The organism is Bizionia gelidisalsuginis, from assembly GCF_008086185.1.
GTDB lineage: Bacteria > Bacteroidota > Bacteroidia > Flavobacteriales > Flavobacteriaceae > Bizionia > Bizionia saleffrena.
Window position 1 is genome coordinate 1 of sequence record NZ_VSKN01000014.1, and the last position, 57,671, is coordinate 57,671.

At 34.2% G+C, this 57,671-nt stretch carries 58 protein-coding genes and 1 tRNA gene; 39 read left to right on the forward strand and 20 right to left on the reverse strand.

The window, feature by feature from the left end:
* Nucleotides 1-365: 365 nt before the first annotated feature.
* Nucleotides 366-1,100, forward strand: coding sequence for a lysozyme inhibitor LprI family protein (locus ES677_RS10525; RefSeq protein ID WP_148370477.1), 735 nt, complete (start codon nucleotides 366-368; stop codon nucleotides 1,098-1,100).
* A gap of 461 nt (nucleotides 1,101-1,561) precedes the next feature.
* On the opposite strand, the gene ES677_RS10530 is transcribed toward ES677_RS10525, so the two are convergent.
* Nucleotides 1,562-2,002 (reverse strand): DsrE family protein, encoded by a 441-nt coding sequence (locus ES677_RS10530; protein ID WP_148370711.1) that lies wholly within the window; start codon nucleotides 2,000-2,002, stop codon nucleotides 1,562-1,564.
* A 603-nt stretch (nucleotides 2,003-2,605) separates the two neighbouring features.
* Between ES677_RS10530 and ES677_RS10535 the strand changes: the two genes are divergently transcribed.
* From ES677_RS10535 to ES677_RS10575, 10 genes are all read left to right on the forward strand, one after another.
* Entirely contained in the window at nucleotides 2,606-3,058 is a 453-nt protein-coding gene (locus ES677_RS10535) for a ferritin-like domain-containing protein (RefSeq protein WP_148370710.1), read from the forward strand.
* A gap of 687 nt (nucleotides 3,059-3,745) precedes the next feature.
* On the forward strand, nucleotides 3,746-5,548 hold the full coding sequence (locus tag ES677_RS10540) for an FAD/NAD(P)-binding protein (RefSeq protein ID WP_246124496.1): 1,803 nt from the start codon (nucleotides 3,746-3,748) through the stop codon (nucleotides 5,546-5,548).
* 171 nt (nucleotides 5,549-5,719) lie between these two features.
* Nucleotides 5,720-7,852, forward strand: coding sequence for a catalase (locus tag ES677_RS10545; RefSeq protein WP_148381220.1), 2,133 nt, complete (start codon nucleotides 5,720-5,722; stop codon nucleotides 7,850-7,852).
* Between the two features lie 436 nt (nucleotides 7,853-8,288).
* The gene (locus ES677_RS15850) at nucleotides 8,289-8,600 is read left to right on the forward strand and encodes a DUF421 domain-containing protein (protein ID WP_394349295.1); all 312 of its coding nucleotides are present in this window, start codon (nucleotides 8,289-8,291) and stop codon (nucleotides 8,598-8,600) included.
* Nucleotides 8,601-9,480: 880 nt separating this feature from the next.
* A complete protein-coding gene (locus ES677_RS10555) occupies nucleotides 9,481-10,041 on the forward strand; it encodes a helix-turn-helix domain-containing protein (protein WP_148370708.1) in 561 nt (186 codons plus the stop codon).
* A gap of 97 nt (nucleotides 10,042-10,138) precedes the next feature.
* Nucleotides 10,139-10,264, forward strand: a complete 126-nt coding sequence (locus ES677_RS15805; protein ID WP_262712723.1) for a hypothetical protein — start codon at nucleotides 10,139-10,141, stop codon at nucleotides 10,262-10,264.
* A 322-nt stretch (nucleotides 10,265-10,586) separates the two neighbouring features.
* On the forward strand, nucleotides 10,587-11,816 hold the full coding sequence (locus ES677_RS10560) for a hypothetical protein (RefSeq protein WP_148381221.1): 1,230 nt from the start codon (nucleotides 10,587-10,589) through the stop codon (nucleotides 11,814-11,816).
* Nucleotides 11,813-12,058: a hypothetical protein gene (locus tag ES677_RS10565; protein WP_148381222.1), complete on the forward strand. Its 246-nt coding sequence runs from the start codon at nucleotides 11,813-11,815 to the stop codon at nucleotides 12,056-12,058. Before ES677_RS10560 ends, ES677_RS10565 begins: the two co-directional genes overlap by 4 nt.
* A 39-nt stretch (nucleotides 12,059-12,097) precedes the next feature.
* A complete protein-coding gene (locus tag ES677_RS10570; RefSeq protein ID WP_148381223.1) occupies nucleotides 12,098-12,283 on the forward strand; it encodes a hypothetical protein in 186 nt (61 codons plus the stop codon).
* A gap of 111 nt (nucleotides 12,284-12,394) precedes the next feature.
* Nucleotides 12,395-13,405 carry an AraC family transcriptional regulator gene (locus tag ES677_RS10575; RefSeq protein ID WP_148370705.1) on the forward strand — a complete coding sequence of 337 codons (1,011 nt, stop codon included), beginning with the start codon at nucleotides 12,395-12,397 and terminating at the stop codon, nucleotides 13,403-13,405.
* Between the two features lie 400 nt (nucleotides 13,406-13,805).
* On the opposite strand, the gene ES677_RS10585 is transcribed toward ES677_RS10575, so the two are convergent.
* From ES677_RS10585 to ES677_RS10595, 3 genes are all read right to left on the reverse strand, one after another.
* A complete protein-coding gene (locus tag ES677_RS10585; RefSeq protein ID WP_148381224.1) occupies nucleotides 13,806-15,215 on the reverse strand; it encodes a DASH family cryptochrome in 1,410 nt (469 codons plus the stop codon).
* A gap of 165 nt (nucleotides 15,216-15,380) precedes the next feature.
* Nucleotides 15,381-15,929, reverse strand: a complete 549-nt coding sequence (locus ES677_RS10590) for a hypothetical protein (protein ID WP_148381225.1) — start codon at nucleotides 15,927-15,929, stop codon at nucleotides 15,381-15,383.
* Nucleotides 15,913-16,440, reverse strand: coding sequence for a DUF421 domain-containing protein (locus ES677_RS10595; protein WP_148370702.1), 528 nt, complete (start codon nucleotides 16,438-16,440; stop codon nucleotides 15,913-15,915). The genes ES677_RS10590 and ES677_RS10595 overlap by 17 nt, the downstream gene beginning before the upstream one ends.
* 260 nt (nucleotides 16,441-16,700) lie before the next feature.
* On the opposite strand from ES677_RS10595, the gene gntA reads away from it, so the two are divergent.
* Nucleotides 16,701-17,378: a guanitoxin biosynthesis heme-dependent pre-guanitoxin N-hydroxylase GntA gene (gene gntA / locus ES677_RS10600; RefSeq protein ID WP_148370701.1), complete on the forward strand. Its 678-nt coding sequence runs from the start codon at nucleotides 16,701-16,703 to the stop codon at nucleotides 17,376-17,378.
* 15 nt (nucleotides 17,379-17,393) lie between these two features.
* Nucleotides 17,394-17,987 (forward strand): DUF1989 domain-containing protein, encoded by a 594-nt coding sequence (locus tag ES677_RS10605; protein ID WP_148381226.1) that lies wholly within the window; start codon nucleotides 17,394-17,396, stop codon nucleotides 17,985-17,987.
* Between the two features lie 46 nt (nucleotides 17,988-18,033).
* On the opposite strand, the gene ES677_RS15315 is transcribed toward ES677_RS10605, so the two are convergent.
* Nucleotides 18,034-18,189, reverse strand: a complete 156-nt coding sequence (locus ES677_RS15315; protein ID WP_170234461.1) for a hypothetical protein — start codon at nucleotides 18,187-18,189, stop codon at nucleotides 18,034-18,036.
* Nucleotides 18,190-18,482: 293 nt separating this feature from the next.
* Here ES677_RS15315 and ES677_RS10610 point away from each other — a divergent pair, with 293 nt between their 5' ends.
* Both ES677_RS10610 and ES677_RS10615 read left to right on the forward strand, forming a co-directional pair.
* On the forward strand, nucleotides 18,483-19,523 hold the full coding sequence (locus ES677_RS10610) for a sensor histidine kinase (protein WP_148370699.1): 1,041 nt from the start codon (nucleotides 18,483-18,485) through the stop codon (nucleotides 19,521-19,523).
* A gap of 509 nt (nucleotides 19,524-20,032) precedes the next feature.
* Nucleotides 20,033-20,422, forward strand: a complete 390-nt coding sequence (locus ES677_RS10615; protein ID WP_148370698.1) for a hypothetical protein — start codon at nucleotides 20,033-20,035, stop codon at nucleotides 20,420-20,422.
* Between the two features lie 23 nt (nucleotides 20,423-20,445).
* Here the strand turns inward: ES677_RS10615 and ES677_RS10620 are convergent, their stop codons facing one another.
* From ES677_RS10620 to ES677_RS10645, 6 genes are all read right to left on the reverse strand, one after another.
* Complete coding sequence (locus ES677_RS10620; RefSeq protein ID WP_148370697.1) at nucleotides 20,446-20,913, reverse strand: YqiA/YcfP family alpha/beta fold hydrolase; 468 nt, start codon at nucleotides 20,911-20,913, stop codon at nucleotides 20,446-20,448.
* 69 nt (nucleotides 20,914-20,982) lie between these two features.
* Entirely contained in the window at nucleotides 20,983-21,438 is a 456-nt protein-coding gene (locus ES677_RS10625) for a pyridoxamine 5'-phosphate oxidase family protein (RefSeq protein ID WP_148370696.1), read from the reverse strand.
* Nucleotides 21,439-21,582: 144 nt separating this feature from the next.
* The gene (locus ES677_RS10630) at nucleotides 21,583-21,873 is read right to left on the reverse strand and encodes a chaperone modulator CbpM (protein ID WP_148370695.1); all 291 of its coding nucleotides are present in this window, start codon (nucleotides 21,871-21,873) and stop codon (nucleotides 21,583-21,585) included.
* Nucleotide 21,874: 1 nt separating this feature from the next.
* Nucleotides 21,875-22,759, reverse strand: coding sequence for a DnaJ C-terminal domain-containing protein (locus tag ES677_RS10635; protein ID WP_148381227.1), 885 nt, complete (start codon nucleotides 22,757-22,759; stop codon nucleotides 21,875-21,877).
* Complete coding sequence (locus ES677_RS10640) at nucleotides 22,759-22,971, reverse strand: hypothetical protein (RefSeq protein ID WP_148370693.1); 213 nt, start codon at nucleotides 22,969-22,971, stop codon at nucleotides 22,759-22,761. Before ES677_RS10640 ends, ES677_RS10635 begins: the two co-directional genes overlap by 1 nt.
* A 486-nt stretch (nucleotides 22,972-23,457) precedes the next feature.
* Complete coding sequence (locus ES677_RS10645; protein WP_148381228.1) at nucleotides 23,458-24,456, reverse strand: metal-dependent hydrolase; 999 nt, start codon at nucleotides 24,454-24,456, stop codon at nucleotides 23,458-23,460.
* Nucleotides 24,457-24,710: 254 nt separating this feature from the next.
* Here ES677_RS10645 and ES677_RS10650 point away from each other — a divergent pair, with 254 nt between their 5' ends.
* The 3 genes from ES677_RS10650 to ES677_RS10660 all read left to right on the forward strand — a co-directional run bounded on the left by ES677_RS10650 (nucleotide 24,711) and on the right by ES677_RS10660 (nucleotide 27,788).
* Nucleotides 24,711-25,493 (forward strand): DUF3108 domain-containing protein, encoded by a 783-nt coding sequence (locus tag ES677_RS10650; RefSeq protein WP_148381229.1) that lies wholly within the window; start codon nucleotides 24,711-24,713, stop codon nucleotides 25,491-25,493.
* Nucleotides 25,494-25,500: 7 nt separating this feature from the next.
* Nucleotides 25,501-25,845: an FUSC family protein gene (locus ES677_RS10655; RefSeq protein ID WP_148381230.1), complete on the forward strand. Its 345-nt coding sequence runs from the start codon at nucleotides 25,501-25,503 to the stop codon at nucleotides 25,843-25,845.
* A gap of 389 nt (nucleotides 25,846-26,234) precedes the next feature.
* Nucleotides 26,235-27,788: a M28 family peptidase gene (locus ES677_RS10660; protein ID WP_148381231.1), complete on the forward strand. Its 1,554-nt coding sequence runs from the start codon at nucleotides 26,235-26,237 to the stop codon at nucleotides 27,786-27,788.
* 623 nt (nucleotides 27,789-28,411) lie between these two features.
* On the opposite strand, the gene ES677_RS10665 is transcribed toward ES677_RS10660, so the two are convergent.
* From ES677_RS10665 to ES677_RS10680, 4 genes are all read right to left on the reverse strand, one after another.
* Nucleotides 28,412-28,487 (reverse strand) — tRNA-His (locus ES677_RS10665).
* A gap of 86 nt (nucleotides 28,488-28,573) precedes the next feature.
* Nucleotides 28,574-29,290, reverse strand: coding sequence for a bacillithiol biosynthesis deacetylase BshB1 (bshB1, locus tag ES677_RS10670; protein WP_148370688.1), 717 nt, complete (start codon nucleotides 29,288-29,290; stop codon nucleotides 28,574-28,576).
* The gene (gene rlmF, locus ES677_RS10675) at nucleotides 29,287-30,189 is read right to left on the reverse strand and encodes a 23S rRNA (adenine(1618)-N(6))-methyltransferase RlmF (protein ID WP_211357874.1); all 903 of its coding nucleotides are present in this window, start codon (nucleotides 30,187-30,189) and stop codon (nucleotides 29,287-29,289) included. The genes bshB1 and rlmF overlap by 4 nt, the downstream gene beginning before the upstream one ends.
* Before the next feature lie 23 nt (nucleotides 30,190-30,212).
* Entirely contained in the window at nucleotides 30,213-31,364 is a 1,152-nt protein-coding gene (locus tag ES677_RS10680) for a trans-sulfuration enzyme family protein (RefSeq protein WP_148381233.1), read from the reverse strand.
* Between the two features lie 385 nt (nucleotides 31,365-31,749).
* Between ES677_RS10680 and ES677_RS10685 the strand changes: the two genes are divergently transcribed.
* From ES677_RS10685 to ES677_RS10695, 3 genes are all read left to right on the forward strand, one after another.
* The gene (locus ES677_RS10685) at nucleotides 31,750-32,370 is read left to right on the forward strand and encodes a transcriptional regulator (protein WP_246124498.1); all 621 of its coding nucleotides are present in this window, start codon (nucleotides 31,750-31,752) and stop codon (nucleotides 32,368-32,370) included.
* Nucleotides 32,371-32,376: 6 nt separating this feature from the next.
* Nucleotides 32,377-33,102 carry a DUF3307 domain-containing protein gene (locus tag ES677_RS10690; protein WP_148381234.1) on the forward strand — a complete coding sequence of 242 codons (726 nt, stop codon included), beginning with the start codon at nucleotides 32,377-32,379 and terminating at the stop codon, nucleotides 33,100-33,102.
* 83 nt (nucleotides 33,103-33,185) lie between these two features.
* On the forward strand, nucleotides 33,186-33,557 hold the full coding sequence (locus ES677_RS10695) for a hypothetical protein (RefSeq protein WP_148370684.1): 372 nt from the start codon (nucleotides 33,186-33,188) through the stop codon (nucleotides 33,555-33,557).
* Between the two features lie 171 nt (nucleotides 33,558-33,728).
* On the opposite strand, the gene mscL is transcribed toward ES677_RS10695, so the two are convergent.
* The 4 genes from mscL to ES677_RS10715 all read right to left on the reverse strand — a co-directional run bounded on the left by mscL (nucleotide 33,729) and on the right by ES677_RS10715 (nucleotide 38,268).
* Nucleotides 33,729-34,187 (reverse strand): large conductance mechanosensitive channel protein MscL, encoded by a 459-nt coding sequence (mscL, locus tag ES677_RS10700; protein WP_148370683.1) that lies wholly within the window; start codon nucleotides 34,185-34,187, stop codon nucleotides 33,729-33,731.
* A 6-nt stretch (nucleotides 34,188-34,193) separates the two neighbouring features.
* Nucleotides 34,194-37,475 (reverse strand): cytochrome c biogenesis protein CcsA, encoded by a 3,282-nt coding sequence (ccsA, locus tag ES677_RS10705; protein WP_148381235.1) that lies wholly within the window; start codon nucleotides 37,473-37,475, stop codon nucleotides 34,194-34,196.
* A 90-nt stretch (nucleotides 37,476-37,565) separates the two neighbouring features.
* On the reverse strand, nucleotides 37,566-37,976 hold the full coding sequence (locus ES677_RS10710; protein ID WP_148370681.1) for a group III truncated hemoglobin: 411 nt from the start codon (nucleotides 37,974-37,976) through the stop codon (nucleotides 37,566-37,568).
* Between the two features lie 10 nt (nucleotides 37,977-37,986).
* A complete protein-coding gene (locus ES677_RS10715; RefSeq protein ID WP_148370680.1) occupies nucleotides 37,987-38,268 on the reverse strand; it encodes a hypothetical protein in 282 nt (93 codons plus the stop codon).
* Nucleotides 38,269-38,344: 76 nt separating this feature from the next.
* On the opposite strand from ES677_RS10715, the gene ES677_RS10720 reads away from it, so the two are divergent.
* From ES677_RS10720 to ES677_RS10795, 16 genes are all read left to right on the forward strand, one after another.
* A complete protein-coding gene (locus tag ES677_RS10720) occupies nucleotides 38,345-38,935 on the forward strand; it encodes a Crp/Fnr family transcriptional regulator (protein ID WP_148381236.1) in 591 nt (196 codons plus the stop codon).
* A gap of 18 nt (nucleotides 38,936-38,953) precedes the next feature.
* Entirely contained in the window at nucleotides 38,954-39,712 is a 759-nt protein-coding gene (locus ES677_RS10725) for a Rossmann-like and DUF2520 domain-containing protein (protein WP_148370678.1), read from the forward strand.
* Nucleotides 39,702-40,235 (forward strand): KdsC family phosphatase, encoded by a 534-nt coding sequence (locus ES677_RS10730; RefSeq protein WP_148370677.1) that lies wholly within the window; start codon nucleotides 39,702-39,704, stop codon nucleotides 40,233-40,235. The genes ES677_RS10725 and ES677_RS10730 overlap by 11 nt, the downstream gene beginning before the upstream one ends.
* Before the next feature lie 27 nt (nucleotides 40,236-40,262).
* A complete protein-coding gene (locus tag ES677_RS10735; RefSeq protein WP_148381237.1) occupies nucleotides 40,263-41,171 on the forward strand; it encodes a geranylgeranylglycerol-phosphate geranylgeranyltransferase in 909 nt (302 codons plus the stop codon).
* Nucleotides 41,172-41,173: 2 nt separating this feature from the next.
* Nucleotides 41,174-41,770: a Maf-like protein gene (locus ES677_RS10740; protein WP_148370675.1), complete on the forward strand. Its 597-nt coding sequence runs from the start codon at nucleotides 41,174-41,176 to the stop codon at nucleotides 41,768-41,770.
* 64 nt (nucleotides 41,771-41,834) lie between these two features.
* Nucleotides 41,835-42,365, forward strand: a complete 531-nt coding sequence (locus ES677_RS10745; RefSeq protein WP_148381238.1) for a mechanosensitive ion channel domain-containing protein — start codon at nucleotides 41,835-41,837, stop codon at nucleotides 42,363-42,365.
* A gap of 10 nt (nucleotides 42,366-42,375) precedes the next feature.
* Nucleotides 42,376-43,452: a magnesium/cobalt transporter CorA gene (corA, locus tag ES677_RS10750; RefSeq protein WP_148370673.1), complete on the forward strand. Its 1,077-nt coding sequence runs from the start codon at nucleotides 42,376-42,378 to the stop codon at nucleotides 43,450-43,452.
* Between the two features lie 177 nt (nucleotides 43,453-43,629).
* A complete protein-coding gene (locus ES677_RS10755; RefSeq protein ID WP_148381239.1) occupies nucleotides 43,630-46,137 on the forward strand; it encodes a PIG-L family deacetylase in 2,508 nt (835 codons plus the stop codon).
* Between the two features lie 112 nt (nucleotides 46,138-46,249).
* Nucleotides 46,250-47,938, forward strand: coding sequence for a sodium:solute symporter (locus ES677_RS10760; RefSeq protein ID WP_148381240.1), 1,689 nt, complete (start codon nucleotides 46,250-46,252; stop codon nucleotides 47,936-47,938).
* A 29-nt stretch (nucleotides 47,939-47,967) separates the two neighbouring features.
* Nucleotides 47,968-48,474 carry a GNAT family N-acetyltransferase gene (locus ES677_RS10765; protein ID WP_148381241.1) on the forward strand — a complete coding sequence of 169 codons (507 nt, stop codon included), beginning with the start codon at nucleotides 47,968-47,970 and terminating at the stop codon, nucleotides 48,472-48,474.
* 167 nt (nucleotides 48,475-48,641) lie between these two features.
* Nucleotides 48,642-49,790 (forward strand): ergothioneine biosynthesis protein EgtB, encoded by a 1,149-nt coding sequence (gene egtB / locus ES677_RS10770; RefSeq protein ID WP_148370669.1) that lies wholly within the window; start codon nucleotides 48,642-48,644, stop codon nucleotides 49,788-49,790.
* 8 nt (nucleotides 49,791-49,798) lie between these two features.
* On the forward strand, nucleotides 49,799-50,746 hold the full coding sequence (locus ES677_RS10775) for an L-histidine N(alpha)-methyltransferase (RefSeq protein ID WP_148381242.1): 948 nt from the start codon (nucleotides 49,799-49,801) through the stop codon (nucleotides 50,744-50,746).
* A 4-nt stretch (nucleotides 50,747-50,750) separates the two neighbouring features.
* A complete protein-coding gene (locus tag ES677_RS10780) occupies nucleotides 50,751-51,431 on the forward strand; it encodes an aspartate/glutamate racemase family protein (RefSeq protein WP_148370667.1) in 681 nt (226 codons plus the stop codon).
* 141 nt (nucleotides 51,432-51,572) lie between these two features.
* Entirely contained in the window at nucleotides 51,573-52,835 is a 1,263-nt protein-coding gene (locus ES677_RS10785) for a PKD domain-containing protein (protein ID WP_148381243.1), read from the forward strand.
* Nucleotides 52,836-52,908: 73 nt separating this feature from the next.
* Entirely contained in the window at nucleotides 52,909-54,354 is a 1,446-nt protein-coding gene (gene cls, locus ES677_RS10790) for a cardiolipin synthase (protein WP_148381244.1), read from the forward strand.
* A gap of 364 nt (nucleotides 54,355-54,718) precedes the next feature.
* Entirely contained in the window at nucleotides 54,719-55,165 is a 447-nt protein-coding gene (locus tag ES677_RS10795) for a KTSC domain-containing protein (protein WP_148370664.1), read from the forward strand.
* A 105-nt stretch (nucleotides 55,166-55,270) separates the two neighbouring features.
* On the opposite strand, the gene ES677_RS10800 is transcribed toward ES677_RS10795, so the two are convergent.
* Complete coding sequence (locus tag ES677_RS10800; RefSeq protein ID WP_148381245.1) at nucleotides 55,271-56,140, reverse strand: DMT family transporter; 870 nt, start codon at nucleotides 56,138-56,140, stop codon at nucleotides 55,271-55,273.
* Nucleotides 56,141-56,291: 151 nt separating this feature from the next.
* Between ES677_RS10800 and trmD the strand changes: the two genes are divergently transcribed.
* Entirely contained in the window at nucleotides 56,292-56,969 is a 678-nt protein-coding gene (gene trmD / locus ES677_RS10805) for a tRNA (guanosine(37)-N1)-methyltransferase TrmD (protein ID WP_148381246.1), read from the forward strand.
* A gap of 17 nt (nucleotides 56,970-56,986) precedes the next feature.
* Nucleotides 56,987-57,307 (forward strand): hypothetical protein, encoded by a 321-nt coding sequence (locus ES677_RS10810; RefSeq protein ID WP_148381247.1) that lies wholly within the window; start codon nucleotides 56,987-56,989, stop codon nucleotides 57,305-57,307.
* Nucleotides 57,308-57,671: the final 364 nt, after the last annotated feature.

Sequence of the window (57,671 nt, forward strand, 5' to 3'; positions counted from 1 at the left end):
GGTTGCTTACCCGAATAAATAGGCCTCTGTATACGGTTTCTGTTCGTCAGTACCGAGTTTTGTAGTCTCGCTTTCTTCAGATGTAACTTTGCAGTTACCACCCTTGCGACTTACTAATGCTTCTAGGCGTTACCCCAGCGCATAAGGGACTTGCACCCTCTAGATTAATTACTTACTTTGCTGTAAGTTAAAGATGCCCATACTGGGCACACACACCGTGTATAATTAATGGCTGGTTATCGCCTACTTACGAAAATCCTTGCAGATTTTCTATTCAGTTTTTATTTGCTAAATTAGGTGCTTAAACACGCCACTAATCATACACAACAACGTTGGCAACAAGCTAAAAAACAGAACGCTGAAAAATGAATCGAATACTATTTATATTATTTCTGACTTTTAATTTGACTTGTTTTTCGCAAACTCAATCGGAAATGAATGATGAAGCGAATAACGAATTTAGAAAAGCAGATGCTGAACTAAACAACGTTTACCAAAAAATAATAACTGAATATAAAACTGACTCGATTTTTATTGAGCGACTTAAAAAAACGCAAAGAATTTGGATTTCTTACAGAGATGCGGAATTGGAAATGAAATTCCCAGCTGAAGACAAACGAGTGGAATATGGTAGCGTCTTTCCAATGTGTGTTTCCTATTTTTTGGGAAAGTTAACTGAAGAGCGAACTGAAAAATTAAAAATTTGGTTAGATGGAATTGAGGAAGGCGATGTATGTTCAGGTTCAGTTAAATCAAAATATGAATTAGACCCAACTTATTATTCAAAAGCATACATTGAAAAAGATAGTACAATTTGGATACCTCAAAATATAAATAGCGAAATCAAAATCTTTGGTTATCAAGAAAAAGATAGTTTATCAAAAAAATTGATTTTAATTTCAGTATTCACAAAAGATGTTGAGGACAATCCTTACAATTGCAAATATGGTTCATACTACCATACTCAATCAATGAATAATATAAAATTAAAGTATTTATCAACTGAAAATGAGTTTATGAAAATTGCCATTCTAAAAAAAGGGACATTAATTGATACAGTTTATATGGAAAAGAAATGGTTTGAATTTAGTGAAGAATAAAAGCCAGTTGCCAATCGAGTAGACGGCTGACAATCGAATGATTGCCAGTGCGCCTCTCACACCACCGTACGTACGGGTCTCGTATACGGCGGTTCAACGTTCATCTCAACAATTGCTCTTTACACCAATTGAAGCTACCTACTATTTTAAGCATAGGCTACAAAAATTTGCTCCTATGCGAATTTAATAGAGAACGTTGTTCCGTCCTTCCTTAATTGTGAGTCCTATGGGCTTTTTCTCCCACCTCGTTTCCCTTAAGTACTATGACTTCTGCTGACTTCTCCAATAGGCCAACTCGTAACTTTGGAGATCTCCAAAAAAAGGATTAGAGTTGACACTAAGTCAAAAAAAACGCTTGCACCCCATAGATACAAGCGTTTTTTAGGGTTCAAAATAAGAATCCTCAAAAGGGATTCACGTTTTAAGAATCCGGCTATTTCTTAAGCCTAATCTCCTATCGGTTATAACGTAATTGTTTTAAATCCGCTTTCCTGCAAACCAAACATATAAATAAACCCATCGGGTGTAAATGCTATGGAACGGTGAAAATCTTTATGCTTTAATTTAAAATAATTCATAGCAGCTTCACAAACAACGATGCGAATACCCGCTTTTTTACCGGCTTCAATAGTAGATTTCAACCCCTCATCTGTGGCTAAATCTTTAACTACAGGGCCAATTAACACCACTTCAAAATCCATATCTTGGTTATTAGCCTTGAGTCCGACCCCCGTTCTCACCGCTGCTTGAAAATAGCGCGCATTTGAAACAAGCATAGCGTATTTCCCATCCTTTTTAACAGCGTTCTCAATAGCGGTAACACTTATTGACTGTGCGGCTACTGAAGTGCATAAAACAGACCCGATAAAAATAAGAAGGATCATTAAAAACTGATTTTTCATACTTTCTTTTTTAAAATTAAATTTTGATTTCAAAATCGAAGATAGGCTTAAAATAATACGCGCACTGTAACATTGGTTACCTTAAAACTGATTATAGCTTTTAGCCACCCCCTCAACAATGGAAGTAAAACCAAAAGACTAAGGTGTACCAATGGCTAAAAATAATTTTAATAAACCATAACACTGATTTATGTTCCAGATAATCAGACTTTAAAATGTTTGTTGTATAGGGTTATAGCTGAGCTGTCTTTATTGCAACAAACCTTTAATCAATGATAAAATTCTTAAGAAAAAATTGAGTTATAACGTTGAAAAACAATAGGGCCTTATTTAATATAGCTTTTTAAGGCTACTATAGACGCTTCATTTATAGATAAAAACAGAAAAATAGCATTTTGAAATAGTCATTGTCCGGAAAAAGGGGAGTTTTGCTTCAAGTGGTAGAAAGCTTTTAAAAATGACCCAAAATCTTCCGAACCCAGATGAGCAAATAACAGTTTCATTTGGATTAACAATTGTTCTTTTAAGCAGCTAATTTTAGTGTGACTAAAGTGATGAATTCGGTAGGCATCAAATTTCTTACCGTAAATTTAATAGATTATTATGGCAATGTTTAACGACAAGACGAAAGACAAATTAAATGAACTTTTGGAAAAAGCATATGATGCAGAAAAAGGTTTTAAAAAAGTGGCACAACATGTTGAAAACCCAAGATTAAAGACTTTTTTTAATCAGAAAGCACTAGAAAGAAGCGGTTATATTAATGAACTTAGCAGTGCTTTAAGAACTCAAGGTATGGAAGTAAGCGAAAAAGATGGTAGCGTTTCTGGATCAATCCACAGAGCGTGGATCGATACAAAAGCACTCTTCTCTATAGATAACGATGAATCTATGTTAGAAGAGGTTAAAACAGGCGAAAAAGCTGCTATAGAAGATTATGAGGATATCTTAAATAATTATGAAATAAGCCTTCCTGTTAGAGACACCTTAATCAAACAGAAAGACGCTATTCAAGCTAGTTATAACAAAGCCGATTACTTGGAAGACATTCATTAAATTTTGATTTATACCTCAATTTAAATATTAAGAGTTTGGTTTAGGAATGCGCCGTATGCTAGACTCTTTTATTTGAATTGTGAAATAGGTTTTGATAGTTTCGGGAATAATAAAGAAGTTTAATCACCTAAATGCACCCATTTACATACTGAGAGGATAATTTTTACAGCTAAATTTCACATTAATAAAAATGCCAAGACTATTTATATTAGCTTGGCATTTATTATAATAGGTTGTTTTTCTTCGTTTTAATTATCTGGTTTCCATCCGTCGTTATGCGAATCATCGGTTTCATTATGGCCCTTTTACTATCTTTTCCTTTTTTCGTCCTCGAATCAAGAATTTCTCTATTTAGGTCGTTATTTTCATTAGTTTATTTACTTATAATTATATGATTTATAAGCTAATAATTGTTTTAATTAAGATAGTAATATGCCTCATTTTTATAAAATATTTAGCAAAAACCAAAAAGACTTATAGTGTTTAAAATTAACACACTAACTACTCAACTTAATATATAACACACCGTTTACTACTCATTTATTAGGCGAACCTCGAAATAGTAATCAACGCAATCTAATACTATAAATAATGACTATAATAAGCATTGTATTACAACTTTTAAGACATAAAATACGTCCTTATTTCTACGGATAAAACGGCAGATTAAGTAAAACAACTCTTTTTATGAGCACACTCAGATTGGCCATTATTGGTTCTGGCCCTACAGCACTATATTGTCTAAAACATATTTTAGATCATGAAACTGTATTAATAAAGGACTTCCAAAATATTACCATTTTTGAAAGTGGAAATAAAATGGGTGTTGGTATGCCGTATAATGCTGAGACTACCGATAAATACAATCTATCGAATATTTCTTCAGAAGAAATCCCAGAACTCACTCAACCTTTTGCTAACTGGCTAAGCATTCAAGATAAGGAATCACTAAAGGCCCTTAATATAACATCTTTCCCCATCGATGACAGTAAAGTATATAGTCGCCTAGCTCTAGGAGCTTATTTTCATAGTCAATACAATGAAATTATTCACCGTTTAAAACGTGCTGGTTTTAACATAAAAGAATTAATTAATAGTCCCGTCACAGATATTAAAGTTAATAATAAATCCGTAACTCTAGTTAGTCAGAAAATAAATTATTTTTTCTCGAAGGTTTTAATTTCGACGGGACATCACTGGAAAGACGTCGACAAACCCAGTACTGGTTATTTTGCGACGCCTTGGCCAATTTCTAAAATCATACCGAAGAATACTGAGTACTATAATTTTGAAATAGGCATTCTAGGTGCTTCGTTAAGTGCATTCGACGTTGTTACTTCTTTGGCCCATCGCCACGGAGAATTTAGCACAACGAAAGAGGGATTAAAATATAGGCTATATGAGGACGCTAAAGGTTTAAAATTTATTTTACATGCTTTAAATGGTTGGCTGCCTCATTTACAATATGAACAAATTGAACCCTTCCGAAAAATATATAGACACACCAACCGAGAGCACATCTTATCACTTATTAATGATAATGGCTTTTTGAGAATTGAAACCTTTTTTGATGCTGTGTGCCGTCCAGCATTAATTAAGGCCTTCGAAAAGGATAAGAATATAGAGTTACAAAATTTACTTTCAAATGACCGTTTCGGATGTCAGCAATTTATAGATACAATGGCTAAAAATCATACCTACATAGATTCTTTTAAAGGAATGGAATTAGAAATGATTAAAGCCCGCGATTCTGTAGAAAATGATAATCCTATTCATTGGATGGAGACGTTAGACGATGTAATGTATTGTTTAAATTTTCACGCTGAATTACTGTCGGCAGAAGACCACCTCTTCTTAAAAAAAGAAATTAAACCTTTTCTTATGAATGTGATTGCTGCATTACCTCTAGATTCTGCTGAAATTTTAATAGCACTTTACAAGGCAGACGTTATCGATTTAATAGCAGGTAACGTAGAACGTATCGAAAATTTGAACACGGATAAAACCACGATTGAAATTACAACAGACAAAAGACCACGGCAAACAAAAGCGTACGATATGTTTATAAATTGTTCGGGAAACGATAACGTGGAACTGGCGAATTATCCGTTTCAATCTATTGTGAAATCTGGTATTGTAAGCAAGGCAAAAGCTAAGTTTGAAGGTGCGCATTCAATCAATGATTTAGACCAATCCATAGATCGCAATCACGTTGTATCGATTAAAAACGACCTTTTCTTACTTACGGGAGGCATTGAAATTGACGCTGCTTATCGCCTACTTTCTACCACTGGAAAAGTACAGCCCACAATACACAACTTATCTTTTACACATACGCTTGGATGTAGACCGTACTCTTACGGGCTGCAAGCGTGTAACGCTACAAGTTCTATAGTTATACAATCTTGGCTTAGTCCAGAAATTAATGAAAAGAGTATTGTAACACCCCAAATTATTTCGAAAGTATACCAAAATAATAGAGAATTATAGCACCAATAAAAATAACGATAATGATAAGAATGACATAATCCGTACAATGGTCGATAGCGTTATTATATAACCATTATACGTTAAAAACGCTAAAAATTTGATAACAATTCAGGAAAAAAATTTGTAAATTCATTACCGCAAAGCACTTATTAACAAATAACTACAACTTAAATGGCTAAGAAAGACAACTCTCAAAACAAGAAAACCGAAGATTTAAAGCAATTTGAAAAAGACGCTAAGAATAAAGTAATGACCACCAATCAAGGTTTAAAGGTTAACGACACTAACAATTCTTTAAAAGCGGGAGAACGTGGCTCTACGCTCTTAGAAGATTTTCTACTTCGCGAAAAAATAACTCATTTCGATCATGAGCGCATTCCAGAACGCATTGTTCACGCTCGAGGAAGTGCGGCACACGGGTATTTTGAATTATACAAGAGCATTGAAAAATATAGTAAAGCAGGCATTTTTACCGATACCAATCGAAAAACACCGGTTTTTGTTCGATTCTCTACTGTTGCGGGTTCTAAAGGGTCTCCAGATTTAGCGCGAGATGTTCGTGGTTTTGCAGTAAAATTCTATACGCAAGAAGGCACGTGGGATTTAGTAGGTAACAATATGCCCATCTTTTTTATTCAAGATGCTATGAAATTTCCAGATTTAGTGCACGCTGTAAAACCCGAACCCAATAAAGAAATTCCTCAAGCAGCTTCTGCGCACGACACCTTTTACGATTTTGTGTCGCGGACTACAGAGACGCTTCATAACCATATCTGGGCGATGAGTGATCGTGCTATCCCGAGAAGTTTAAGAATGATGGAAGGTTTCGGAATACACACCTTTAGACTTATAAATTCTGAGGGAGAATCTCATTTTGTGAAATTCCATTGGAAACCAAAGTTAGGCGTGCATTCTGTAACTTGGGATGAAGCCGTGAAGATTAATGGCGCAGATTCAGATTTCCATAGAAGAGATTTATGGGACGCTATTGAAGCGGGGCACTTTCCTGAGTGGGAACTCGGAATTCAAATTGTTGCACAAGAGGATGAACATAAATTCGACTTCGATTTATTGGATCCTACAAAGCTCATCCCAGAAGAATTGGTGCCGGTAGAAATTATAGGTAAAATGACCTTAAATAGAAATCCTGAAAACTTTTTTGCCGAAACCGAGCAGGTCGCTTTTCTTCCTGGACACATTATTCCGGGTATAGACTTTACAAACGACCCGTTACTTCAAGGCCGCTTATTTTCTTATCGCGACACCCAATTATCGCGGTTAGGAAGTCCTAACTTTCATCAAATACCAATAAACAGACCAATTGTCGAAACGCATAACAACCAGCGAGATGGGCAAATGCAAATGGATATTCCTAAAGGACAAACCGCCTATTTCCCAAATTCTCTTGGTGGTGGTTGTCCGCATATGGCAAAAATGGCCGAAGGTGCTTTCAATTCTTACGAAGAACGTATAGACGCAAAAAAAATAAGAACCCGAAGCGAAAGTTTTAATGATCATTTTTCTCAACCCGCATTATTTTATAGAAGCCTTGCCGATTGGGAAAAACAGCACGTTGCTGATGCGTATACTTTCGAGTTAGGCAAGTGTAAACACAAACATATTAAAGAACGTATGCTATGGCTTATTGCACAAATTAACAAAGACTTGTCTCAACAAGTTGCGAAAGGATTAGGACTTAAAGTACCGAATACCATAGAGCAACCTATTAATCAAGCTATTGGAGCAGATGCCGAAGTAGAAAAACACCAGCCTCCAAAACAAAAGAATTATCTAGATAAGGCGCCGTCTCTAAGCCAGTCGACAACTAAATTTGATAGTATTGTTACACGCAAAATTGCCGTTTTGGCTTCAGATGGATTCTCTATGAGTGATTTTACAGCGTACAAAAAGGCGTTGGAAAAGGAAGGCGCGATGGTGAAAATTATAGCACCTCATGGTGGAACAATTAGGTGTGATGAAAATATGGAACACGAGGTAGATGCTTCAATTATGACAACGGAAAGTGTTCTTTTTGATGCCGTTTATATTCCGGGTGGCAAAAAATCTATTGAAATGTTGAAAGAAGAACCAAAATATATAAAGTTTATAAATGAAACTTTTAAACATTGTAAAGCTATAGCCGTCGACAATGAAGGAGAAGACTTATTAGATACTACGTTCGTATCAAAATATAAAAACGACAACGCCATTTTTGTAAATGAAAAAGTGAACGGTTTTATTAATGCCATAGCAAAGCATAGAAACTGGGATAGAATGCCTATAGCAGCTAAAGTGCCAGCATAGCAATTTATTTCTAATAGAAAACGATATTACACTAAATCGAGAGGGGAACGCTACTACTTAATTTTTTAAAAATTTAGATTATTAAGTACAAAACGCGTTTCGTATTTTACTCCTATCACTTTTTTGTAGTATCGTTTTTTAATTCTTAAATCACCTTATTTAGTAGTTAAATCTCATTACGATTATAAATTTAACTTATTTTTTAAAAGGCGCTTATATGTACTTAATTAAATATTGTTTACTGTTCTAAAACGTAATTATTTTAAAAATCTACGCTTAAATCTCTAAGAATGACATCTACTTTTATTTCAATTATGGCACTTTATCAATATATATACTGGATGTCAATGACTTATTTAATGAATTAATAGATCATACTGCATTTTCGTTATTTGTAATTGCACTTTCTAGTATTGGATATTATACCGCCATTATTATTTATACACGGTTATTTGGAAAGCGAAGTTTCTCTAAAATCTCCAGTTTCGACTTTGCTATGACAGTGGAAGTGGGCTCCATTACAGCGACCACTATTTTATCTGAATCGGTGTCTTTTATAGAAGGAGCGCTAGGTTTATTAATGATATACACTTTACAATTACTAGCGGCTTACTTTAGACGCTACCATTGGTTTAGAAATTTAATTAACAATCAACCCACTTTACTAATGGAAGGTCAACTCATTTTAAGGGGCAATATGAAAGCTGTAAGAGTTACAGAAGGCGATTTACGCCCTAAACTTAGGTAAGCTAACGTAATAAAGCTCTCGGAGGTTAAAGCCGTGATTTTTAAAACGACAGGTAAAATGGTTGTAATACATAAAGAAAATAATGACTCCATCGATAACTGGCTTTTAAAAGATGTTAAACGCTAATGCCATATTGTTTTAAAAAACATTGAAAAATATGATTTTCATTATCTCTTGTGTTCTCTCTGTGCTCAGTATGACTTTTTTTAGCGCGATTTGGATCGCAACTATAAGAACCTGGCGTGGTTGGCTCATTTTCTATTGGGTGCGCTTTTTCTTAGTCTTTATGAATTGCTATGGTCCATTTTTAATTTTGATAGGACGCTATGGTAGGGTTTAGCCTTAGGAACGCTATCAGGTCTAATGGGGATTATAGGCTTTAAAATTATGTTTTAATTAGTCTTTTTAATTCTCAATTTAATAATATTCATTATTATATTCATCTTTTTTTTGCACATATAATTTTTTAGTGAGGTCGCAATTAACGTTTATCAATAGCTAAATTAAAAGCATCACAAGAATATGTTAGACTCTTTTTAAAGTTGCACTTAGTAAGACAATCAGAAACATTTTCAACGCACAACTGTAATCAAAATTCACAAAATTACTCACATAATAACAGTGACTAGCGATCTTATTGATTACCTATTATTAATAAGCATTTTAACAAAAAATATATTCTTGAATATCTTAATTCTCACGTGTTTCCTTATATATTTAACACTACTTATTTTAATTTTTTCTATATATAAAAGACTTAATATTAAACACATATAAAGAATTCATAATCTCTAAAATTTTTATAACTTTTAATCCTATTAACTATTTTTTATCACCTATCTTTAGTTAATAAGATATAATTATAAATTAATATTAAAAGATGACACTTTATATTAAGCACATGGTAAGTTTAAGATGTAAGCTCATGGTAAAATATGAGTTAGAAAGACTACACTTAAAATATATACGCATAGAACTTGGCACTGTCGAAATTGAAGAGAACATTACTAATGCAGTAAAACAAGAATTGAAATTAAATTTAGCTATTTCTGGCCTTGAATTATTAGACGATAAAAAAAGCATTTTAATTGATAAAATAAAAACAGTAATTATTGAAATGATACATCATTCTGAAGATATTCCAAGAGTTAATTGCTCCTATTTTATTAGTCAGAAATTGGGTTGTGATTACACCTATCTATCCAATTTATTTTCAGAGGCAGAAGGTATTACCATTCAACACTTTATAATAAAACATAAAATAGAGAAAGCCAAAGAACTTCTATTAGATAACGAATTAAATCTTACTGAAATATCTCACAAACTTCACTACAGCAGCGTCGCGCATTTATCAAATCAATTTAAGAAAATTACGGGGTCAACACCTTCAATTTTTAAGAGTTTAGGCGAACTAAGAAAGGAAAATTTAGAAAATCTGTAACTTATGTAAGTTTGCCGTTTAATTATGTAACAACTTATAGGGAATTTTTAACCACCTTTATTGTAGTACAACGAAGTACATTTTAAAACAATTTATTATGAACGACAAGAATAAACAAGAAGATCACAAAAAGGACGTGAAAGGTAATAATAAACAAAAAGTTGATTCTAAACACAACACTGATTCTACAAAGAAAACTCCTGAAACCAAAAAGAAAAACTAGGCAGAAGGTCTGAATTTTAAACCTTTTAAAATATGCTTTTTATAGTCTCTAAGTGATAAAATCAATTAATTATAAGAACAGTTGTTAATCGACTGTTCTTATTTTTGTTTTGTTTTGAATTGAATTGAGACTTTAAGTCTGCTTTCATTTCCTATTTACTCCTTTAAAATACCCATATATTTTCTTATTGAATACTGAGAAATATCCATTATCATTTGTACTACTTCAAATTAGTTCTATTTAAGCTAATTTAAAATGTTAAACTGCAAATCGTTATAGCAATTTTTCTGGAAAATAGCATCGAACTATAAACTAGAATAATATGGAACGATCGCTTTTCACCGTAAAAATGCTCTTAATTTCCTTGAGCAACGCTGCACAAACCAATCGCGTAGAAATTGATACTTCTACCATTAATTCTCATTTTTTTATTGCCATTATAGCTGGTGTTTTACTCGCTTTAATTTTTCAAATTATTTTAACAGCACTGTCTGTGGCTTTAGGAATAAATATGATTGGTAACTTAAAAAAAACGTATGTTGAAAATAAGGTTAAACCCTCAGATAACGAAAAAAATAATGATGACACATACAATCAAGATTACGATGATTATGAGGCAGCAGCCGGAGTTAAAATAAGTAGCGCTTTTGGCATTTGGAGTTTACTTACTACCGCCATTTCTCTATTTGGCGCTTCTGCGATAGCCTTAAATTTAAGTTTCTTTGGTTATTTAGCTTCAAATTTAACAGTCGCTTTAGTTATTTGGGCTCTATTCTTCCTCATACTTTTTTACATAGAGACTAAAATTGTAAATACCCTTATTGACTGCTTAGTAACCAAAGCTACTTCTGGTTTGAAATCGTCGGCAAACATTATTAAACAACTTTTTGCAACATCTGATGAAAAGAAAATTGAAAACGTAATCGGGTCATCTATAGATAAAATTAGAAAAGAATTTGATGTTAATTTAAATACTACAGATCTCTCTAACGTTTTAGATAAATTCCTTACAAAAGTGGATGATAAAATGCCCAACTACGATACGCTAAAAGAAGGTCTAGATAAAATAGCGGGTAAAAGCAAATCCTCGAATAGCTCGGGAAAATATATGGCTATTCAGCAAGTACTAACGAAAGCTGTTGATAAAGTCGATACTTCTAGTGATAATGAATCAAATGAAAAAGATAATAAATTAAAGTTTATTTTATCAGATTTAAAAAATGCGTGTACAAGTAAGGGTTCTACAGCTAAAGTGGTAACGGTCGCTATTACTAAAAAAACGCCAGTTGAAGAGTCTCAAATTAACGACACTATTAAGCAAGTAAAGGAATATCTTTCTAAAATTACGCCTGAGGCTTTTTCGGGAGCAAAACTTACTGACGACTTTAACAAAATACTGTCGGATCCTAAATCTATTGGCGCTATTTTCTCTACTAAGTTTGCCGATTTAAATAAGGACAGTATTATTGAAACCTTATATAAAAATACGTCGCTAGATGAAATAAACTTAAGAATTATGCCGATAAAATTGAAGAAAGCATTTCGAACGTGAAAACGACTTTTGAAGATAGCGATATGAATACTATAATGGAAGGCGCAGAAAACGCTATCGCAGAATTCTTTAATAGCACACAACGTAAAGAACTTAATTATAACGACTTAAAACAAGATATAAGCAGTATTTTAGGTAATCCGAAAGACTCTCTCGATATAATTAAAGCAAGATTAAGTAAAATGGATAGTAATACCATTAAAGCTTTAGTAACTAATAACAAACATATAGATGAAAGTTAAATTGATTCCATTTCTTCTAAGCTAGATAATACTGTTGAAATGATTAAATCTAAAGTACAGAAAATTGAGCAAAAAGCACAAGAGCAATTAGAAATGACGAAGAGAAAAGCAGTTATTCAAGCAGAACACGCTAGAAAAACTGCAGCTTCAGCAGCTTGGTGGTTAATTATTACAGTGGTGTTTTCTGCTGAGGCTGCAATGCTAGGCGCCTGGATAGAATTATAATAGATTTACAAACCCAACTTCATAAATTAAAAAAGCATATATTTATAGTGTAGATTTAAGGATGTCTAAATATTTAGACATCCTTAATTTTAAAAAAACACACAGTCCTTTATGAAAATTTGCAAAGTAAACTCATTACCACTAAAAGAAGTTATTGAAAGTTTAGCCCAGTGTTTTGATGTAGAGTTCCACGAAAATTGCGATGAATATTTTATCGATCTCCCTCCAACGATAGGAATAGGTCAGATTCGTGGCGTTAATTTTGACAACGGATTAGGTATTATTAATTATAAGTGTAAATTTTTTAAGGATGTTAGAATAGATTTCACAATAGATGATGTGCACCCTGTTAAATTTATATATGCCTTAAAAGGCCCTGTAAATCATCGTTTTGCAAATGAAACTGCCGCACATAAAATAGCACAATACAAATGTGCCATTGTCGCTAGTGAAAGTAATAATGGGCATTTGCTCTTCTTTGAAAAAGATAAGGACATTGAAATCGTTAGTTTAGAAATCAATAGGAAAGTGTTTGTTGAAACTTCTAAGTGTGAATTAGACGGCATCTCTGAAGATCTTCAAAAATTATTTAGAGATTTAAAAGCAGATCATACGTATTACCATGAAGGTTACTATGGTTTAGAATTTAAGACGCTTTTAGATGGTATTGCTAAATATGAAAATCAAAAACTAGTACGCAAATATTACTTAGAAAGTATTGGTCTTCAAATATTCATCAAACAATTAATCCAACATCGGGATGATAAGTTAGGTTTTACAGAAAGTAGAATCCTTCGAATTAACGAATTAAACCGAGTGGAAGAATTATCTAAATATATTTCTGAAAATTTAGATAGTGAATTATCGGTTGCAAACCTTTCAAAATTATCAGGTTTAAACCCTAACAAGTTACAGAAAGCCTTTAAATATTTATACCATTCTACAGTAAATGAATACGTAACCACAACACGATTAGATACGGCGCAAAAGTTATTAATGGAAAAAGATTTAAATGTTTCTGAAGTAGTTTCTGTTGTAGGTTTTAAAAGCTTTAGCTATTTTTCTAAAATTTTTAAAGAAAAGTTTAAAATTAGCCCAAGTTTATTTAGAGACTTAAAATAAAATAAGATGCTAGCCCGCTTGTTACTTTACTCATTCTAGATAATTTTGATAATGCATCAGAAATCGCAGTATGGAGACAGTCTTATATGAAGCATTGCATCAATCAATCAATCAAAGCATTCTTCTCAAAAATTAAAAGATGCCGATGGAGGTCATAATAGGAATTGCAGCTGGCGTATTTACCTCTTTGGCGATTATCTCCAGATAGTTAAGGCTCTCCGGACAAAAAAAGCTGGAGTCGTTAGTGCCTTTATGTTTGTAATATTATGCAATGGGATTGGTTTATGGACCGTGTATGGGGTAATAAAACAAGATTAGCCTATTATTATTATCAATGGCATATCTTTTCTATTAAATTCTAAGATGTTATTTGTAGTTTTAACTCAAAATAAAAATTAAATTAATCCATAGAGTTCACCGCTACTAAAATCCGGTTTATAGACCGCGACCACTTTTTATAAATCGCAATGGGTTGCGGGTAATTGGTTTTACCACTAACGGCATCAAACAACCAAGGGGCGAGAATTTTAGAGTCAGTAATATGATTTAATTCTGGAATCCATTTTCTAATATAGTCCTCAGATTTATATTTTAAACTTTGATGAACCGGGTTTGTATAATATATTTCGAAAGCTTGCATATGCCAATTCATCCAATTTGCACTAACATCGTAATCGATAAGAGTGCTTTCAAAATAGGCTGCACCCCAAGTCCAATTAATTTTTAAATCGTGAACAAGATAACTAGCACAGTTTACTCTACCCCTATTACTCATATATCCTGTGCTATTTAATTGGCGCATATGTGCATCAATAAACGGAATACCTGTTGTTCCGTTTTGCCATCTTAGAAAATGTTCTTTATTATTCTCAAATTCTAAATCCTTATTCTTAAACCCTTTCAAATAGAATATAGCATTTCCCATTTTCATTCCTTTAAAGGTGAAATAATCACGCCAAACCAGTTCAAAGATAATCCACCATGTGCTTTGATTTTTAGCGACTTTAGCTTCATATTTTTTAACGGCTTTAAATATTAATCGGGGAGAAATACAACCAAGCGCTAAATAAGGCGAAAGTTTAGAACTATAATCTAAGCCTATCGATTTGTTGCGAGACCATCGGTAACCTGTTAATAATTTAGAGTCGAAAGTGTAATACTTTAACCTATTAATGGCCGCATCTTCTCCTCCATCCAAAAAAGGCTGAGCATTTTTATACTCCACAATTGAGAATCCATAAATGGTAGGTAGCGGAAAACCCGTTGACGTAACGTCGCAGTGACCTTTACTATGTTGTGGCGTTTTAAAAGTAGGTCGCGGTACACTTTCCTTTCCAACGGGAATTCGGTATGCTTTACTCGTTAAAGGAATAACGGGAATGGTAAACGGAATATCGTTAATATGATATAAGGTTTTACCCCAATAAGAACGGAACTCGACATCGGGTAAAAGATGTATTACTTTGGTTTTAATATTCAATTCTTCGTACGCAGAGTCCTCTTCTGCATAAATTTCGGTGATACCGTATTGCTTGACTAACTGCGGTATTTCTGTAACAGCACTGTTAGGGCTAATAATGAGATGTCCGCCCAACAATTCTAAGTTTTTCTGTAAATTTAAAACCGATTGTTCTAAAAACTTAAATCGATTACATCCTGCTTTTCTAAAGCCCAAGTCTAGCATTTCAAAAAGGTAAGGTTCTACAGAAAAGAAAAATAGCAAACGATCACAATGGTGAATTGCTTGGCAGAGCACTTCGTTATCGTAAACTCTTAAATCATTCTTAAACCATACTAAACCTGTTTTCATTGGTAACTCATTTTAAACCTGATTCTTTCACAATAGAAAATTATAAACCTAACTATCCAAAAGGCTATTGCCAAGCTGCGCAAAACGTAACTTACAGTTGTAAATAAAACCTCCTTATGCTACAAAAAGAGCACGTCAATTTAATTTTACGGCATATTCAACATCTTAATTTTGTTCATCATCTGTACCGTCGATATCTTCTTTAGACAATAGTGGATGGTCCTGCCCTAAACCAATAATAGAAATTAAATTAGTTACGGCATTGTATAACATTAAAATAACGGTGATCATCATTCCGCTAATAATAGAAGTAGAACCAAGAGTTGCCCAATAGATTGCAGTAAACCACGACGTCGGTACGTTTTCAGATTCTACGATTGGAATGTTGAAAAATTGAAAAAGAATTAAAGCCGAAATAAATAAAATGACATCGAATTTAGCAATATTTAAAACCTGATAATAATGTGTGTTTTTTAAAGTGTTTTTAGAACCAAAACTAACACTTAGCAGCGTTAAAAGTAACGCCAGAATAGTTGCCGTGGCCAGTACAATAGTATTACATAACATATTTAAACCACCTAAAGATACCGTTAACAAGTGCTTTGCTTCGTAACCAGAAACATTACCTAAAAGAAAAATCCCTAAACCGGTTAATAGAGTAGCCATTGCGCCCCCATAGATTGCATTTTTGTTTGTTTTAAGAAACTTCATCATAGCTATTTGGAATATTGGCATCGGTTAATAATTGAAGATTTAATGCTTTGTTTTCAGCATTATGAATCACAGAAACATCCCCCGTACTCTCAAAAACAACAGCCTTTACTTCTTTGAAATCATGCACATTTGCTTCTCTCAATTTAGCTATTAAATCGTCTTTACCCACATTACAACTTTTAAGCCTATCGTAAAGAATTTCGCCATTCCACATAATAACTTGCGGTTTATTAGTAAACAATTGCTTAAAGAACTTGTTTTTTCTAACGAAGAAAGAAAACAGAGTTTGAAAACCTATAATCGTTACGAGCACAATTGCAGCCTTAGTTAAAGAATAATCATTATTTAATATAGTAGATGCTAAAACAGAACCGACCGCTATAGTAGATGCAAAATCAAAGCTAGACATTTTAGCAAACGTTCGTAATCCGAAAACACGAGTTATAAAAATTATTAATGAAAACACTCCAAGTACAGATACAATTAACCAAAACACTTCTTCTAAGTCCATAATTCTTTTGTTTTAAGTTACAAAATTAGGATACTTAAAGCTGAAGTGTTACTTCTTATCAATTAATTTTTTGCTCATATAAATGTTAAATGGTATACTGTTTTAGTAAGTTGTTTTGAGATAAATTAAATTGTTAAAGAGTAAACCCATTAAACATTTGTTTATTAGTTTTGTGCAAATTAGAACGTAATTGCGTGCCGCTCTCACTAGAAATAGCGACGCTGCACCTTAACATTAAACGTATAACAAATTATAAATTTATGGCTGATTTAGGTAACGTCGCTCACCTATCATTTCAAGCAATTGAAGACGATTATAAAAATTTTGTATTAAAGCAGAAACATCCGTGCGTGATGGCGAAAACAGTGTTTTTAATGAATAATTACCATTTAAAAGTTTATGATTCTTTAAACGACAATGTATGTTTAAAAGCAGTATTAAACGATTTGGAAGCATATATTAATCAATACGATTTTGAGTCTAACGAATTTGAATCCTTTATGGCTGTTTTTCCGAATGACCATTTTACTTCAGAATTAGAGTTTGAAAACAAATTATGGAGCGTATTACAGAAGCTTCACGATATAGACGATTGCGACTGGGACCCTACAGTTAGTAGTGATCCAGATAGTTCAGAGTTTAGTCTTAGTCTTAAAGGCAAAGCGTTTTACATTGTAGGCCTTCACCCAAATAGCTCTAGAATAGCAAGGCAGAGTCCACATACGACAATAGTATTTAATTTACATTGGCAATTTGAGAAATTACGAGAAATGGGAACCTACAGCAAAATAAAGAAAAGAATTAGAAAAAGAGATCAGAAACTTCAAGGATATATAAACCCTGTGCTTAAAGATTTTGGTAATGACACCGAGACAAAACAATACAGCGGAAGGGCTATTGAAAGTGATTGGAAATGTCCTTTCCATACTAAAAAATAAAAACATAAAAGAAATATGAAAGAGAAAATTACTATTGCAAAACAAAGTGGCAAAGCTTTCAAGCTAAAGAAAGGAGACATTTTAACTGTAATTGACCCGAAAGGACAGCAAGTAAGCGATATGGTACTTTTTAATAGTGCAGACACTAAAGAAAAAGTATCTTCTGGTAAAACTCTAGATTTTGAAGAATCCATTTTAATAACAACAAGCAATTACCTTTGGAGTAACCGCTCTAACAAAATGGTCGAAATTATTAAAGATACTAATGGTCGTAATGATTTTTTGCTCGCACCTTGTAGCAAAGAAACTTTCGAGGTTATGTACAACCATAAAGGGTATCATCCAAGTTGCCTAGAAAACCTATATAAAAACTTGCAACCCTTTGGTATTGATTTTGACGATATTCCAAATGCCTTTAACATCTTTATGAATGTTCAATTTGATTTGGAAGGTAAGATTTCAGTGCTTCCGCCAACGTCTGTAGCAGGCGATTTAATTCAATTTGAAGCGTGTATGGACCTTATTGTATGCCTTACAGCATGTTCAGCAGAAGACAGTAATGGTGGCTCATTCAAACCTATTGAATATTTTATAGAAACTGTTTATTAATACGAATGGTACTATTGATACTATATGATCAGTAGTACCATAGTTATTATTCTTCTTCTCCTCCAGATCTCTTTTTACGCTCATCATTGGTTTTACCATATTGATTGTAATGGCTCTTTTTCTGAGCTCCCTTTTCGTCTGTAGCGTTTTGATATAGCTCTTTTTCGTGTTCCGTTTTGGGGTTTTTTCTATCTTTACTCATACAATTTGGTTTTAATGAAGTATTAAATTATTAAAAAATAGTGAGCTCAGTTTGCGCATTTAGATAAAAATTTAGCTTATTTATGCGTAAACTTTTATACGATTCTATTGTGGTGAAGATGTTACACGTCTAGAAAACGTGCCGTAAAAGCCTTATCTTGGTTGCTTACGATTTAAAATAAAGCTTATATAAAGAAATTCTTTTTCTTTAATTAGAAAAAACCAACGAGTATCAATCTTAAAAAAATAAATAGCTCTTATAATTGTCTCCCTGTTAAATAGTATTACATAATTATGAAAACCTATCACCGACTCTCTCAGTTATCATTTCTAAAAAAGTACTCTTACAAATTTTTATTCGTAGCCTTCATAGGTATTCATATTCCCTTATTAGGTATTATTGGTTATGTGTTGTTTGCAACTTCGGTCTCTATCACTGGATTTATTTTAATAACCTTAGGGTTAACTCTAGGCGCTACAGTAATAACCTTAAGAATTCTAAACTCATTGTTAGACCCTATCATAAAAGGGAAGGTTGCATTAAGTAATTACGTAGAGCACCATATAGTACCCGATCTTCCTAATTATTATTCTGATGAGATTGGACAACTGTTACAAAATATCCAATACACCATTGAATGCTTAGAAGAGGTGGATATAGAAAAACAGGAGGTTACCGAACTCATTTCACACGATTTAAGAACACCGGTACTTCAGTCTATCGAAATTATAAAATTTTTAGAAGAAGATGGGCACGATACTCATCACCGCGTTGAAAATTTAAAGATGTTGAAAGAAATCACCAATAAACAACTAAAGTTTCTTGAAGAAATGCTTAACATTTTGAGGTCTAAAAATGTAGAAGTTGTTTTAAATAATTTTGAAGATTTAGATTTATCACAGCTCATTTACACCGTTATTGATGGACAAAATAAACGCCTTGCTGATAAAAAGGTGTCTGTAATTAACTCTTTTCCTCGCGGTATAAAAGTTAGAGGACATTCTATTGCTTTAAGACAAGTTTTTGAGAATTTATTGGATAATGCTATTAAATTTTCTAATAATAACGGTGAAATACACATCTCTGGAACAACGAATATAAACAGCGTAAACATTAAGATAAAAGATGATGGTATGGGATTCGACACGCATACTGAAAAAATAATGTTTAGTAAATTTGTACCCGGCCATTTAGGTGTAAATGGAGAACCCTCCACTGGATTAGGTTTATATTTGACCAAAAAGATTTTGAATAAACATAATGGTACTATTGAACCCTTTAGCCTAGGAATGGGAGAAGGAGCAACGTTTCTAATATCCATTCCTATCGCATAAGAAGAGGTTTTAGAAAGAGCTGAAACTAGAAAAAAAATTGTGGCGTTAGCTTCAGTACTCCAAGAAAAAAACACTTTGCAGCCCAAGTAATACCTATTGTACGCCTGTGATAAGCCAAAAGAGCACTTAAACACGTGTTTACAGACTCACTTTATAATAATAATAATAATAATAAGTGATTTGTTGGATTTTTTAGAATCGTTTATAAGTTTTAGGCCACAATAGGTTGTATTAGTGGACATTAAAATAATACGCAAAAATGCTGGTCTACAAATTTCGTACCGTCACAGTTCCAGACTCTATTTGAAGGTTTAAAATGGAGATTTGTGTAGTACACTCAGAAAGGAGTTTTCCCCCTTTGAGAGGTCGATTTCGAGTGGCTATTCTTTTAGAACTCATTATTTAAACTTTAAAGGCGTTAACCCTTTAAAAAAATATTCCGCAATAACTATTAAAATTATTTACAGTATATAACATCTATTTATTAGCTTTATTAAAAACTGATATTTATGGAAGCTGTAGCGTTAATTGAAAAACTAGGAACCACCGAAAAGATACAATTACATTTATTACAAGTTATAGATGCTTTTCAGAATATGGATTATCATACTTTAAACGACATCCTAGATAATGGGACGTATTATCAGGATATGAAAAAAACAGCTTTTATATACCGCCAGCAGTATATTTTTAACGCACTACAAAATCTTGGAGACACTTATCTTAACCTGTCTACAGATATTTGTACGGGCTGTATGTGTAATGAGCCTATTTTTGTCTTTACAGGCAATCAGTCTGGAAGACGGTATGCAATTTACATTCAGTTTACCCAGGGAAAAATAACAGATATTTTTAAATGTGCTATAAAGTCTCATATGTTTGATTGCTTACCTCCATAAAGCAACCTATAATTAGTAACTTATTAAAGCGAATTAAAGTGCTTTTTAAAAATTTCAAAGGGTGTTCTGTGCCCCGTCGGGGCATAGGAGTGAACAAAATTTGAGTTTCTATTTTCTAAAAATTGAAGTGTTTTAATAGGCGAAATAACGTCATCGTTTTCACCTAAAACAATGGTGTGTAAAACATTGGTGTTATTAACGCAATTAACATCTGGCTTTTCTGCAGTGGTTTGTTCTAAGGCTGGATTAAAAAGTAAGCTTGGTATATTAAACTTATTACTAATATGATAACCTAAATATCCACCTAAGCTGCTTCCTATAATGAGATGCACAATAGTGTTCTCGCAGATCGCTTCTAATTCGGCAAATATGGTCTTTGAATCCTTCTTATAATTAAGCTGCGGATTGAATACATGATGTTTCTCTTTGAGCCATTCAATTTTATTAGATTGATTACTACTCATTAAACCGTGCAAATAAAGTATAGTCATACATTTATAATTCTTATCTAAGCGCTATGCTCTCATATTTTAACACAAACTAAATCGACAATTAAAAAATTACTCCGTGCGTATTCTCCCCGTAACCTCATCAATATTAATAAGGAAAACTATAGGATAATCGGCGGTATCTATTTTACTAGAAAATTCTTCAATAAAATCTACCGTTCTAAATTCATTATTTACCACAAGGTGTTTCACGCCTAAAGAAAAGGTGTGCATTTGTGCTTTTGCTTCGCTATTAGAGAGCTCTTCGTAGGTACCGTGGACTAAAATAGATTTCCAAGAACTTACTGAATTCACATCGGTTACCAACAAAGAGACGTCACGGTTTTCGCGCATTCCTCGTATTTTGTGTCCCATTGCCGAATACCCAATAATAGCATTTTTCTCTTTATTATAAAAATAAGTTATAGGCACTACAAACGGTTTGTTTTGTGATATATATGCTAAATTACCAATATAATTATCGGCTAAAAGCCTTAAGTTTTCAGTGTCTTTTAATGGTCTTCTCATTCTTAATTATTTTACTTTATACTCATTATGGAAACGCTTATCTACCCAATTAAATACCTTTCATTACTGATTGCAATCAGTTAAACACAATCTTTTTAAAAATTTCAATACAGTATATATGTTAAAAATTTAAACGAGCTGCAATTACTCGTAAGTATTCAACTTATTTCTAAGATTTAATACTTCTCCTTGAAGTTTTTCAACTTGTTGTAATAAGTTATAAATCGCATCAATACCTTCTAAATTAATATCGAGATCATAATGCAAACGCATCATTTTTTCAACATTATTAAGTTGTGTTGTTTTTATAAATTGGTCAGTTTCGGTAATCGTAATTTCAACCAATTCGTACTCTTGTAACGCACTAATAAATGTTATGGGAACTTGATAATGCTTACAAAACTGTTGTATAGAAATTAGGTGTGTTGTATCCATTTTATCGTAATTTTGAGAGTTCGGTAAAGAGTTCTTTTTCCTTATCGGTAAGCGTCGTTGGTGTTACAACGTTATAACTTACAAATAGGTCGCCAAACTGACCGTCTTTTTTATACTTCGGAAAACCCTTACCTTTTAATTTTACTTTTGCTCCGTTTTGTGTTTCTGGCTTAATCGTTAGTTTCACTTTACCGTTAAAGGTGTCTACTGTTAACTCTCCTCCTAATAACGCTGTATATAAGTCCAAATCGGCAGAAGTATACAAGTTATCGCCATCCCGTTTAAAAACAGTGGTATTTTTTATAGAAAAAGCGATGAGTAGGTCACCATTAGGGCCACCATTAACACCTTCGCCACCGTGCCCTTTAATTTTTATGACTTGCCCATTCTCTACTCCTGCCGGAATAGTAATACGAATGTTTTTACCATTTACAGTCAGTGTTCGTTTGTGGGTGGTATAAGCCTCTTTAATATCGATTTGTAATTCGGCATTAAAATCTTGACCTCTAAACTTAACCTGTCGCCCTCGAGATTGCGAACGTCCGCCAAACATCGAACTAAAAAAATCAGAAAATTCATCATCGCCAGACTGTTGCGACCCCCGCTGTCTATCATACTGTTGCCTGCTTTGCTGTCTCTGCGCTTGTTCGTAAGCTTCTGCATTTTGCCAATGTTCACCATGAGCATCGTATTTTTTCCGATTTTCAGAATTACTTAAGACCTCGTTCGCTTCGTTTATTTCTTTAAATCGTTTTTCAGCTTCTTTATCGTTGGGGTTAAGATCGGGATGGTGTTTTCTGGCGAGTTTTCGGTACGCTTTTTTTATGTCTTTATCTGAAGCGTCTTTAGACACCTCTAAAACTTTATAGTAGTCAATATATGCCATTAGTGATTAGGATGTGGTTTTAAATGCGATTTAATCAGTGATTTCAAGCTACAAATATACTCTTTCATAATGGCACTATCCATATGTGGATGCTGCAACGATGGTATGGTAATAGGATCCTCATCTAAATGCACATACAATTCTGGATATTCCGTCTTAATTCGCATAGTAAGTATGGTAATTTTATTTAAAAGATTGTGAAGAGATTTCATAATTCAACAAATTTTAAAGCAGTAAACTACGGGTTTATAATCGGTATTAAGATACAATAATCTTTTGAGATTACTCCAATATAAGATAAGACTTTATATTTTATTACCATATCAATCTGTATGAAAACAATTACATATAGGCCGTTGTCTATTGATTGGTTTCTTACTTCAATTCAGGATCTAATAGATAGTTACAACTGTTGAAGCTTACGCGCTATTAAATTAGGATACGAACCTTAACGGAATGAACAATCTATAACCTGTTAAGTAAAAATTAAACGCAATCTTATTGTACAAAAAAGATAAGGGGAAAGGAGTATAGAAAAAATACGCAAGAAATAAAAACCAAGTGTTTACTCACTGGCTCACAGCACTTTCTAACTACCACTCTCCTTGAATTAAGAAACTTAAGTAGTTTCCTTCATTTTTTGAATTACAGAATATTAAAGAACTATACCTTATAAAACCACTCTATAAACAAGCACCTTAATTCCCTTTAACGCGCTGCCATAAGTCAATCAGTAACTTTTTACCTTCTCGACTGCCTTTTGGCGCCTCAATTAAACTGACGTCGCCATCTTTAGCAACAGCAATTAAATAACTAAATACGAAATTTTTAGCTTCCGGTTGAATACTTAATAACCCGAAGCGCAAATCGTTAAAGTATAAATCCCCCTCTTTTTTAGTTATCGTGTACCAACCTTTAGAAATGGCAATCATACGTTGTATTTTTTCGGAGTGGATTAAATCTCCTAAATATTCGTGATGTTTAGGGTAAGGTATAAATGTAATGGGCTGCGAATCGAAAAAAGAATAATAGCCTATTAAATAGTGGCTATCGGTTTCTACATTCGCACACCATAATATGGTGTTAAATGGTGCGGGTTTAGTTTCTAATTCGTTATAAACAATTCCTTGTTCTTCTAACGCATTTTCGAACATATTGTAAGCAATCCCCTTACTTACAAAGGTTAACGCTAAATACAAAGTACTCACTAATAATCCTAAACGATTATACTTACGCCGTTTATTAGAACTTCTATGCTGCAATAGCGCCATAATTAGAAATACTAAAAAAGGCAGCGTGTATAGCGGATCGATAACAAAAATGGTTTTGAAGGCTAGTCGTAAGTCGAACGGCCAAAACAACTGTGTCCCCCAAGTAGTATGCGCATCTAGAATAGGATGCGTAATAAAGGTCCAGAAAAACAACCACGACCAATCTTTTATAGATTTATGTTTATCGTATCTGGTAACGAGCCACGCGAAAACAGGTGCAAAAACAACCGAAAAGAATATAGAATGGGTAAACCCACGATGAATTTCCAGAGCACTAACCGTATTAGTAAAAAAAGACGCGATAATATCTAAATCAGGAATGGTTCCTGCTATCGCTCCGTATAACATAGCACGGTTACCAATTTTCCGACCTAAAACGGCCTCGCCGACTGCGGCACCTAATACTATTTGTGTTAACGAATCCATAGTTTAAAAAAAGGGTTATAAAAGTTGCAAAGCTAAGCAAACTAAATAGTATTTTGGAGTCTTTTTATAGTGGACAATTTAACAAATCAATATGGATAAAAATTAACAACTAAGATTATTTTAGGCACTAACTATCTATAATGTATTGGTCGTTTTATGTATTTATTTTCTACGCTTTTTTCTAAACTATTTTAATAATACCTTTGGAATAATAAATGATTAATTAACCGTTTTAAAAGACTAATATTATATTTATGCAACGATTACTTATTGTGTTATTATTGTTAACGAGTCTCTCTATAGAGGCACAGAATAACGCGTTTATAGCAGGAGAGAAACTTACTTTTACGGCGTCTTACAATATGTCTGGTTTAATGACAGATTTAGCGCAGGTAACGATGGAAACTAGCGAGGTAAAAACATCATCGGCAACACTTTTGAGATTAAAAGGGACAGCAACAACCTATTCTAAATGGGATAGCTTTTTTAAAATTCGCGATTTATACGAAAGTTACGTAAGCCCAAAAACAGTAACACCATACTTATACAAACGAGAAATTAACGAAGGGGGTTACTATAAATACGTTAAGTACAACTACAACCACAAAACCCGAACAGTAAAAAGTGTACTGCGTAAGAAAAGCAAGAATTTCGAATCTGGTTTCTGGGACCGTAATAGTACCGTTACTATTACAGCGGGTACACGCGATATTATGGCCACATTATATCAATTACGTACTTTAGATATCCATAAAGCACCAGTAGGTGCCAGCGATACGTTTACGGTGTTATTCGATAACAAAGAAACCAAGTTTTCTTTTACAATGATGGGTAAAGAAACCTTAAACACTGCACTTGGTAAAATGCAATGCTACAAACTAAAACTAAACGTTATTGGTAACGATGTTTTAAAAGGAAACAGTAACTTCCTATGGTTATCGGCAGATCAAAACAAAATACCAGTATTTGCTAAATTTAAAGTCGCTGTTGGTAGCGGAGAATTACGAATCAAAGACGTTAGCGGTCTAAAAAACTAATAAAATTATGAGACTTACATTTATTATTCTTGGTTTAATCACCTCTATCTTAGCAGTTATCTTAGCGATATTACCCTTATACATATTATCGTTTATTCCAGCAATTTTAGCCATTCTATTCGGTCTTTTAGGTTTTTTCAAGTCTAAAAAAGCACACAAACCAACGCACACTACACAACTTATCTTTTTATTAACCATAATTGCTTTTGCCATTGCAACGTACCAAACGGTATATTCTACAACTGAAGTTGGCGATACTGAACGATTAGAGTTACGTGAAGAAAGCTCGCTTGAAGACTCTATAAATGAATTGGAAGACATTGAAATTATTGATAGTGATATTGCAGATTAATAGTATCCAAACGCATAGTAAAGCACTATCCTGAAGACTCTAGTCTAAAGGGCACTTCTTTGTTACATTACATACCTATTCTAAAAAAAATACGAACGCTCTAGTCATTACAATTCTGCAAATCATAATATTCTGGATATATTTTGCTGTAATAATCTTCACCCCCATTTATCAAATACTTAGAGACACGCGCAACGGGGCTATCGCCCTATGGCCGTAGTTGCAGCACCACTTATTTCTGGCGCAGCTTCGCTCTCAGGCAATCTTAGACTATAAATAATACCATAGTGAAGATATTTAGAGTGTTAAAGAGTGTTAAAGCATTGCTAAAAGCCCCTTTATTTCTCGTATTTTTAGCAATTAATCTAACTTATTATAGACATTCTTTTATGAAAAAAGCACTTTATCTAGTTGCCTTATCGCTTCTTTTTTCTGCTTGTGGTAGCACAACTCAGAGTACGACTAAAACAACACAACAAACTGCCGATCCTTCGGTGTATGCCAACACGATTACTCAGGCAGAATTAAAAACGATGCTGTACACGTATGCATCTGATGAGTTTGAAGGCCGAGATACTGGAAAACCGGGTCAGAAAATGGCGGTAGACTACATTAGAGATTACTACATTAAAGACGGCGTTCCTGCTGCAAAAAAAGATGGTAATTACTTTCAAAATGTGCCTTTACAAGTCTTAGGAAAGCCCGATGTTGCGATAAACGTAAACGGAGAAGCCTTTACTTACATTGACGATTTAATATCGGTGGGTGCTGGAAATACGCAAACTATTACGGCCAACGAGATTGTTTATGTTGGTTTTGGTTTTGAAAATGAAACGTATTCTAGTTACGACGGATTAGATGTAAAAAATAAAGTGGTGGTTATTAAATCTGGAGAACCTAAAAATGCAGATGGAACGTACCTTATAACAGGAACGACTGAAACTTCAGAGTGGTCTGAATATAGAACGCAATTTGCTAAGAAAAGAGATATTGCTAAAGAAAAAGGGGCTAAAGCCGTGTTATTTTATTACCCAGAAGTGTACAAAATGGCCGCGCTTAGATATGGGAATCCAAGCGGACGTATGACGTTAGACGTTGATACGAATGAAATGTATTACTTTATAATTAATACCGACTTAGCAAAAAGTTTAGTGAGTGATATTGAAACCAATAATACAGCAAAAATCGTTTCAACAAAGATGACTTTAGAATTCACTAACAATTCTGAAAAAATTATGTCAGAAAACGTTGCTGCTGTTATTAAAGGAAGTGAAAAGCCAGACGAATACATTGTAATCTCTGCGCATTTAGATCACGAAGGTGTTAAAGACGGTGAAATTTATAATGGTGCCGATGATGATGGTTCTGGAACAGTTGCTGTTTTAGAAATTGCTCAAGCCTTCGCAAAAGCAAAAGCTGATGGTTTCGGACCAAAGCGTTCTGTGGTATTTTTAAACGTCACTGCCGAAGAAAAAGGACTTTTAGGTTCTAGCTATTATACAGATCACGATCCTATTTTTCCATTAGCAAATACGGTAGCAAATTTAAATATTGATATGATTGGCCGTCTCGACCCTAAACGTGAAAAGAAAAATAGAGACTACATTTACCTTATTGGTAGCGATAAATTAAGTTCAGAATTACACGCTATTTCTGAAACAATGAACTCGAAGTTTATGAACATTGATCTAGATTACACGTTTAATGCAGAAAACGATCCGAACCGTTTTTACTACCGTTCTGACCACTATAACTTCGCTAAAAACAATATTCCTTGTATTTTCTATTTCAACGGAACACACGACGATTACCATAAGCCTGGCGATACACCTGATAAAATCGAATATGATTTATTAGAAAATCGCGCTCGCTTAGTATTTTACACGGCTTGGGAGTTGGCTAATCGCGACGCCCGTATTATTGTGGATAGATCAGCAAAATAATTAGGCTAAAAAATATCAAGACGTAAAGAAAGGCTTAATAGTAAACACTGTTTATTATTAAGCCTTTTTATTTTTTAGTGTTTTGATAATTGGTGAGCGGTTAAATAGTGATCAATTATCAAAGAATAGTGAGTAACAAATTTCTCGATTCTATTTTTTAAATTAGAATCTCTATGAAATTTAGAAAATCTAATGCACTACTTATATACTAGATTTCTACTGATTTCGGATAAGGCTAACACCGAATCAGTCCTAAATGTTGTTTTTAGCCCGCTCTATTTGTTGAACACTACAGCAACCTAAAGCTTAAAGTTGTATAATATATATTTAAGAGGTATTAAACGTCTCCCCCCTCGAGCGCAGTCCAGAGAGTGCTCTTAAAGTAATAATTAGAAAAGAATGAAAACCCAACAAGCCGAGGCTTAAGTTTCTCCTGAGCGCAGTTGAAGCGTTTTATAGGTTATTAAGAATTAGATTGAATTCTCTATTGCGGATATTTAAAAATTTAGACGGCTCTATACACAACATTTAGGAATGATCACTTTTAAGCGCGCACAATCTAAATAAATCCAAAATAACACATACAAAAAAAGCTCCTCTTAAAAAGAGAAGCTTTTACTTTTGGGTGAGAGACGGGATTCGAACCCGCGACCCTCGGTACCACAAACCGATGCTCTAACCAACTGAGCTACAACCACCATTTTTGCATTATACTAACGCGTGTGCAAATGTATATTATTTACTAATTATTACAAAGCATTTTTATTAAAATTTTTAATTTTTTTCTAAATTAAATCGAACAAACTTTTCACTGCTACGTAACGGTCTGTGGTAAAGCCTTCTGCATAATCAACATTAATTAAGCGTCCTAAATCTCTTGCTCTATACTCTATGCTATCGGTAAAATTCTTACTGGTAATTGGCGTTTCTGGCTGTTTACTGTCCTTATCATAGAATTGTGTTTTATAAGCAAAGACCGATTTTAGTTTTACCGCCATAAACCCACTAACATCAACTACAAAATCTGGCTCACTATTTTTCCATTGTATATAATGATACACTTGCTTTGGCCGCCAATGTTCTTGTGGTTTTCCATCACTTTCAGTTTCAATTTTAAGTAATCCACTTAAAAAACACGCATCACTAACTAACGCACTGCCTTTACCGTGATCGATGTGCCGGTCATCTTTAGCATTACATAACACTATTTCAGGTTGGTATTTTCTAATCAATCGTATAATTTCTAACTGATGCGCTCTATCATTACGAAAAAATCCATCAGCAAAACCTAAATTCTCACGTACTGATACACCTAAAGTTTCACCTGCCACCTTAGCTTCTTCTTTTCTAGTATGTTCTGTTCCACGCGTACCTAATTCACCACGTGTTAAATCGATTATCCCTACTGTTTTTCCTTCGTGTATGGCTTTGGCTATCGTTCCTCCCGCTCCCAGCTCGACATCGTCAGGATGTGCGCCAAACGCTAATATATCTAGTTTCATTTGTAATTATTTTTTATTGCTGCTTTTAATTCTTCATCTGTAAAGAAGGTCCACGCTACTACTCTACTCACTTTGTTACCCATTGGCATCGTAATCACCTTTACGGTTTCTGCATTAAGCTTTTTTAATGACGCCTGCATCGATTTTACGTGTGCTTTATTAGACACTAAACTACTGTACCAAACGCATTGCTTTTTGTAAAGTGAGCTTTCGTATAAATAGGTATGTAAAAAGGCTTTTTCACCACCTTCAAACCATAATTCTTGAGCCGTTCCTGCAAAGTTTCTAACTACAGTGTCTGTTAATTTTCCTAACCCTTTTAGTTTTCGGGTTGTAGCTTCGAATGCTTCAGCTTCATTTTTATAAAATGGAGGATTGCAAATAGACAAAGAAAAGGCATCATTCTCTCTTAAAATTCCTTTAAAAATATTAGCAGAATTCCGTTGTAAACGAAAAGAAATAGCATCGTTTAACTTGTTTTTCTCCACTATCTTCTGTGCTGATGCTAGCGATCCTTCACTGATGTCGGTTGCCACGAACTGCCAGTCGTACTCTGCGTTTCCTAGTAGTGGATAAATGCAGCTTGCCCCAGTACCAATATCTAAAACTTTGATATTAGTATTAGGCTTTGGCATTTTTAGCAGATCGGCCATATAATGTATGTACTCGACACGCCCAGGAATTGGCGGACATAAATTAACCTTAGGAAAGTCCCAATGTGAAATAGTATAATGCGCTTTAAGTAAAGTCGTATTTAAAGCTCTTACAGCATCAGGTTTTGCAAAATCTATAGTTTGCGTGCCGTGCGTGTTGGTAAATACAAACGGTTCTAAATCTTTATTTGTAGCGCGTAAATTGTCAAAATTATACCCGTTTTTATGCTTGTTTTTTTTATGCAAAATAGTCTGTGTATTGTTTAAAATTAGTGCAATTTGCTTAGGGCTTGCTCGATATCTGCTTTTAAATCTTTTACAGATTCTATACCTACCGAGAAACGTATCAATCCGTTACTTATACCTAAAGCATCGCGTTGTTCTTGTGTTAATAAAGCGTGAGAGGTTAAATAAGGTGATAACATCGTGCTTTCTACACCCGCCAAACTCATAGACGGCTTTATTAATTGTAATGCTTTTTGAAATTTTGAAGCGTCGTAATTATCATGAAGCTCAAAAGAGAGCATCCCTCCAAAACCTTTCATTTGTGCTTTTGCTAAATCGTATTGTGGATGTGTTCTCAATCCTGGGTAATAGACTTTTTTTACGGCGTTATGAGCACTTAAGAAACGAGCCATTTTTAGGGCATTCTTATTTTGCTTTTTTACACGAAGTTTTAAGGTTTTTAAACTACGCTCTAACATCCACACCATAAAATCACTTAAACTACCACCAAGATTTTTGGCAACATTCCAAATAGTTTCCCTGTCTTTTTCTGTACAAGCTACAGCTCCTGCTAATATATCACTGTGTCCGCCTAAATATTTTGTTGCCGAATGGATTACAATATCAATACCCAAATCTATTGGTATTTGATTTATAGGACTAGCAAATGTATTATCGATGGTTGTTTTAATGCTTTTAGATTGCGCTAATTGTGCAACAGCTTTAATATCGGTAACCGTCATTAATGGATTTGAAGGTGTTTCAATATGAATTAGCTTCGTATTACTTTGTATTGCAGCTTCAAAGTCTGAAACAGCATAGCCCTTAGTAAACGTAAACTCAATTCCATATTTAGGAAACTCTTCGCGAATAAAATTGCTCGTACCACCATACAATGTGTTTTGCACCACAATATGATCGCCCGCTTTTAAGAAAGCTAGAAACACTGTGCTAATGGCTGCCATACCCGAACCGAAAATCATTCCGGTTTCCGCGTGTTCTAAAGCGGCTATTTTTTTGGATACAAACTCCTGATTTGGCGTGTTGAAATAACGCGGATAACGTTTAACAGCGACGTCTTCAAAAGCATACGATGTAGACATATAAATAGGAGACACTGCTCCTTTAAACTGCTCGTCTTTAATTTCTCCGATATGGGCACAAATAGTATTGACCCCTAAGTGTTTTTTACTCATTTTGTAAAGATAAAAAATTGATAATCGAATTAGTTTCTAAAGTCGAAGTATTTTAAATCCACATTCTACCAATAAACGACTTAAAGGCAGAACCATCGAGGTATCAGACTCAAGACCGCTGCACTAAAAGAGGCAAGATACCGAATAGCAGACTAAACCGATCTCATAGTCTTGGTTCTTTGGTTCTAGACTGTTTTTTCTTAAACTATTGATTGCCCAACTGCGGCACCTTAGTTAACTCTCCAACAAATTATTTGGATTGAACACACTAGTTGGCAATGTTAGAATTGTATACGATACACCATATTAAATTAAATATATGGTTTTTGGTATATAATTATAAATATATACATTTAAGCATATATTTTAGGTTTTATTATAAAAAATGAATACATTTACGTATAATCTATTGATAATGACAAGCATTATAACTGGCGATATTATAAGCTCTAGAAGTGGAGACCCGAATCTGTGGTTAACCGCATTAAAATCTGAACTTAACAAATACGGTGCTTCTCCTAAACAATGGGAAATTTACCGCGGCGATAGTTTTCAATTGGAAATCCTTCCAAAAACGGCCTTAAAAACAGCTTTATTATTAAAGGCAACCATCAAGCAGTTTAAATCGATTGATGTAAGATTAGCAATTGGCGTTGGCGAAAAAACGTATGATGCAGAATCGATTACCGAATCTAACGGTAGTGCCTTTGTGAATTCGGGAGACTGTTTTGAGGGTTTAAAAAAATCGACATTAGCCATTAAAACCGAAGACGCCACGTTTAACAACCCTATAAACATAATGCTAGATCTAGCTTTGCTTACTATGGATTACTGGACGCCAAAAGCCGCTCTATTATTTAAAACGACTTTAGAGCATTCCGATTATAACCAAGTTGAAATTGCTAAAGTATTAAATCGCAAACAAAGTAATATTAGCGCAGGATTAAAACGGACTGGTTACGACGAAATATCTAAAATGCTTCAATTTTACAACACTCAATTTTAACCGATTATGGTATTCTTTTTTATAAAACTTTTACTAGCGCACTGTATTGGAGATTTTGTTTTTCAACCTACAAAATGGGTAAAACATAAATTAAAGAAGAAATACAAATCGAAATATTTATATTACCATATTGGGGTTCATTTTCTAGCCTTAACAGTGGTTTTACAAGCCGATTTTAAAACGTATTGGCTTACATTTCTTCTTGTTATTCCAACGCATTACGTTATAGATCTTATTAAACTACATTTTAATACAAAGAGGAATACCCGTGTTTTATTTGTGGTAGACCAAATCGCACATCTTCTTGTTTTGGGCGTCGTCACCGCAATTTATTACAGATCTGATTTTTCTATTGAAGCATTAATTACGCCCTATCTTATTGTTTTTATCACCTTTTTATTGATTACTACCGTTGTCGCTTCGGTATGTATGAAAGTGGTTATTTCTAAATGGGATTTAGAATCTACCGAAGGCCAAAATACCGAATCGCTAGAACAGGCTGGCGTATATATCGGTGTTTTGGAGCGTTTATTTGTTTTCGTCTTTATTATTACCGGCCATTGGGAAGGTGTCGGTTTTTTAATGGCAGCAAAATCTATTTTTAGATTTGGAGATTTAAGCAAGGCGAAAGACAGAAAACTCACCGAATATGTTTTAATAGGCACCTTAATGAGTTTTGGTTTTGCAATTTTAGCAGGATTAGGGTTTGTATTTGTTAGTAGCATTATTTAGAATACAGTATAAAAACTGTTAAAAAACAATGGTTTAACAAGCTCTTAACGGTTAACTAAGGTTTATTTCTCTAAATTGAGGGTATGGTACACTCAGAGAAAAAAGAAAACGAAGCATTCCTATTGGAATCGATTAACTATTTAGAAAACTTAGGATTTGAAAATATTAAATCGGACGTTAAAGGCTACGACAGTCCAAAATCCTACAGAAAACAAGGAAGTGATATTACCATTACTCCAGATATTACGGCCACACGACGTACCAGAAAATATTATTTCGAAATTAGCGTAAAAAGTCAAGAACCACGGTTATTAAAAACAAAATGGCGCTTCTTAGACGTACTCACACGAATGAACGATCATAGATTTAGAATCATTACCAAGCGTGGTCATTACAAATTTACCCACGATATGCTGGACGATTTAAATTTGAATAAAACATTAATTAAACTGTAGTAACATTACAATTTACTACTAAAAAAAGCAGTACCCTTTTGAGTTAAAAGAGTACTGCTTTTTTAATGTCTGCTTTTTTAAGTTGAATTTAACCAAATTAAAATACTTTATAGAGCTGTGTTAACGGCTACTTATCTTCTTATATAATCACATCCTATAATTACGACCTTATTAGTCTTTAAACTTTTCTTTTTGTTTTCGTAATAAGGCATTCTGTTCTTGCATAAGCGCATTTAAATCGGTTAACAACTGAATATCTTTAGGAGTTTTCACCGTTTTATCTTTCGGGTCTTGAGAGCGATCTCTTAATCTGTTCATTCCTTTTACCACAATGAATATAGTTATCCCGACGATAAAAAAATCGATTGAAGCCTCAGCAAAAGCGCCGTATTGAATAGCCACTTCTTCAGCTATCACCGAACCCGCTTGGTCTAATTTGCTATCACGAAGTATTAATCGTTTATTTTGAAGGTTAATACCGTCGCTTAACAACGACAATGGCGGCATTAACACCTTCTTTACAAGAACATCAATCACTTTATTAAAGGATGCACCAATGATAATACCAATGGCCATATCCATCATATTTCCTTTTACAGCAAACTCTTTAAATTCCTTAAAAAACCCCAATACAGATTATTTTTTATAAAACTTTTTATATTTTAAGTACGAGAAGAAACCAAGTATAGCAACAATAACGACTGCAATACCAATAAATTTAAGACTCACAATTTGGTCCCCACTGGCATACGAGTGTAGTCCTGCTAGGTAAAAGTTCACTCCAAAATACGTCATTAAAATACTTGAAAAGGCAACTATAGACATCAGGTTAAAAACCCACCTTCCGCGTAAACCAGGTACTAAACGCATATGTATAACAAAAGCGTATATCATAATACTAATTAAGGCCCACGTTTCTTTTGGATCCCAGCCCCAATAGCGCCCCCAACTCTCATTTGCCCATTGTCCACCAAGGAAGTTACCAATAGTTAACATTACTAAACCTACGGTTAATGCCATTTCATTAATAATAGTAAGCTCTTTGATATTAATAAGCATTTTAGCTTTGTTCTTTTCGTTAGTAAGTATCATTAATAATAAAACGACGATACCTAAAATCATTGCCAATGTAAATGGCCCGTAACTTGCCACAATAATCGATACGTGAATCATTAACCAATAACTGTCTAAAACAGGCTGAAGGTTTGCAATTGCTGGATCCATCCAGTTCCAATGTGCAATCATTAAAATCATTGCAGTTACAAAGGCTGTTGATGCCATAGTTAGGTCACTTTTTCTACCAAAAGCTAAACCAAAGAACATTGTCGCCCAAGCCACATAAATCATAGATTCGTAAGCATCACTCCAAGGTGCGTGACCAGAAATGTACCAACGGGCAACTAAACCAGCGGTATGTAGTACAAATAACCCTACAATAATCCATTTAAAAACCTGAACCGAGATATTAATCGCTTTACTTCTCGTCTTAAAAATTTGAATAATTAAAACAACAAACAATAACGTTCCCGCGTACATATACCAGCTAAATAGCTTTTTAAACACATCGTACTTGTTGTACATAATTTCGGCGTGCACTTTATCGTCGTTAAGCATTACTGCTCCACCAATATTATGTTGTGTCTTTTTAAAGGTTTCCAAAAATTTATCGGCCGCTTTAAAATCGCCTTTCTTTTTAGCCTCATTAACTGTATATAAATACCAATTAAAACCAGAGTCTATAAAACTGGCGTAGGTTGAATCGGCAATTTTCTCTCTGTAACCCTCCGTTCTAAATTCCATAGGAGAAATCCATTTATTGTTTGCGTCGTCTGGAACAGGAAATATTTTTAACGCCCGTCCTTCAATAGCATTCGATAAAAGATTTACCTTTTGATTCGTTTCTAAAAATTCTTTTTGATATCCCGTCTTTACCTGAGTGTTTGATGCTGATTCTAAGTAAGGCTTTAGTTTGTACTCAAAATCGTCTGTAAAAAAGTCTAATAAAGTTACATATTTCTGATCTTTATCCACCCCTATAATTTTACGAATAGAATCGTCTTTCTTCGCCTTAAGATATATAATGGGTACGTTATACCAAATCATCGGACTTTCTTGAATAGATAAAAAGACTTGATTGGCATCGAAACCTTCGTAGGTATCGCTTTTACTAATTTTTCTAAGGAGCTCTGAAGCATAGGTATTAAGCGGCATCATTCTACCTCCTAAATCTTGAATGACCATATGTCCAAATAACTCTGCGTGTGCTTTAGGCACTATATTAGCGCGCAAGACAGAATCTATTTGTGTTTTGGTAGCCTTAACTTTTATGTGTTCGTCTTGTGTATTAAGCTCTCCCTCAACGACGCGCTCTTTATTAGCACCATTTTGCGCTTCGGTGGTATGCTGATGTTGCTCGTTGTTAGAATGCTTCTGCTCTTCTTGAGCGAACCCAGAAAGCGACACTAATAAAAGTAAAACGGTTAGGCTTTCTGCTTTTTTCTTTTTAATCTTATTTAAACCACGTTCCAAATCTTTAAAACGGGTGTTTTTGTCAAATAAAATAGCCATTAATCCAAAGTATAATAGGAAATACCCTAAATAGGTAAACCAGGTTCCCCAATAATCGTGATTAACAGATAGAATGGTTCCTTTTTCATCAGGGTCGAATTGCGCTTGGAAGAAACGATAACTGCGGTGATCTAAAACGTGATTCATAAAAATTTTATAATCAAAATCTCCCTCCTGCTCATCGATAACAGTCACTTGACTCGCAAAAGACGAGTAACTATTCTCTGTACCAGGGTAACGTTCGGCAATAAAATCGTTTAATTTAATACTAAACGGCAACTCTATAACTTTAGCCCCATATTTAATATCGATATCTAAACCGCCAACCTCAACATTAGTATAGCCATTATTTGTACCGCTACCGCCCAAAATATTTACGCGCTTAGTCTCACCGTTAGACGCTATATTTAAAACAACACCGTTTTCTGATGGTGATTTTAATAATTTAGAACGCTCTGCAATATCAAAAACACCTTTAATAACAGGCTTTGGAAATACCATTTGCATATCCCCAATAATATAACGCGAACGTAACATTAACGGCTGGATGCTATCTTTAACTAGTTTCCCCGTGTTCATTGTTGCCATTTGAAGATATTCCCCTTCAAATGGAGACTCTATCGTTATCTCACCGTTTTTATAGGTTAAGTTAACAGCGCCCTCTGTTGGTTTATTTAAAGCGATCAGTAAATTATGCACATTCTCGATCGTTCCCACTTTAATAAAGTGGTTATGTGGATCGCCGTTTCCCGCTTCCACTAACTTCAAGTATTCTTCGCCAGATGGATCTGGAATAATATCTAACTCGGCTCCACCAACATATTTCTCAAGAGAAATGGCGACTTCTTGTCCGTCGTATTTTGTTTCTAAGTTAAAATCATTTTCTAAACGTGGCGAGAAGTCTACATTCTTTTCAAATGGTAAACGTTGTGCCACACCATTAATTTCGTAGTCTCCATTTATAAACCCCGAAATGTAGGTTTTTTGAGACAACATAGTATTTTCGGTCGCCCCTTCTCTAATAGGCATCATCCCTTCATATCCAATATACCGTGTAATAAAAGAGCCGAATAGAATCAAAATGAATGACAAATGCAATGTTAGTGTCGCCCACTTTTTCCAACGGAATAAGCGGTACTTAAACATATTACCGATAAAATTAATAACAAAAAACACCATAATAGCTTCAAACCACCAGGTATTATATATTAGAGTTCTTGAATACGGCGTTGGAGACGTTTCTTGACCGGCATCTAAAAAAGTTCCTATCCCCATTGAGAGGGCAAAAACTATAAATAAAGTGGCCGTAAGACGAGTAGAAAATAGAATTTTTGCGAATTTATTTTGCATAATAATAAGCCTTTATTTAGCTCGTGCAAAGATACTTATTTTTGTTTGTATTTTTTGGCTTAGTAATGAGTAAACTTATGTTAAATTTTCTTAATGATGTTGTCGCGCTTCAAATATATTTAGATATAAAAAAGATGCCATTTTTCGCGCACGGCGTTTAGCCATTGCAGCAATGTCGCCCTCAAAATGTTCATCTAAAGTTTCCACCCATAAATTAAGCCAAAGTCCAAAATGCAATTCGCTTATACTATTATCCATTTGGGCATCTACTTTTATATGTGCTTCTATAGGATTTCCCTTATATTTATTCTCTAAAGCCTTATTAAACAAAAGGCTCGTTTCCCAAAACGTGGTTAAATGCTCAAGGTGTTTTGGCCAATCATTAATTGCACCATTAAAGATAGGGCCTAAAGTAGGTTCTACTCTTACTTTATCGTAAAACGCATCGACTAATAAAAACACATCCTCTCGGGTTTCAATCTCTTTTTTGTGTGACGTCATAGTTCGTATTTTATAGATTTATAACAATTAATAATATGTTTATAACAAGCGATAAAAGTAGGGTATTAAAAATGAGTTTCAAATTCAATTGGGCTAAAATAGCTGCATTATAGAGCATTGTTATTATTACACAAGCTGTTAACTGAGTAAACGGAAAATACTCTGGAGTACTTGTTCTTAAAATTAACATTGCGGCTATCGAGCCTATACAGCTTTGTAATATTATAGACAATGGCAAATAAGCCATATATAAATTTTTAAAATCGGTGAATAAATTAGTATATAATTTCATAATAAGTATTTATTAATATTATGTTACAAAGCTCGATAACCTATCTTTGATATTTTATGACTCAAATCATAAGTCTATGATCGCTACAGCTCTTTTAGAACAGTATAATACACAACTTAAATTTTTCCCTAAAAACACGGTATTGTTTAATGAAAAACAAGAACCGCTCTACTATTATCAAATCCTAACTGGGAACATAAAAATGTTTAACCTTATGGAAGATGGAAAGGAATTTGTACAAGGGTTCTTTGAAGATAATAATTCTTTTGCTGAACCGCCACTATTTGGAAACTTTAAATATCCAGCTTCGGCTGAAACCACGTCGGATAGCTACATCTATATTCTTCCAAAAGACGCTTTTTTAACGCTGCTTAAAGCACATCCGGAAGAACATTTAAATCTCACTCAGCTTATTTGCCGCCGTATGATTTATAAGGCAAAAATAATGAAAGAGGTTTCTATATACCCGCCAGAACACCGCATTTTAACGTTATTAAATCATTTTAAAACTGCCGACAAGCAACAAAACACACGCTACGAAGTAAAACTGACACGACAACAAATTTCGGAATTAACTGGGCTGCGTGTCGAAACTGTAATTAGAGCTATAAAAAAATTAGAAAAGTCTAACAAATTATCCATACTAGACCGGAAAGTTTACCTCTAATTTAGTTACTTTTGCCGAATGATTAAAGTAGTTATTCTTGGCGCTGGAAATGTAGCCACTCACCTATTTAAGGCCTTTTTCGCTTCAGAAGAAGTTACTGTTGTGCAGTGGTACAACAGGCATTTAAAAACGATTGATTTACATAAAAACAAAGTTGCTGTTACCGATGATCTATCAGCATTAAAAGAAGCAGACGTTTACATATTAGCCGTTAGCGACGATGCTATCGAAACCTTATCAGAGCAGCTTACGTTTTCTAACCGATTAGTGGTACACACCTCGGGCAGCACGAGCTTGTATGCGATAGAGAAAAAACATAATCGCGGCGTTTTCTATCCGTTGCAAACCTTTTCTAAAGATACCACTGTCGATTTTAGTGCTATTCCAATTTGTGTGGAAGCTTTGAAAAAAGACGATTTAAAAGTACTTAAAAAATTAGCAAAAGCTATTGGTGCCCACCCTCATAAAGTAAACACAGATCAGCGGCAAGCGCTTCATTTAGCGGCGGTATTTGTAAATAATTTCAGCAATCAACTCTATAGAATTGCGCACGAAATCACAGAGTCTCAAGGTGTAGAATTCGATATTTTAAAACCGTTAATTAAAGAAACAGCGGCAAAAATTGAAACCATTTCGCCTTATATGGCGCAAACAGGGCCAGCGAAACGGAATGATAAAAAAACAATAAAAAGGCATTTAAAGCAATTAGAAAAAGAAGAGCATCAAGCTATTTATACCCTACTCACACAATCTATAAAAAATACGCATGGACACTAGTAAAAGCTATAAAGAATATTTAGAACACATCACCACATTTATTTTTGATGTCGATGGTGTGCTTACCGATGGAAATGTTACGATTACCGCAAAAGGCGAAATGCTGCGCACAATGAATGTAAAAGATGGTTATGCATTAAAGCAAGCCCTAATAAAAGGGTATAACGTCTGCATTATTTCTGGAGGCACTAATGAAGGCGTGCGTTTACGTTTAAATAACTTGGGTATTACCGATGTGTTTTTAGGAGCACACTTAAAAATCGAGCCATTTAATACCTATATTTCAGAAAAGAATATCAATACCGAAAACGTGTTATATATGGGCGACGATATCCCAGACATTCCTGTTATGCGCTGTGCTGGATTAGCGGCCTGCCCGCAAGATGCCGTTGGAGAAGTTAAAGTGATCTCTAAATATATTTCACACAAAAATGGCGGTAAAGGTTGCGTTCGCGATGTTATAGAGCAAGTTTTGAAAGTTCAGGACAACTGGGATGCTAATTTTAATGCTGAAGCACACTAACCATAATTATAAAAAAATTAAATAGTAATGAGCTTTTTAAAACTAATACGTTATAAAAATTTATTAATGGTAGCTGTTGTACAGCTGCTTATTAAATATGCTTTATTTCCTGCGTTTGCCATAGACACGACACTAAGCTCGTTAGGGTTTGCGTTTCTTATTTTAAGTACCGTTTGCATTGCAGCAGGAGGTTACATTATTAATGATATTTACGATGTTGAAACCGACACTATAAATAAGCCCAATAAAGTTATTATTGGAAAAAAAATAAAAGAGAATACCGCCTACAATCTCTATTTTGCATTCACAATTACTGGGGTGTTATTAGGTTTTTATCTATCGCAAACCATTGGTAAACCTGCCTTCTTTAGTTTATTCGTTGTTATTGCTGCGTTGCTATATATCTATGCTATCTATTTAAAGCAAATTGCTGTTGCAGGAAATATTATCATCTCTTTATTAGTTGGATTTAGCATTATTATTGTTGGTGTTTTCGAGTTAATTCCAGCGATAACACTTTCTAACCAAAGTATTCAATCAACGATGTTCGAGGTGCTTACAGATTATGCTGTATTTGCGTTTTTAATTAATTTTATTCGTGAAATCGTTAAAGATATTATAGATGTCGATGGCGACCATAAACAAGGAATGCAAACGCTACCTATTCTTTTAGGGAAATTGCGCACAGGGAAAACCGCATTTGGTGTAACTATTTTCACCATATTTGTTATAAGTTATTATATATCAGCTTATTTATTTATGCATAGCGATGCTATCGCTTACTTTTTAATTGCTGTAATTGGTCCGCTAATTTATACCGCTATTAAATTATTTATGGCAAAAACGAAATCCCAGTTTAAACACGTAAGTTTAATGCTAAAAGTAATAATGGTAACCGGTATGTTCTCGATGCTATTGTATCGTTTTATATTTTAAATATGCTCAACGAAAAACTTAAAGGCAAACATATTATTCTAGCTTCTGGCTCTCCCAGAAGACACGGTTTTTTTAAGGATTTAGGTTTAGATTTTGAAGTCCGTTTAAAACCCATAAAAGAAGAATACCCGCTGCGATTACGTCATTTTGAAATTAGCGATTATTTAGCACAGTTAAAATCTTTACCTTTTCTAGAGGAACTAAAACCAAACGATATTCTTGTCACTAGCGATACTATTGTTTGGCACAATAATAAGGCTTTAGGAAAACCCAAAAATAATGCTGACGCTTTCGAAATGATTTCTTCATTAAGCGGTAAAACACACGATGTTATCACGTCGGTTTGTATTAGAAATACCACCTTTCAAAAAACAATAAATGCAGTCACTAAAGTTACCTTTAGAGTGCTTTCAGAAGAAGAGATTTGGTATTATATTAATACTTATTCGCCCTTAGACAAAGCAGGTGCTTACGGCATACAGGAATGGATAGGGCAAATTGGTGTTACCAAAATTGAAGGCTCTTATTTTAACGTTATGGGCTTACCAACACACCTCGTATACAGCACGTTAATTGCCATCGCAGAAAACAATTATTAATGTTATGTTATAATAATATTTTGTAAAGAAGCGCTTGCTTACCTTTACAGTAAAAGTAGTATTAATGGTCTCAGAAATTTACAAAACGCAACTTATTAACTCCGTTATAATAATAATAATTTTTATAATTATTAGGGCTCTTGCACGATTAGCTATCAGAAAAATCGGTCATAAAAGAGGTGTCAACGATGCCAGAATTGGCTTAATTTGTCGTTATCTTACCGTTGTTTTATTCTTTATACTAATTTTAGTTGAAGCTTTTGTATTTGGTGTAGAGTTTAGAGACATATCGCTTGTATTTTCATCTGTATTCGCAGTAATAGGTATTGCTTTATTTGCTATTTGGTCTATTTTAAGTAATATTACTTCGGGAATTATTATGTTTTTCTCGTTTCCTTATAAAGTGGGCGACAAAATACAAATACACGATAAAGACTACCCTATCGAAGCCATTATTGAAGACATTAGAGCGTTTCAATTGCATTTACGATTAGACGATGGTAATTTAGTGACCTATCCCAATAACTTAATTCTTCAAAAAGCTGTAACTTTAATTCAGAAAGATGCTATCGAAGATTTTGGCGATTTTCATTAAACCTTAACCTATGTCTAAAAGGAAACCTAAAAACAGAACTCAAAATTATAAAAAACAACTCGGTCAAGTTCCTGGTGCTTTAGTGTACACCGGTAATAAAACATCTAATCTGTTTATTGAGTCTTTCGATTATAATTCCAGTCACTTTAAAGAACAAGAATTAAAGACGGTAGAAGAAGCGTTTCATTTTAAAACCACCGATTCTGTTACGTGGATTAATATTAATGGTTTAAACCATATTGCCGAAATTGAAAAAGTTGGCAATCATTATAATCTTCACCCCTTAGTTTTAGAAGACATCGTTAACACAGGTCAACGCCCTAAGATTGACGATTATGAAGAGTATCTCTTCATCGTTTTAAAGATGATGTATTACGATAGCGAAGAGAAAATCGTATCAGAACAAGTCTGTTTTGTATTAGGACATAACTACGTATTATCATTTCAGGAATCTGAGGGCGATGTTTTCGACGCTCTTCGCGAGCGCATTCGCCAATCTAAAGGACGTATTCGCAGTTTGGGATCCGATTATTTATTGTATGCTTTAATTGATTCGGTTGTAGACCATTACTACGCTATTATCGAAACTATGGGTAATAAAATTGAAGACCTTGAAGATCATTTATTCGAAGGTGAAACTAAAGAAGAAATTACCACCGATATCCAAAGTCTTAAACGCGAAATTTTAAAAATTCGTCGTGCTATTTTTCCTTTACGGGAAATTATAAGTCGTATCGATAAAAGCGAAAACAAGCTTATCGACCCTAAAACATTACATTATTTTGGTGACGTGTACGATCATATTATTCAAGTATCAGATACCATAGATATTTATCGAGAAATGATTTGGGGCTTGATGGATATGTATATGACCACCATTAGCAACCGAATGAACGAGGTAATGAAAGTATTAACCATCATTGCTACTATTTTTATTCCGCTAACATTTATTGCTGGTATTTATGGAATGAATTTCGATAATATTCCAGAATTACATTATAAATACAGTTACCATATTTTATGGGCTGTTATGATTGTTATTTTCTTAGGAATGCTATATTACTTTAAACGTAAAAAGTGGTTATAAGCGCAAAAGTTAAATAACGTTAAATTGAACTTAAACCCATTTTATACGCTGCTTTTCTTTTTATATTTGGTTCTTAGGTTTATTAGTAGCACAGTTTGATTTAGCGTAGTAGATGTTATTTACATAAATGTTATCTTCCTAACCCCATTAGCTAACACCACAAACTTAAAGTCTATAATGCAAAAATTACTTGTTGTATTGCTGTTATCAGTAACGTTTTCTCTAACTGCTCAACATCCTAAAAAGCCAAATGCTTCCCATATATACGATGCTATAGAAAAGCTTAATTTTCTAGGTTCTGTACTGTATGTTGCCGCTCACCCAGACGACGAAAATACTCGCCTTATTTCGTATATGGTTAACAACGTTAATGCCCGAACCGCTTATTTATCGCTAACACGGGGCGATGGCGGACAAAATTTAATTGGCCCAGAAATTAGAGAACTTTTAGGTGTTATTAGAACACAAGAGTTACTAACTGCCAGAGGCATAGATGGTGGCGAACAATTATTTACACGTGCTAACGATTTTGGATACTCTAAACATCCCGACGAAACCTTAGCGATTTGGAATAAAAACGAAGTGCTAAGCGATGTGGTTTTAGCCATTCGCGAATTTAAACCAGATGTTATTATTAATCGTTTCGACCACAGAAGTCCAGGCACCACTCACGGTCACCACACAAGTTCTGCAATGTTAAGTGTTGAAGCTTTTGATGTCGCAAACGATCCTGCGGCCTATAAAAATCAAGTGCAAGAATTTGGCACTTGGCAACCACAACGTTTATTTTTTAATACGTCGTATTGGTTTTATGGTGGTCAAGATAAATTTGATGCGGCCGATAAATCTCACTTGTTATCCATAGACATTGGTACCTACTACGCTTCTAAGGGAAAAAGCAATACCGAAATCGCGTCTTTAAGCCGCAGTCAACATAAATCTCAAGGTTTTGGAGACACAGGAAAACGAGGGTCGAGTCTCGATTATTTGGAATTGATAAAAGGTGATATGCCTATAGACAAGTCTAACCTTTTTGATGGGATTGATACCTCTTGGAATCGTGTTAAAGGCGGACAGGCGATTGGAACACTTCTTGAAAAGGTACAACGTGATTTCGATTTTAAAAACCCGTCGGCTTCAATTGAAGGTTTAACCCAAGCCTACACGTTACTTCAAGCTATTGAGAACGCCCATTGGAAAGCTATAAAATCTAAAGAATTAAAAAATATTATTTCAGCTTGCACTGGTTTATATTTAGAAGCGGTAGCAAATACAGCACACGCCACCGTTAATGACAAGGTGAAATTAGATCTTGAAATTATAAATAGAAGTTCTCAAAATATAACGTTGGCTTCCGTAGTTATTCCTAATAACCTCAGTATTTCTAAAAACATCACATTATTAGAAAATATAAAAATAGCACTGCAAGAAACCTTTACACCTTCAAATAAAAAGGTGATTACTACTCCATATTGGCTTACCGAAAAAGGAACTTTAGGAATGTACAAAGTGTCTAACAAGGAACTCATCGGCCTTCCAGAAACACCGAGTTATTTTAATGTCACTTTTAACATGTCTATTAACGGCGTTACTATTCCGTATATAAAACCCGTCGTTTTTAAAACAAATGATCCTGTTAAAGGAGAAACGTACAAACCGTTTGAAATTATCCCGGAAGCTTCAGTAAAAATCGCAGAGAAAGTTATCATTTTCGATACTAAAAGTGCTAAAGAAATTCCTGTAATTGTTAAAGCTGGAAAAGATAATTTAGAGGGCTTTGTAAGCATAAATCACCCAGAAGGATGGCGTGTTTTACCAAAACAACAGAAAGTAAATATTACGTATAAGGGACAAGAGCAACATTTAGTGTTCACGGTAATTCCTCCAGAATATCAAGATGAAGGGAGCCTCACACCAAAAGTAACTATCGGAAATCAATCGTACACCAACGAATTAATAGAGATTGATTACGACCATATTCCGTACCAGACCGTTCTACTTCCTAGTGAAAGTAAAGTGGTGCGTTTAGATATTAAAAAGCAAGGAGAAAATATCGCTTATATTGAGGGTGCAGGTGATGTTGTACCAGAAAGTTTAAGACAAATTGGTTACACCGTAGATATTATAAAACCCGCTGCTATTACGCCGGCAAACCTAAGTAAATATGATGCCGTTGTAATTGGTATTCGTGCTTATAATACTGTTGAAGAATTAAAATTTAAACAAGAAATTTTATTTGATTTCGTAAAAAACGGAGGAAATATGGTTGTGCAATATAACACTAATCATAGGCTTTTAACTGAAAATGTAGCGCCGTTCCCGCTATCATTATCTAAAGATCGTGTTACTGATGAATTTGCAGAGGTTACTTTTTTAGAACCTAACCATTCTTTATTAAATTACCCAAACACGATTACACAAAAAGATTTTGAAGGCTGGACGCAAGAACGTGGTTTATATTTCCCGAACCAATGGGATAAGCACTTCACGCCTATTTTATCATTACACGACATAAACGAAACCCCTAAAAAAGGAAGTTTATTAGTTGCAAAATACGGCAAAGGTCATTATATATACACGGGGTTAAGCTTTTTTAGAGAATTTCCTGCAGGAGTTTCTGGAGCGTATCGCTTATTTGCTAACATCCTTTCGGTAGGAAAAGAAACGATACCTTTAAAAAATTAAAACATAATACATTATGGACAAGTACAAATGGAAGTCACTATACACCATCGTTTTGGTTGCTAATGCTGTATATATTATCATTTTTTATTTAATAATGAAAGCGTTTTAAGTTATGCAAGCATTAGATTGGATTGTTTTAATAGTGACACTTCTCACTATTGTAGTGTATGGAACTTACAAAACCAGAGGGAGTAAAAATGTTGAAGATTATATTCGCGGCGGAAGCGATGCTAAATGGTGGACCATTGGTTTATCGGTAATGGCAACGCAAGCTAGTGCAATCACCTTTTTATCGACGCCAGGACAAGCGTTCCATTCCGGGATGGGATTTGTTCAGTTCTATTTCGGACTTCCGATTGCGATGGTAGTTATCTGTATGGTTTTTATACCGTTATACCACCGTTTAAAAGTATATACCGCTTACGAGTTTTTAGAAAATAGATTCGATTTAAAGACGCGAACCCTAACCGCAATCCTCTTTTTAATACAGCGTGGTCTCGCGGCGGGAATTACCATTTTTGCACCAGCCATTATATTATCGGCTGTGTTGGGCTGGAACTTATTACTCTTAAATATAATTATTGGCGTTTTGGTCATTATTTATACGGTGTCTGGCGGAACAAAAGCTGTTAGCGTCACACAAAAGCATCAAATGGCAGTAATTTTTACCGGAATGTTTATCGCTTTTTTTATAATAGTAAGCAAACTTCCTGCTGATATTTCTTTCACTAAAGCTTTAGACATTGCGGGTGCTAGTGGTAAAATGGAGATTCTAGATTTCTCTTTCAATTTAAATAATCGTTATACCTTTTGGACGGGAATTATTGGGGGTACCTTTTTAATGCTTTCGTATTTTGGTACCGACCAAAGTCAAGTGCAGCGTTACCTTTCTGGAAAATCGGTAAAAGAAATGCAAATGGGTTTAATCTTTAATGGATTATTAAAAATACCGATGCAGTTTTTTATCTTATTGGTGGGGGTTATGGTCTTTGTATTTTATCAGTTTAACGAATCGCCAGTCAATTTTAATCCTACAGCCACAGAGGTGGTTTTAAACTCGAAATATGCTGACGAGTACAAACAACTTCAAGAAGAGCAAAAACAAATTTTTAATGACAAAAAGCAACTCATAAAGAATTATGCCGATACTGGTAACGAAGAAATGCAAAATTTTATCGCTACCGCTAACGCAACGAGTGACGATTTAAGAAACGAAGCCCGAGAACTTATTGATAAAGCAGGAGTCTCTAAAAGTATAAAAGTAGAAAGCAACGATAAAGATTATGTGTTTATTCACTTTATCTTAAACAATTTGCCGCGTGGATTAATTGGTCTTTTACTCGCCGTTATTTTAAGTGCAGCAATGTCTAGTACCGCTAGTGAATTGAATGCATTAGCCAGCACCACTACTTTAGATTTATACAAGCGAAACACTAGCGAAAAATCAGAATTACAAATGGTAAAAGTCTCGAAGTACTTTACTTTACTTTGGGGTAGTATCGCTATTGGTATTGCGTGCGTCGCCAATTTAGCCGAGAATTTAATTCAGTTGGTAAATATTATTGGTTCTATATTTTACGGTAACGTTTTAGGGGTATTCTTTCTTGCATTTTTCTTTAAGTTTGTAAAAGGGCAGGCGGTTTTTGTAGCCGCATTATTAACTCAGGTTATTGTTATTGCGCTCTTCTTTTTAAATGAATATGAAATAATAAACCTTCCGTTTTTATGGCTTAATTTTGTGGGTTGTGCTATCGTAATCGCTATTTCTTGTTTGCTTCAAACGCTTCAGAAATCCAAATAAATATTGAAACGCTTTAATTTAGATAACAAATGACTATTCAAAACACGTGCTCAGGAGATATCGATGCTATTTTTCACCTCTATGATGAAGCTACTAAATATCAGAAACAACATCAAAATGATAGTTGGAACGGTTTCGATCCTGCACAAATTGAAGCTGAAATTAAAAATGAACGCCATTTTGTTATTAAAGAAGACGACACGGTAGTATGCACCTTTTTAATTGCTTTCGATAACCCTATCATTTGGAAAGACGCCAATAAAGATCCAGCATTATATTTATACCGTATTGCAACGCACCCCGATTATCGTGGTCGCGGGTATGTTACAGCAATTGTTGATTGGTCGAAAACGCTAGCTGTAAAACTTAACAAATCGTTTATTCGACTAGATACACACGCCAAAAACGACAAAATTAATGCGTATTATTCTAGCTGTGGTTTTACCAATAAAGGGATTAGTTTTTTAGACCAAACTCCCAATTTGCCGGAGCATTACAAAGCTGGTGAATTTACATTATTTGAAATGGAAGTTTAAATCCTTAATAAAATAAAAGCGTTTCCACCTATACCCGATCCATAATAATATTTTTAAAGTAACATATTCTAATCTAATAATTAGAGAAAGACAATAATCGTATTAATTGTGTTAAAATTCTCTTATTCCAAAGCTACCTTTCATAATTACTTATTATATTTAAGACTATGAAAAATCTATTGGACGCCTATACTAAAACAAGACGCCACACCCAAACTCTTTGTAAACCTCTACAAACCGAAGATTACACACCGCAATCTGCTGCATTTGTTAGTCCGCCGAAATGGCATTTGGCGCATACCTCTTGGTTTTTTGAAGAAATGATATTAAAAAAACACTGCGATAATTATGACGTGTTCGACGCTAGCTACGCCTTCTTATTTAATAGTTATTACAACAGTTTAGGAGAACGCATAAAACGAGAACACCGCGGCTTAATTACACGACCCTCTATTACTGATATTTATGAGTATCGCCAACATATAGATGCTAAAATGAAGACCGTGCTTAGCAATTCGCCTTCTAAAACTATTCGGGAATTAACCATTTTAGGAATTAATCACGAGCAACAGCACCAAGAATTATTACTTACCGATTTAAAATTCACTTTTTCGCATAACCCTACATATCCAAGATATTCAAATAAAAATTACATCAGCAAACAGGACACCACTAAAGAGTGGTTATCCTTTAATGCCGATGTTTATAAAATAGGCCACACAGACGATAGTTTTAGTTACGATAATGAGCTAGGCGCTCATCGCGTGTTTTTAGAAGATTTTAAAATTTCTAAAGACATGGTAACAAACGCTGATTTTATTGCGTTTATTAACGACAACGGTTATAAGAGTCCTAAATTCTGGATGGATGACGGCTGGCATTGGCTACAGAATAACAACATCTCGAGTCCGTTATATTGGAAATTTGTTAGCGGCGAATGGTATCATTACACCTTATCGGGTTTACAACCGGTCGATGTCGACGCCGTTTTAACACATATCTCATTTTACGAAGCTTCAGCATATGCCTTTTGGGCCGGTTACCGCTTACCTACAGAATTTGAATGGGAAATAGCATCTAATCAATTATCTTGGGGATCGGTTTGGGAGTGGACCAATTCGGCATACCTACCCTATCCTAATTTTAAAGTGGCTGAAGGCGCCGTTGGTGAGTACAACGGAAAATTTATGATAAATTTAATGGTACTTCGTGGAGCGTCTTTAGCGACCTCGGCAAACCATAGTCGGTATACGTACCGCAATTTCTTTTCACCAGAAACCCAATGGCAATTTTCAGGACTTCGATTAGCCAAATAAAAAACTATATGAAAGATACTTTTAAAAACGATATTAATATTGGGCTAAGTGCCAACGAAAAATCACTACCCTCAAAATATTTCTACGACAAAATTGGCGATGCTCTTTTTGTTAAAATAATGAATTTACCCGAGTACTATTTAACGAAAGCAGAATTTGATATTTTTAAAAATCAGACGCAAGATATTATTGATACATTAAAAATAGCGCCAGACACTTATTTCGAATTAATAGAATTAGGTGCTGGAGATGGTACTAAAACCAAAGAGTTACTTAAGGTATTATCTCATAAAAATTATGCGTTTGAATATTTACCTATCGATATTTCTTTAAATGCTTTGGAACAATTAGAAACGCGTTTATCTAAAGAGCTACCAAAAGTAAAAGTGACCAAAAAGCAAGGTGATTATTTTGAAGTTTTAGAGGGCCTAAAGAATTCTCACCACCCAAAAATAGTTTTGTTTTTAGGGTCTAATATTGGCAATTTAGGCGATGCCGAAGCTAAAACGTTTATTTCTAATTTAAGCGATGCTTTAAACAAAAATGACAAAGTGCTTTTAGGGATCGATTTAATAAAACCAGAACATATCGTTTTACCGGCGTACAATGACAAAGCGGGCGTTACTAAAGCTTTCAATTTTAATTTACTACATAGAATTAACTCAGAATTGGAAGCCGATTTTAATTTACAACAGTTTTCTCACACGCCCGAATATTCCGAAAATACAGGAATTGCTAAAAGCTTTATCGTTAGCGATAAAAATCAAAACGTGACTATTGGCGCTTTAAACAAAACATTTCAATTCAAAGCTGGAGAAAAAATACATACCGAAACATCTCGCAAATATAACGATGATGTTCTGGGCTCTATTTTAAAAAATAGCGATTTATCGATAGTTACAAAACTATTAGATTCTAATAAGTATTTTGCCGATTATATTTTAGAAAAACGATAAACAAATGAACGAAAAGGGTGAAGCTTTAGGCATTTTAGGTTTAGGAAACCGAAGTACGTTATTTTATATAAATGCCTTAAACACGGCGTTTCAGAGTCAAAAAAAAGGGTATAGCACGTTTCCTTTTATATTAGTTAACGTTGATTTTAACACCATAAACCCGTATTTACCAAACGATTTTGATACGCTATTACCAACGGTTTCAGAGGTAATCACTACATTAGAAAAACTCCCTATTACCCATTTATTAATTCCAAATATTACCATTCATGAAACTATCGATCGTTTAGCCACTCCTCTAAAGGTATTGCACCCGCTGTCTTTAAGTGCGAAGATTTTGAAACTGAAAAAGGAAGCATCAGCCGTCGTTTTTGGAACACGGTATACAATGACTTCGCCTTATTTTATAGAGTATTTTGCTGCGGAGGGTATCCAGATTCAATCCCCTTCCGTGGAAGATATGGTGTTTATAGATCAGTTTAGACAAAGTGTGTACGCAAGCACCGAAACTGAAACAGAGACAAACACTTATTACACGCTTTTAAAAAAGTACAGTTCGAAAGCTCCGGTAATTTTAGCGTGTACAGAATTATCCGTTTTACATTGCAACAACGACCATTTTAATAGTATAGATTTAGCAACCTTACAAATTGAAGAAGGATTAGCTCTTTATAAAAATGCTTAGTCGAGAACGTCCTTCTTTTTAGTTCCTATTCAATTGAGATATGTGTATTGAAGATGATCCTTTCCGTTTTTAATTTTTTATATTGAAAACTTAGTCTTTTTAATCATTACATTTCACCATATAACGAACATTTTAACAGTAATGAAACAACTTCTATTTTTTCTTTATTTTCCAGCCTTTTCGGTAATCTCGTACAGTCAGACTACTAAAAAAGTACTATTTCTTGGTAATAGTTATACGGCTGCAAACAACTTACCATTGCTTGTACAAAATATGGCTACAAGCACGGGCGATATTTTAATTTACGATTCGAATACGCCTGGTGGCTACCGGTTTTTAAATCACGTTACCAATACCACTACTTTAAATAAAATTAATGCCGAACAATGGGATTATGTGACCTTACAAGCGCAAAGTCAGGAAACGTCTTTGCCACAATCGCAAATGGAATCTGAAGTTTTTCCGCACGCCATAACGCTTAGTAATGCTATTCGAGAAAATAACGAGTGTGCGCAACCTTTGTTTTATATGACTTGGGGTCGCGAAAATGGGGATGCCAATAATTGTAATAATTTACCGTGGGTTTGTACTTACGAAAGTATGAACGACGTTATACAATCGTCTTACACATTTATGGCAGATACTAATACAGCTAAAGTTGCACCCGTTGGTGCTGTTTGGCGTTATATTAGAACTAATTATCCTAGTATTAATTTGTATGCCGGTGATGGTTCTCATCCATCGTTAGCCGGATCGTATGCCGCTGCTTGTACCTTTTATACTCTTATTTATAAAAAAGATCCTACTTTAATGCCTTGGAATTCAACGTTGCCAGAAACGGCCGCGAATACTATAAAATTAGCCACACAAACGGTCGTTTTTAATGCGCTTTCTAATTGGGATTTTACGGGGCCTCCAGCAACAGCTAGTTTTACGGAAGTTGTTACAGACGGGGCTATTGATTTTACAAACACAAGTGACACTGCCGACACCATATTCTGGGATTTTGGAGACGGTAATACCTCTACAGAAACAAGTCCCGTTCACAATTATACAGAATCTGGTGCGTATACGGTATCGTTAACGGTGACAAAATGCGGCAAAGCAAATACAGTAACTAAAGATTTTAATATCGATATTAGCTTAAGTACCGTTTATTTTAAAAGAGACTTTTTTTCGTTATCTCCAAATCCTGCAACTCACTACATAAATATGTCAAGTATTAAAACATACAAGACAATCTGTGTACAACTCATTGATATGACAGGAAAACTGGTCTCAGAAAACACTTGGAAGAGTACTAATGCTATAAAACTTGATATATCAAGAGTGCAAAACGGTATTTATTTTCTAAATATTATAGCGGATGGCTCACACCACTCAAAAAAAGTGATAAAAAAATAATATTGACATAGGTTGCCACGCTTGTTTTAATAGAAATAAAAATGGTTACTTTAAACCTTCTAAACACACGATTTTGAATTCTATTTATTTTTACATCGTCTACTTAATTATAGTGTTCGCCGTTTGCATTCGTGTTATTTATAATACCAATTTGGCAAGTAAAACGGCCGCGTATCTCTTTGTCGTTATTATTTTTCCTGTTTTTGGGATGTTTTTCTATTTCTCCTTTGGTGATAATTATCGTAAAAAGAAGCTTTACCTTAAAAAATTAGAATTCGACAGTAGCTCTTACGATGAATTGAAAGAGAATGTCGCTAGAAAAGCCGAAGAAATTCTTCAAGCTCATAAGTCGGCCATTGGCCATTTTTTTCCTTTAGCGAATTACAGACGAGAAACCCATTTTGTATCAGATAACAATGCCGTAGAATTATTAATTAACGGAGAGCATAAGTTTCCTGAAGTTATAAAAAGTTTAGAAGCCGCCAAAGATCATATTCATATTGAATATTACATTTTTGTCGATGACAAGATAGGAAATGCGATTGGTGATATTTTGATTAGGAAAGCGCAAGAAGGTGTAACAGTGCGTTTTATTTATGATGATTTTGGAAGTCATTCTATTAGAAAGTTATTCATCGAAAAACTGAAACAAGCCGGTGTTGAAGCCGTACCATTTTATAAAATTAATTTTATACAATTAGCCAATAGAATTAATTACCGTAATCACCGTAAAATTATAGTAGTTGATGGTTCTGTTGGGTTTGTTGGCGGCATAAACGTTTCAGATAAATATATAAATTCTGATTCTAGCGCTTTATTTTGGCGCGATACTCACCTAAAAATAACCGGTAAAGCCGTTCTTAATTTACAATATATTTTCCTTACCGATTGGAATTTTTGTGCCGAACAAAATATAGCATTTTCATTCCGTTTTTTCCCATTGGAAGATACCATCGAAACTGTTTACGGTAATCAACTAACACAGATTATTGCTAGCGGGCCATCGTCAGACTATCCAAATATAATGTATACATTAATTCAAGCGATTGGATTAGCGAAAGAAGAAATACTGCTAACAACACCCTATTTTATTCCAGAAAAATCCTATTTGGACGCCATTAAAATAGCAGCTCTAAGCGGTATAAAAATCAAGATTTTGGTACCAAGTGTTTCAGATTCATTTATAATTAACGCCACGTGCAATTCCTATTATCAAGAATTATTAGAGGCCGGTGTCGCTATTTACAAATACAATAAAGGCTTTGTGCATGCTAAAACAATGGTATGTGATAATTATGTATCATTTGTAGGAACCGCGAATTTAGATAATAGAAGTTTTGATTTAAATTTTGAGGTAAATGCAATCGTTTACGACACAAAAATCGCTCAAGAATTAAAACATAACTTTTATAAAGATTTAGAAACCGCTGATAAAATAAAGATTGAAGAATGGAACAAAAGACCATTATATGTTACGCTGTACGAGCGTATTCTAAGTCTATTTTCATCTTTAATGTAAGTATAAAACTACCTTATACTACGTAGCACACCGCTTTTAGCTTAATTATATCGCCGATTTGTAAAGGTTAACACTACGACATTTAGCAAAAAAAGCACAGATACCGAAGAAACAAAAATAGATTGAGAAGACTATAAAGGGCGAAGCTTACGAGTAATGGCATTATTTATAACTTTATTATTAGCCAATCCGATGTTTTTTATTTTTCAATATATAAACCTTTAAAGCTTGTTTAAGAAGCTAACACTACCTTTATAGACTTATCTTGCGTGTTGAGAAATAAGCAGAAAACTTTTTTAACTTTCTAATAATCAAAACAAAATAAATATAGTACCTTTGCGCCTTATTTAGAAAACCCTTTTTTATGAAACGTATTAACGAGTACAAAAAATTATTTAACGCTGAGAGTGAGATGACTTTAAAAAGTTTAAAGACCTCTTACAGAAGTTTAGTTAAAGAATGGCATCCTGATAAGTTTCAGCAGGGAGACGACAAAGCGATTGAAGCTGAGCAAATGAGCCGTAAAATTATTGATGGTTATCATTTCTTGGTAAGTATGGCACCAGAAACTATCGCGGCCAACAAAGAAGAATATACGACCACTATTTCTAGTCCTATTATGGATTGGAAACATAAAGGGTTATTGCTTGAAGTGACTTTTCTTGACGGAAATACTTACGAGTATTTTGGTGTTAATAAAGCACTTTACATTAAATTCTCTCAAAGTGACAAACAATCTCGTTTTGGAAAACGAAGTGTTTTTAATTCTTTCCCATTTAGAAAAATTAAAAAAAGTGAGGTAGAAGCATAATCTTCATCCTTATTTAAACATAAAAGCCAAGTTATTTTAAAAATAGCTTGGCTTTTTTTTTATAAAGTAGTTGAAATTATAACTTTACCATCTTACCCTTAAAGTCTATTTTAGGGTTATTCCTATTTTTTTGGTGTAAAACGTAACCCGAATACCAAACAGTAATACAAAACCACCAATTACCATTTGTAGTGAAATAGCTTCATCAAGAAAGTACCACGCCAAAATAGAAGCCAATACTGCCTGCCCTAACAAACTTACCGACACACGAGTCGCTCTCATATGTTTAGTAGCGAAACTAATAAGCAACCACGCTAACAACTGGCAAACAACACCTTGAATAACCAACACATACCAACCGGCATTACTAAAACCTGAAAAGGGTTCGCCAATCGCCCAACTTATAATTCCTAAAGAAAGAGTAGACGACAGTAAAGTAATAGACATAAAAGTAACCACATCTAACTCTGTTAAAACATCTTTACTTACTAACATATAGACGGCATATAACATTCCAGACAGTATAGCAAAACAAAACGCTAGGTTAAAATCTAGGTTTACAAAGGTTTTTAAACCCACTAATAAAACCATTCCGCCAATAGCGATAACGGTTCCAATCCAGAAATTTTTAGTGGGCTTATCCTTTAAAAAGAAAAGCGCACCGATACCAACCCAAACGGGCGATAAATTAGTTAATAATGTCGCTTGTGTGGCAGTAGACTCTTGAATGGCAACATTCCAAACGGCAACATCCAGTCCAAAAACAACACCACAGATTATAGCTAATACTAAAAGCCGTTTCGATTTGATTTTAATTTTTTTTGTAATTAACGCGTAAGGCAATATAATGGCAGAGGCAATCGCCATCCTGTAGAATGCCGAGATAACTCCGGGCGTTAAATTTAATTTAACCAAAATCGGAAAAATTGAAATACAAAAAATCCCTATAACCAATGCGATTCTTGCTTTTTTCATAACCATAAAAATTAGCCTGCAAAAATAGCTTATTTAAATCTTCTTAACTACAGTTTATGTTTTCAATACGTTATTATTTCATAAAAAACACGACAAAAACAAGTTCTATTTATAACACAATTAAATTATCTTTGCAGCTTAAAGCTGACGTATGAGAATTGACATAATTACCGTTTTACCAGAATTATTACAAAGCCCTTTTAATGCCTCCATTTTAAAACGCGCGATCGATGCGGATTTAGTAGAAGTCCATTTTCATAATCTTCGCGATTATACTTCCGACAATTATAAGTCTATAGACGACACGCAGTTTGGAGGTGGTGCTGGAATGGTAATGATGATCGAGCCCATAGATAAATGCATTACCGCATTAAAAGAGCAACGCGACTACGACGAGGTTATATTTATGACACCCGATGGCGTAACGTTAAACCAAGGCATTGCGAACCATTTATCGTTAAAAGAAAATGTTATTATTTTATGCGGCCATTATAAAGGTGTAGACCAACGTGTTCGCGACCAATTTATAACCCGCGAAATATCTATTGGCGATTATGTATTGTCTGGTGGCGAATTGGGTGCTGCTGTACTCTGTGATGCTATTATTAGATTAATTCCTGGTGTTTTAGGTAACGAGACTTCTGCCCTAACCGATTCGTTTCAAGATAATTTATTAGCACCACCAATTTATACGCGACCTAGAGATTATAAAGGCTGGAAGGTTCCAGAATTGTTATTTAGCGGAAATTTTCCCAAGATTGAAAAATGGAGAGAAGAACAAGCTTACCAGCGTACTAAAGATAGACGACCGGATTTATTAGACGATTAACGCTATTCTTATTTTAGATGAAGCTACGCCCAAAAATTGAAACTATTGAGACAAAACAATTGGTTGTTCTTTCTTGCGAAATGTCTTTAATCGAAAATAAAACTGAAACCCTTTTCTCTGCTTTCATGCCCAAGAGAAAACGCGTTACGAAAAAAACAAATGCACTTATTTACGAGGTTTTAATTTATGACGGCGCCTATTTTTCTCATTTTACGCCCGAAAACACATTTACAAAAGGGGCTACTATTGCAGTGTATAACTGTAACACAAAACCACAAGCCTTTAAATCATTAGAATTATCTCGCGGACTATATGCCTTTTCACCTTTAACGGATTAGTAGAGTTGTTTTCTGAACATATGGAGCGCATATTTAACGACTAGTTACCGAATTCTATTTATGATTTAGCCAATCGACCGCATTTTAATGTTATAGACACAGCGCTCAATAAAAAAGAGAGCCACACAGAGGAGACCATTTGGATTCCTATACAGTTAAAAAACAATGGCGATTAAAACTTTACTGTTAAATACTAAGCAGGCTTGTGTTAAGGATTGAACGGCGTGTTTAAGCGCTCCCGATAGTCATTGGGAAGCGCGTAGTGAAAGCCTGACCTACTGCACTCTTTTTAAGAGCAGTAGGTCACACCATAAAAATGAAGAAATAACTTGCTAATTACTAAATAATGGTTATTTTTGCACCC

Coding starts and splice junctions, on each gene's coding strand:
- ES677_RS10525 (WP_148370477.1), top strand. CDS start 366: ATGAATCGAATACTATTTATATTATTTCTGACTTTTAATTTGACTTGT.
- ES677_RS10530 (WP_148370711.1), bottom strand. CDS start 2,002: ATGAAAAATCAGTTTTTAATGATCCTTCTTATTTTTATCGGGTCTGTT.
- ES677_RS10535 (WP_148370710.1), top strand. CDS start 2,606: ATGGCAATGTTTAACGACAAGACGAAAGACAAATTAAATGAACTTTTG.
- ES677_RS10540 (WP_246124496.1), top strand. CDS start 3,746: ATGAGCACACTCAGATTGGCCATTATTGGTTCTGGCCCTACAGCACTA.
- ES677_RS10545 (WP_148381220.1), top strand. CDS start 5,720: ATGGCTAAGAAAGACAACTCTCAAAACAAGAAAACCGAAGATTTAAAG.
- ES677_RS10555 (WP_148370708.1), top strand. CDS start 9,481: ATGACACTTTATATTAAGCACATGGTAAGTTTAAGATGTAAGCTCATG.
- ES677_RS15805 (WP_262712723.1), top strand. CDS start 10,139: ATGAACGACAAGAATAAACAAGAAGATCACAAAAAGGACGTGAAAGGT.
- ES677_RS10560 (WP_148381221.1), top strand. CDS start 10,587: ATGGAACGATCGCTTTTCACCGTAAAAATGCTCTTAATTTCCTTGAGC.
- ES677_RS10570 (WP_148381223.1), top strand. CDS start 12,098: ATGATTAAATCTAAAGTACAGAAAATTGAGCAAAAAGCACAAGAGCAA.
- ES677_RS10575 (WP_148370705.1), top strand. CDS start 12,395: ATGAAAATTTGCAAAGTAAACTCATTACCACTAAAAGAAGTTATTGAA.
- ES677_RS10585 (WP_148381224.1), bottom strand. CDS start 15,215: ATGAAAACAGGTTTAGTATGGTTTAAGAATGATTTAAGAGTTTACGAT.
- ES677_RS10590 (WP_148381225.1), bottom strand. CDS start 15,929: ATGATGAAGTTTCTTAAAACAAACAAAAATGCAATCTATGGGGGCGCA.
- ES677_RS10595 (WP_148370702.1), bottom strand. CDS start 16,440: ATGGACTTAGAAGAAGTGTTTTGGTTAATTGTATCTGTACTTGGAGTG.
- gntA (WP_148370701.1), top strand. CDS start 16,701: ATGGCTGATTTAGGTAACGTCGCTCACCTATCATTTCAAGCAATTGAA.
- ES677_RS10605 (WP_148381226.1), top strand. CDS start 17,394: ATGAAAGAGAAAATTACTATTGCAAAACAAAGTGGCAAAGCTTTCAAG.
- ES677_RS15315 (WP_170234461.1), bottom strand. CDS start 18,189: ATGAGTAAAGATAGAAAAAACCCCAAAACGGAACACGAAAAAGAGCTA.
- ES677_RS10610 (WP_148370699.1), top strand. CDS start 18,483: ATGAAAACCTATCACCGACTCTCTCAGTTATCATTTCTAAAAAAGTAC.
- ES677_RS10615 (WP_148370698.1), top strand. CDS start 20,033: ATGGAAGCTGTAGCGTTAATTGAAAAACTAGGAACCACCGAAAAGATA.
- ES677_RS10620 (WP_148370697.1), bottom strand. CDS start 20,913: ATGACTATACTTTATTTGCACGGTTTAATGAGTAGTAATCAATCTAAT.
- ES677_RS10625 (WP_148370696.1), bottom strand. CDS start 21,438: ATGAGAAGACCATTAAAAGACACTGAAAACTTAAGGCTTTTAGCCGAT.
- ES677_RS10630 (WP_148370695.1), bottom strand. CDS start 21,873: ATGGATACAACACACCTAATTTCTATACAACAGTTTTGTAAGCATTAT.
- ES677_RS10635 (WP_148381227.1), bottom strand. CDS start 22,759: ATGGCATATATTGACTACTATAAAGTTTTAGAGGTGTCTAAAGACGCT.
- ES677_RS10640 (WP_148370693.1), bottom strand. CDS start 22,971: ATGAAATCTCTTCACAATCTTTTAAATAAAATTACCATACTTACTATG.
- ES677_RS10645 (WP_148381228.1), bottom strand. CDS start 24,456: ATGGATTCGTTAACACAAATAGTATTAGGTGCCGCAGTCGGCGAGGCC.
- ES677_RS10650 (WP_148381229.1), top strand. CDS start 24,711: ATGCAACGATTACTTATTGTGTTATTATTGTTAACGAGTCTCTCTATA.
- ES677_RS10655 (WP_148381230.1), top strand. CDS start 25,501: ATGAGACTTACATTTATTATTCTTGGTTTAATCACCTCTATCTTAGCA.
- ES677_RS10660 (WP_148381231.1), top strand. CDS start 26,235: ATGAAAAAAGCACTTTATCTAGTTGCCTTATCGCTTCTTTTTTCTGCT.
- bshB1 (WP_148370688.1), bottom strand. CDS start 29,290: ATGAAACTAGATATATTAGCGTTTGGCGCACATCCTGACGATGTCGAG.
- ES677_RS10680 (WP_148381233.1), bottom strand. CDS start 31,364: ATGAGTAAAAAACACTTAGGGGTCAATACTATTTGTGCCCATATCGGA.
- ES677_RS10685 (WP_246124498.1), top strand. CDS start 31,750: ATGAATACATTTACGTATAATCTATTGATAATGACAAGCATTATAACT.
- ES677_RS10690 (WP_148381234.1), top strand. CDS start 32,377: ATGGTATTCTTTTTTATAAAACTTTTACTAGCGCACTGTATTGGAGAT.
- ES677_RS10695 (WP_148370684.1), top strand. CDS start 33,186: ATGGTACACTCAGAGAAAAAAGAAAACGAAGCATTCCTATTGGAATCG.
- ccsA (WP_148381235.1), bottom strand. CDS start 37,475: ATGCAAAATAAATTCGCAAAAATTCTATTTTCTACTCGTCTTACGGCC.
- ES677_RS10710 (WP_148370681.1), bottom strand. CDS start 37,976: ATGACGTCACACAAAAAAGAGATTGAAACCCGAGAGGATGTGTTTTTA.
- ES677_RS10715 (WP_148370680.1), bottom strand. CDS start 38,268: ATGAAATTATATACTAATTTATTCACCGATTTTAAAAATTTATATATG.
- ES677_RS10720 (WP_148381236.1), top strand. CDS start 38,345: ATGATCGCTACAGCTCTTTTAGAACAGTATAATACACAACTTAAATTT.
- ES677_RS10725 (WP_148370678.1), top strand. CDS start 38,954: ATGATTAAAGTAGTTATTCTTGGCGCTGGAAATGTAGCCACTCACCTA.
- ES677_RS10730 (WP_148370677.1), top strand. CDS start 39,702: ATGGACACTAGTAAAAGCTATAAAGAATATTTAGAACACATCACCACA.
- ES677_RS10735 (WP_148381237.1), top strand. CDS start 40,263: ATGAGCTTTTTAAAACTAATACGTTATAAAAATTTATTAATGGTAGCT.
- ES677_RS10740 (WP_148370675.1), top strand. CDS start 41,174: ATGCTCAACGAAAAACTTAAAGGCAAACATATTATTCTAGCTTCTGGC.
- ES677_RS10745 (WP_148381238.1), top strand. CDS start 41,835: ATGGTCTCAGAAATTTACAAAACGCAACTTATTAACTCCGTTATAATA.
- corA (WP_148370673.1), top strand. CDS start 42,376: ATGTCTAAAAGGAAACCTAAAAACAGAACTCAAAATTATAAAAAACAA.
- ES677_RS10755 (WP_148381239.1), top strand. CDS start 43,630: ATGCAAAAATTACTTGTTGTATTGCTGTTATCAGTAACGTTTTCTCTA.
- ES677_RS10760 (WP_148381240.1), top strand. CDS start 46,250: ATGCAAGCATTAGATTGGATTGTTTTAATAGTGACACTTCTCACTATT.
- ES677_RS10765 (WP_148381241.1), top strand. CDS start 47,968: ATGACTATTCAAAACACGTGCTCAGGAGATATCGATGCTATTTTTCAC.
- egtB (WP_148370669.1), top strand. CDS start 48,642: ATGAAAAATCTATTGGACGCCTATACTAAAACAAGACGCCACACCCAA.
- ES677_RS10775 (WP_148381242.1), top strand. CDS start 49,799: ATGAAAGATACTTTTAAAAACGATATTAATATTGGGCTAAGTGCCAAC.
- ES677_RS10780 (WP_148370667.1), top strand. CDS start 50,751: ATGAACGAAAAGGGTGAAGCTTTAGGCATTTTAGGTTTAGGAAACCGA.
- ES677_RS10785 (WP_148381243.1), top strand. CDS start 51,573: ATGAAACAACTTCTATTTTTTCTTTATTTTCCAGCCTTTTCGGTAATC.
- ES677_RS10795 (WP_148370664.1), top strand. CDS start 54,719: ATGAAACGTATTAACGAGTACAAAAAATTATTTAACGCTGAGAGTGAG.
- ES677_RS10800 (WP_148381245.1), bottom strand. CDS start 56,140: ATGAAAAAAGCAAGAATCGCATTGGTTATAGGGATTTTTTGTATTTCA.
- trmD (WP_148381246.1), top strand. CDS start 56,292: ATGAGAATTGACATAATTACCGTTTTACCAGAATTATTACAAAGCCCT.
- ES677_RS10810 (WP_148381247.1), top strand. CDS start 56,987: ATGAAGCTACGCCCAAAAATTGAAACTATTGAGACAAAACAATTGGTT.